Source organism: Streptomyces sp. NPDC056486 (genome assembly GCF_042795295.1).
Taxonomy (GTDB): Bacteria; Actinomycetota; Actinomycetes; order Streptomycetales; family Streptomycetaceae; genus Streptomyces.
The window spans coordinates 1-51,791 of record NZ_JBHTSF010000062.1 but is presented as its reverse complement, the minus strand read 5'-3'; the positions used below and the strand labels follow the sequence as shown (position 1 = coordinate 51,791).

Annotated in this window: 49 protein-coding genes and 1 pseudogene; 28 read left to right on the top strand and 22 right to left on the bottom strand. The window is 68.8% G+C overall.

Translation table 11 applies throughout. The features are described 5' to 3' along the window. Positions 1 to 108: 108 nt before the first annotated feature. On the bottom strand, positions 109 to 312 hold the full coding sequence (locus ACFQ7F_RS23945) for a hypothetical protein (protein WP_383273629.1): 204 nt from the start codon (positions 310 to 312) through the stop codon (positions 109 to 111). An 86-nt stretch (positions 313 to 398) separates the two neighbouring features. On the opposite strand from ACFQ7F_RS23945, the gene ACFQ7F_RS23940 reads away from it, so the two are divergent. Next, a complete protein-coding gene (locus ACFQ7F_RS23940; RefSeq protein ID WP_383273627.1) occupies positions 399 to 827 on the top strand; it encodes a hypothetical protein in 429 nt (142 codons plus the stop codon). Between the two features lie 34 nt (positions 828 to 861). Here the strand turns inward: ACFQ7F_RS23940 and ACFQ7F_RS23935 are convergent, their stop codons facing one another. The 7 genes from ACFQ7F_RS23935 to ACFQ7F_RS23905 form a co-directional block, all read right to left on the bottom strand. Then, the gene (locus ACFQ7F_RS23935; protein ID WP_383273626.1) at positions 862 to 2,268 is read right to left on the bottom strand and encodes a hypothetical protein; all 1,407 of its coding nucleotides are present in this window, start codon (positions 2,266 to 2,268) and stop codon (positions 862 to 864) included. Further along, on the bottom strand, positions 2,258 to 4,402 hold the full coding sequence (locus ACFQ7F_RS23930) for a hypothetical protein (RefSeq protein ID WP_383273624.1): 2,145 nt from the start codon (positions 4,400 to 4,402) through the stop codon (positions 2,258 to 2,260). Before ACFQ7F_RS23930 ends, ACFQ7F_RS23935 begins: the two co-directional genes overlap by 11 nt. A 142-nt stretch (positions 4,403 to 4,544) precedes the next feature. Beyond that, complete coding sequence (locus ACFQ7F_RS23925; protein ID WP_383273622.1) at positions 4,545 to 5,531, bottom strand: hypothetical protein; 987 nt, start codon at positions 5,529 to 5,531, stop codon at positions 4,545 to 4,547. Then, a complete protein-coding gene (locus tag ACFQ7F_RS23920; RefSeq protein ID WP_383273620.1) occupies positions 5,531 to 6,280 on the bottom strand; it encodes a hypothetical protein in 750 nt (249 codons plus the stop codon). Before ACFQ7F_RS23920 ends, ACFQ7F_RS23925 begins: the two co-directional genes overlap by 1 nt. Further along, positions 6,277 to 6,948: a hypothetical protein gene (locus ACFQ7F_RS23915; RefSeq protein WP_383273618.1), complete on the bottom strand. Its 672-nt coding sequence runs from the start codon at positions 6,946 to 6,948 to the stop codon at positions 6,277 to 6,279. Before ACFQ7F_RS23915 ends, ACFQ7F_RS23920 begins: the two co-directional genes overlap by 4 nt. A 64-nt stretch (positions 6,949 to 7,012) precedes the next feature. After that, a complete protein-coding gene (locus ACFQ7F_RS23910; RefSeq protein WP_383273616.1) occupies positions 7,013 to 8,251 on the bottom strand; it encodes an enoyl-CoA hydratase/isomerase family protein in 1,239 nt (412 codons plus the stop codon). A 1-nt stretch (position 8,252) separates the two neighbouring features. Next, positions 8,253 to 8,567, bottom strand: a complete 315-nt coding sequence (locus tag ACFQ7F_RS23905) for a hypothetical protein (protein ID WP_383273614.1) — start codon at positions 8,565 to 8,567, stop codon at positions 8,253 to 8,255. A 400-nt stretch (positions 8,568 to 8,967) separates the two neighbouring features. Between ACFQ7F_RS23905 and ACFQ7F_RS23900 the strand changes: the two genes are divergently transcribed. Beyond that, positions 8,968 to 9,807, top strand: coding sequence for a hypothetical protein (locus ACFQ7F_RS23900; protein ID WP_383273612.1), 840 nt, complete (start codon positions 8,968 to 8,970; stop codon positions 9,805 to 9,807). Here ACFQ7F_RS23900 and ACFQ7F_RS23895 read toward each other — a convergent pair whose 3' ends face one another. The 4 genes from ACFQ7F_RS23895 to ACFQ7F_RS23880 form a co-directional block, all read right to left on the bottom strand. Then, positions 9,808 to 10,176, bottom strand: a complete 369-nt coding sequence (locus ACFQ7F_RS23895) for a hypothetical protein (RefSeq protein WP_383273610.1) — start codon at positions 10,174 to 10,176, stop codon at positions 9,808 to 9,810. It lies immediately after the preceding gene. A gap of 10 nt (positions 10,177 to 10,186) precedes the next feature. Further along, the gene (locus ACFQ7F_RS23890; RefSeq protein WP_383273608.1) at positions 10,187 to 10,816 is read right to left on the bottom strand and encodes a hypothetical protein; all 630 of its coding nucleotides are present in this window, start codon (positions 10,814 to 10,816) and stop codon (positions 10,187 to 10,189) included. A 38-nt stretch (positions 10,817 to 10,854) separates the two neighbouring features. Beyond that, positions 10,855 to 11,541 (bottom strand): hypothetical protein, encoded by a 687-nt coding sequence (locus ACFQ7F_RS23885; RefSeq protein WP_383273606.1) that lies wholly within the window; start codon positions 11,539 to 11,541, stop codon positions 10,855 to 10,857. 218 nt (positions 11,542 to 11,759) lie between these two features. Next, the gene (locus tag ACFQ7F_RS23880) at positions 11,760 to 12,428 is read right to left on the bottom strand and encodes a hypothetical protein (RefSeq protein WP_383273604.1); all 669 of its coding nucleotides are present in this window, start codon (positions 12,426 to 12,428) and stop codon (positions 11,760 to 11,762) included. 86 nt (positions 12,429 to 12,514) lie between these two features. Between ACFQ7F_RS23880 and ACFQ7F_RS23875 the strand changes: the two genes are divergently transcribed. The 3 genes from ACFQ7F_RS23875 to ACFQ7F_RS23865 all read left to right on the top strand — a co-directional run bounded on the left by ACFQ7F_RS23875 (position 12,515) and on the right by ACFQ7F_RS23865 (position 18,525). Next, positions 12,515 to 13,156 (top strand): hypothetical protein, encoded by a 642-nt coding sequence (locus ACFQ7F_RS23875; protein ID WP_383273602.1) that lies wholly within the window; start codon positions 12,515 to 12,517, stop codon positions 13,154 to 13,156. 126 nt (positions 13,157 to 13,282) lie between these two features. Further along, positions 13,283 to 17,851: a DUF6531 domain-containing protein gene (locus ACFQ7F_RS23870; protein ID WP_383273600.1), complete on the top strand. Its 4,569-nt coding sequence runs from the start codon at positions 13,283 to 13,285 to the stop codon at positions 17,849 to 17,851. 5 nt (positions 17,852 to 17,856) lie between these two features. Next, entirely contained in the window at positions 17,857 to 18,525 is a 669-nt protein-coding gene (locus tag ACFQ7F_RS23865) for a DUF6193 family natural product biosynthesis protein (protein ID WP_383273598.1), read from the top strand. A gap of 131 nt (positions 18,526 to 18,656) precedes the next feature. Here ACFQ7F_RS23865 and ACFQ7F_RS23860 read toward each other — a convergent pair whose 3' ends face one another. Then, positions 18,657 to 19,496 carry a S1 family peptidase gene (locus tag ACFQ7F_RS23860; RefSeq protein ID WP_383273596.1) on the bottom strand — a complete coding sequence of 280 codons (840 nt, stop codon included), beginning with the start codon at positions 19,494 to 19,496 and terminating at the stop codon, positions 18,657 to 18,659. A 197-nt stretch (positions 19,497 to 19,693) separates the two neighbouring features. Between ACFQ7F_RS23860 and ACFQ7F_RS23855 the strand changes: the two genes are divergently transcribed. From ACFQ7F_RS23855 to ACFQ7F_RS23810, 10 genes are all read left to right on the top strand, one after another. After that, positions 19,694 to 20,194, top strand: a complete 501-nt coding sequence (locus ACFQ7F_RS23855) for a hypothetical protein (RefSeq protein ID WP_383273595.1) — start codon at positions 19,694 to 19,696, stop codon at positions 20,192 to 20,194. 471 nt (positions 20,195 to 20,665) lie between these two features. Continuing rightward, positions 20,666 to 21,400, top strand: coding sequence for an RcpC/CpaB family pilus assembly protein (locus tag ACFQ7F_RS23850; protein ID WP_383273593.1), 735 nt, complete (start codon positions 20,666 to 20,668; stop codon positions 21,398 to 21,400). A gap of 17 nt (positions 21,401 to 21,417) precedes the next feature. Beyond that, positions 21,418 to 22,269: a hypothetical protein gene (locus ACFQ7F_RS23845; protein ID WP_383273591.1), complete on the top strand. Its 852-nt coding sequence runs from the start codon at positions 21,418 to 21,420 to the stop codon at positions 22,267 to 22,269. Further along, a complete protein-coding gene (locus ACFQ7F_RS23840) occupies positions 22,266 to 23,576 on the top strand; it encodes a CpaF family protein (protein ID WP_383273589.1) in 1,311 nt (436 codons plus the stop codon). Before ACFQ7F_RS23845 ends, ACFQ7F_RS23840 begins: the two co-directional genes overlap by 4 nt. A 7-nt stretch (positions 23,577 to 23,583) precedes the next feature. Continuing rightward, entirely contained in the window at positions 23,584 to 24,657 is a 1,074-nt protein-coding gene (locus ACFQ7F_RS23835; RefSeq protein WP_383273587.1) for a type II secretion system F family protein, read from the top strand. Next, the gene (locus ACFQ7F_RS23830; protein ID WP_383273585.1) at positions 24,654 to 25,589 is read left to right on the top strand and encodes a type II secretion system F family protein; all 936 of its coding nucleotides are present in this window, start codon (positions 24,654 to 24,656) and stop codon (positions 25,587 to 25,589) included. Before ACFQ7F_RS23835 ends, ACFQ7F_RS23830 begins: the two co-directional genes overlap by 4 nt. A gap of 79 nt (positions 25,590 to 25,668) precedes the next feature. Further along, positions 25,669 to 25,920 carry a hypothetical protein gene (locus tag ACFQ7F_RS23825; protein ID WP_383273583.1) on the top strand — a complete coding sequence of 84 codons (252 nt, stop codon included), beginning with the start codon at positions 25,669 to 25,671 and terminating at the stop codon, positions 25,918 to 25,920. 103 nt (positions 25,921 to 26,023) lie between these two features. Continuing rightward, positions 26,024 to 26,401, top strand: coding sequence for a TadE family protein (locus ACFQ7F_RS23820; RefSeq protein ID WP_383273581.1), 378 nt, complete (start codon positions 26,024 to 26,026; stop codon positions 26,399 to 26,401). Next, a complete protein-coding gene (locus tag ACFQ7F_RS23815) occupies positions 26,401 to 26,898 on the top strand; it encodes a TadE/TadG family type IV pilus assembly protein (RefSeq protein ID WP_383273579.1) in 498 nt (165 codons plus the stop codon). Before ACFQ7F_RS23820 ends, ACFQ7F_RS23815 begins: the two co-directional genes overlap by 1 nt. After that, positions 26,895 to 27,359: a TadE/TadG family type IV pilus assembly protein gene (locus ACFQ7F_RS23810; RefSeq protein ID WP_383273577.1), complete on the top strand. Its 465-nt coding sequence runs from the start codon at positions 26,895 to 26,897 to the stop codon at positions 27,357 to 27,359. Before ACFQ7F_RS23815 ends, ACFQ7F_RS23810 begins: the two co-directional genes overlap by 4 nt. Positions 27,360 to 27,424: 65 nt before the next feature. On the opposite strand, the gene ACFQ7F_RS23805 is transcribed toward ACFQ7F_RS23810, so the two are convergent. After that, complete coding sequence (locus ACFQ7F_RS23805; RefSeq protein WP_383273575.1) at positions 27,425 to 28,423, bottom strand: GlxA family transcriptional regulator; 999 nt, start codon at positions 28,421 to 28,423, stop codon at positions 27,425 to 27,427. Between the two features lie 119 nt (positions 28,424 to 28,542). On the opposite strand from ACFQ7F_RS23805, the gene ACFQ7F_RS23800 reads away from it, so the two are divergent. Next, entirely contained in the window at positions 28,543 to 29,481 is a 939-nt protein-coding gene (locus ACFQ7F_RS23800; protein ID WP_383273573.1) for an alpha/beta hydrolase, read from the top strand. A gap of 25 nt (positions 29,482 to 29,506) precedes the next feature. Here ACFQ7F_RS23800 and ACFQ7F_RS23795 read toward each other — a convergent pair whose 3' ends face one another. From ACFQ7F_RS23795 to ACFQ7F_RS23775, 5 genes are all read right to left on the bottom strand, one after another. Then, entirely contained in the window at positions 29,507 to 31,090 is a 1,584-nt protein-coding gene (locus ACFQ7F_RS23795) for a PstS family phosphate ABC transporter substrate-binding protein (RefSeq protein WP_383273571.1), read from the bottom strand. 211 nt (positions 31,091 to 31,301) lie between these two features. Then, a complete protein-coding gene (locus ACFQ7F_RS23790; protein WP_383273569.1) occupies positions 31,302 to 31,646 on the bottom strand; it encodes a hypothetical protein in 345 nt (114 codons plus the stop codon). Positions 31,647 to 31,807: 161 nt separating this feature from the next. Then, positions 31,808 to 32,443, bottom strand: coding sequence for a barstar family protein (locus tag ACFQ7F_RS23785; RefSeq protein ID WP_383273567.1), 636 nt, complete (start codon positions 32,441 to 32,443; stop codon positions 31,808 to 31,810). Between the two features lie 20 nt (positions 32,444 to 32,463). After that, positions 32,464 to 33,546 carry a hypothetical protein gene (locus ACFQ7F_RS23780; RefSeq protein WP_383273565.1) on the bottom strand — a complete coding sequence of 361 codons (1,083 nt, stop codon included), beginning with the start codon at positions 33,544 to 33,546 and terminating at the stop codon, positions 32,464 to 32,466. A gap of 2 nt (positions 33,547 to 33,548) precedes the next feature. Then, positions 33,549 to 34,178, bottom strand: a complete 630-nt coding sequence (locus ACFQ7F_RS23775) for a hypothetical protein (RefSeq protein ID WP_383273563.1) — start codon at positions 34,176 to 34,178, stop codon at positions 33,549 to 33,551. 486 nt (positions 34,179 to 34,664) lie between these two features. On the opposite strand from ACFQ7F_RS23775, the gene ACFQ7F_RS23770 reads away from it, so the two are divergent. The 4 genes from ACFQ7F_RS23770 to ACFQ7F_RS23755 all read left to right on the top strand — a co-directional run bounded on the left by ACFQ7F_RS23770 (position 34,665) and on the right by ACFQ7F_RS23755 (position 40,346). Then, entirely contained in the window at positions 34,665 to 37,640 is a 2,976-nt protein-coding gene (locus tag ACFQ7F_RS23770) for a BTAD domain-containing putative transcriptional regulator (protein ID WP_383273561.1), read from the top strand. A gap of 157 nt (positions 37,641 to 37,797) precedes the next feature. Next, the gene (locus ACFQ7F_RS23765; protein ID WP_383273637.1) at positions 37,798 to 38,469 is read left to right on the top strand and encodes a prepilin peptidase; all 672 of its coding nucleotides are present in this window, start codon (positions 37,798 to 37,800) and stop codon (positions 38,467 to 38,469) included. A gap of 70 nt (positions 38,470 to 38,539) precedes the next feature. Next, on the top strand, positions 38,540 to 39,739 hold the full coding sequence (gene mqnC, locus ACFQ7F_RS23760; RefSeq protein ID WP_383273559.1) for a cyclic dehypoxanthinyl futalosine synthase: 1,200 nt from the start codon (positions 38,540 to 38,542) through the stop codon (positions 39,737 to 39,739). Between the two features lie 7 nt (positions 39,740 to 39,746). Beyond that, the gene (locus ACFQ7F_RS23755) at positions 39,747 to 40,346 is read left to right on the top strand and encodes a hypothetical protein (RefSeq protein ID WP_383273557.1); all 600 of its coding nucleotides are present in this window, start codon (positions 39,747 to 39,749) and stop codon (positions 40,344 to 40,346) included. A 23-nt stretch (positions 40,347 to 40,369) separates the two neighbouring features. On the opposite strand, the gene ACFQ7F_RS23750 is transcribed toward ACFQ7F_RS23755, so the two are convergent. Further along, a complete protein-coding gene (locus ACFQ7F_RS23750) occupies positions 40,370 to 41,347 on the bottom strand; it encodes a chitinase (protein ID WP_383273635.1) in 978 nt (325 codons plus the stop codon). Positions 41,348 to 41,613: 266 nt separating this feature from the next. Here ACFQ7F_RS23750 and ACFQ7F_RS23745 point away from each other — a divergent pair, with 266 nt between their 5' ends. The 6 genes and pseudogenes from ACFQ7F_RS23745 to ACFQ7F_RS23720 all read left to right on the top strand — a co-directional run bounded on the left by ACFQ7F_RS23745 (position 41,614) and on the right by ACFQ7F_RS23720 (position 48,932). Then, positions 41,614 to 42,018, top strand: a complete 405-nt coding sequence (locus ACFQ7F_RS23745) for a hypothetical protein (protein WP_383273555.1) — start codon at positions 41,614 to 41,616, stop codon at positions 42,016 to 42,018. Positions 42,019 to 42,037: 19 nt separating this feature from the next. Continuing rightward, on the top strand, positions 42,038 to 44,233 hold the full coding sequence (locus ACFQ7F_RS23740) for a bifunctional polysaccharide deacetylase/glycosyltransferase family 2 protein (protein ID WP_383273553.1): 2,196 nt from the start codon (positions 42,038 to 42,040) through the stop codon (positions 44,231 to 44,233). Beyond that, on the top strand, positions 44,233 to 45,300 hold the full coding sequence (locus tag ACFQ7F_RS23735) for an acyltransferase (protein ID WP_383273551.1): 1,068 nt from the start codon (positions 44,233 to 44,235) through the stop codon (positions 45,298 to 45,300). Before ACFQ7F_RS23740 ends, ACFQ7F_RS23735 begins: the two co-directional genes overlap by 1 nt. Positions 45,301 to 45,342: 42 nt before the next feature. Further along, complete coding sequence (locus tag ACFQ7F_RS23730; RefSeq protein ID WP_383273549.1) at positions 45,343 to 46,035, top strand: demethylmenaquinone methyltransferase; 693 nt, start codon at positions 45,343 to 45,345, stop codon at positions 46,033 to 46,035. Positions 46,036 to 46,250: 215 nt separating this feature from the next. After that, positions 46,251 to 46,319 (top strand): annotated as a pseudogene (locus tag ACFQ7F_RS23725) (zinc-ribbon domain-containing protein); the annotation flags it as partial. 381 nt (positions 46,320 to 46,700) lie between these two features. After that, positions 46,701 to 48,932 carry a hypothetical protein gene (locus ACFQ7F_RS23720; protein WP_383273639.1) on the top strand — a complete coding sequence of 744 codons (2,232 nt, stop codon included), beginning with the start codon at positions 46,701 to 46,703 and terminating at the stop codon, positions 48,930 to 48,932. 12 nt (positions 48,933 to 48,944) lie between these two features. Here the strand turns inward: ACFQ7F_RS23720 and ACFQ7F_RS23715 are convergent, their stop codons facing one another. After that, complete coding sequence (locus tag ACFQ7F_RS23715; RefSeq protein WP_383273633.1) at positions 48,945 to 49,238, bottom strand: hypothetical protein; 294 nt, start codon at positions 49,236 to 49,238, stop codon at positions 48,945 to 48,947. A gap of 172 nt (positions 49,239 to 49,410) precedes the next feature. Then, the gene (locus ACFQ7F_RS23710; protein WP_383273631.1) at positions 49,411 to 49,920 is read right to left on the bottom strand and encodes a GNAT family N-acetyltransferase; all 510 of its coding nucleotides are present in this window, start codon (positions 49,918 to 49,920) and stop codon (positions 49,411 to 49,413) included. A gap of 148 nt (positions 49,921 to 50,068) precedes the next feature. Here ACFQ7F_RS23710 and ACFQ7F_RS23705 point away from each other — a divergent pair, with 148 nt between their 5' ends. Next, a complete protein-coding gene (locus ACFQ7F_RS23705) occupies positions 50,069 to 51,358 on the top strand; it encodes a geranylgeranyl reductase family protein (protein ID WP_383273547.1) in 1,290 nt (429 codons plus the stop codon). Positions 51,359 to 51,429: 71 nt separating this feature from the next. Continuing rightward, entirely contained in the window at positions 51,430 to 51,756 is a 327-nt protein-coding gene (locus ACFQ7F_RS23700) for a putative quinol monooxygenase (RefSeq protein WP_383273545.1), read from the top strand. Positions 51,757 to 51,791 lie beyond the last annotated feature (35 nt).

Genomic DNA, 51,791 nt, shown 5'->3' with positions numbered 1-51,791 from the left:
ATGGCCTCATCGCGCCGGGGCCGGGGTGTTCCTGCTCCACGTCCGTGGCCTTCCAGTGCAGGGGGAGCACGAACCACTCGGCTGGGTCGGCCTCGGTCTCGTAGAAGATCATGAGTAGCTCCATCGGAACGTTGTCATCACGGCGTCGAACACATCGACCAGGATGTCTGAGAGCTCGCCGTCCGGGTGCCCGTCCCCGACCGTGCTGAAGGTGACGGTCAGCCACTGGGGTGCGGGGGCGCCGGGGACCGGGATCACGTACTCCACCCTCCGCGAGGCGTAGTCGAACTCCGCGTCCTTCGGCGGTGCCACGACCCTGTCGATACGGCTGCCCTCGGTCCCGTGGGTGCGCGCGGTGTGGGTGTTGTCCTGGTGCTCCGCATCGATGGGGGGCGGGAATGACGGCCGAAGCGGTGAGCGGCGAGGTCGGGGCGCTTGCGCGGGTCGGGTTCGTGGCGGGGGCCGTGTCTACGTACGTGGTGGCCTGGTGGTGCACCCGCTACTGGTACGCCGCCTTCAGCCGGGGCCGCCGCGCCGAACCGCTGCCGGAGCCCAACCCCTGGCCGTGGGCGCTGCCGTACGGGGTGTTCATCGTGGTGCTCGTCGTCGCCGGGGTGCGTCAGCCGGCCGGGGGCGAGGACGGGGCCTGGTTCACACTCGGCTTCGGGGCGCTGGTGGGGCTGCCGGTGGTCATGGGTGTGGTGATGGGCCTGTGGGCGTTGGCGCGATCACCGGGGCGAGGTCGTACCCGGAGCGGTCGGATGGCACCCGCGCCGAGCGAGCCGCCGCGTCCGCGTCCGCGCCGCGACTGGGGTCCGATCGGCTGATCGCTGCCGCTTGCCGCTAGCCGCTGGCGCGCTCCTAGGCCCGTCCCTGCCCCCGCGAAAAGTCCCCCCGCTCCACCCGAGCCGCAAGCCCGTCGCCGTCTGCGCCCTCCGCGCCCTCCGCGTCCCGGAGCAGCGACCCGTACCCCGTGGCCGCCCACACGCTCTGCTCGGCCGGTACTTCGAAGTACGGCACCCTGCGGCCCTCGGGGTCCTCGTCCGTGAGCACCTCCGGCGCCCGGCGGGCGCGGACCGCCGCCCGGCACTCCTCGCATGCCGCGACGCGCAGCTGATCGCGCCGCCCCAGAGGACGCCACCGGATGCGGACGTCGGCGCGGCCGTGCAGGGGGTTGAAGAAGCAGAGGGGGAGCGGCGGGGGCGTGCCCTTCTCCAGTGCGCCCTGTGTGCTCTGTGTGCCCTGTGCGTCCAGTGCGTCCCTGCCTTCCGCCACCAGGGCCAGTACGCCCGCCAGGTCCGGCAGGCCGCGCGCGGAGTCGAGGACCTTGCCCGCGGCGGCGTACGCGTCAAGTGCACGCTGGAGCTGGGGAGTTGCGGTGGCCGTGGACCGAGCCGCCGCCTCGCCGAGTGCGACGACCTCCGCCTCCGCCTGGCGGCGCAGTGCCGCCTCGTCCGCGGCGTGCGCCGCCGCGAACACCGCCTGGGGGAAGGCGAAGGGCGATCCCGTGGCGCTCGGGTACCGGCTCGACCGGCTGCCGCGCCCCCGACGGCGTACGAAGAAGAAGAGTCCCGCGGCGGCAAGGGCGAGCGCGATGGCGACGGTGACGGTGACCGGCAGCAGCCAGGAAGGGCCGCCCTCCTTGTCCGAGGCCTTGGAGCCGGGCAGGCTCCCGCTGCCTGCATCGTTACCGGCGGCGCTGCCGTCCCGCAGATCGGCCGTGGCCTTCTCGTACGCCTTCGTGCCGTCGCCCCGCGCGATCAGCTCGATCGCCTTGGCCGTCTGCTCGGCGAGCCCCGCGTCCTTCAGCTCGTCCAGGTGGCCGACCGTGGCCACCGCGTCCCGGGCCTGATGCTTCTCGCCCGGCCACTCGAAACCGTTCAGATCGCCGGTCCACTTGTCGCCGCCGGTGACGAGGATGAGGTCGTGCTGGTCGAGGCGGTCGCTCACGACCTCCGCGAAGACGTCGGACTCGCCGTCGTACGCGTCGCCCTGGACCAGCGGCACCAGGGCGACCTTGATCGGCAGGCCGGTCTTCTCGATCTGCCGCGCGAGCTGCTTCTGGCGGGCTGGGGGTACGGAGTCCTCGTACGAGGCGGCGACGTACACCGGTGACTTGCGCAGGGCGTCGGCGATCTTCTGGCCGGGGCTGGGGGCGGGAGCGTCCGGGGCCCGCGCCGTGGAGGGCGAGGCCCCGGCCAGCAGGGCGGCGAGGGTGGTGGTGGCGACGGCTGCCGCCGCGGCGAGACGCTTCAGGTCACTGAACACCGGCGTACTCCCGTACCTGGCGGATGAGTTGAGGGACACCGTTGGCTACGGCGGGCAGCGGGCCCGACGCCTCCTCGTACGGCACGCGCTCGCCGCGGCCCGCCCCCGGCAGTGTGAGCCGGAGTGTGTAGGCCAGGCGCGGCTGCACGGTGACCAGGACGCGGCACTGCGCGCACACCGGGATGGTGCGAAGGCGCTGATCGTCCGCCGCGTACTGAGCGTCGCGCCACCCCGTCGCCGGGCCGTGCAGCGGGTTGAGCGCGCAGCACGGCTTGTCGGCACCGACGAGCGCGCTCCGTCCGACCCGCGCGAGGACGATCGCGGCGGCGAGATCGGCGGGCGTCGTGTCGTCGTCGACGTGGCCGTCGGGGTCGCGGTCGGCGAGGAGCGTGGCGGCGTCGAGGCAGTCCCAGACGCGGGTGCGGACGGCGGAGCTGAGTGCGGCATCCGGGTCGAACTCGGTGGCCAGCGCCTGGAGTTCGTCGCGGGCGGTGCGTCGCAGATAGTCGCGGGAAGGATCCGGGGGAGCCTCGAAGGAGGCGGTGGCCGATGCCGTCGACGGCGTACGAGGCCGCCGCAGCCCCGGCACCGCGAGACGCAGGATGCCGAGCACCGCGGCGACGATCCCGAAGAGCAGCCCGGCCGCGACCGCGCCGACCATGAGACCCGGCCAGAAGTCGCCGGAGAAGAGCGGGGAGAGGGCGTTCTCCTCGACGGGCTCGGGTTTGTCGTCCATGCGGATCGAGGAGGTCTCCGCGTGCTTGGTGCGCGGCGCTTTGTCGAGGAACGTCATCAGGTCGCCGAGCCGCTCGCCGAGCTGGTGGTCGGTGGAGCGGTCGTCGTCATCGCCGTAGCGGATGGAGTCGGGGAGGTCGAAGGCGATGCGATTGGCGTCGATGCGTACGTCATAGGTGACGACGTCGATGGATCCGGTGAGGGGATCAGCGACGACGTAGACGCCGCGATCGCCCTTCGCGTCGATCTTCTGCCGCACGGCCTCCACGAAGATCTCGGGCTCGCCGCCGGACTCGTCCTCGGAGAGCTGCGGGACGAGGGCGACGTGGACGGGGCCCTGGTCGAACTCCTTGATCCGGTCCACGAGTTCGCGGCGCTGCTCGGAGTCGAGCGGGTGCGGACTCTCGGGGTCGCTGTAGAGGGGGCCGCTCTCGCGCAGTCCGTCGGCGACGCGCTCGACGCGGCTCGACAGGTCGGAGGCGGTGGGCGGTGGCGTGGCATCGGCCGTGTCCTGGCCGAAGAGGAGGGCGGCACCGAGTGCGATCGCCCCGGCGACGAGAACGGCCAGGCCGGCCTCGACGCGACGGGCGGTGAGGCGGCGCGGGGCCGCTTCTTCCTTGGTGCTGGTGGACCCCGTCACGCGAGTGCTGCTGGAACCCGTCACGCGCCGACGCCACCACCGACGTACGTACGGACTGAGACCGATGATCAGCAGCGGTACGCCGGTGAGGGCGATCCCGGTGACGAAGGACTGGTTGTCGCGGTCGACGGGATCGATGTGCATCTTGTCGACGTCTTCGCCGGTGTCGCCGCCGTACTTCTTGCGGGCGGCGTCCGCGCGCTCGGCGGCCTTCCCGGGGCCCTGGGCGATGACGTCGGCGAATCGCTCGAAACTGAGCAAGGGCCCGGCGTCGTAAGGCAGTTCATAGAGCGTCACGGTGAACGCGTCGGCGGCCGGCGCCCGCACCCCGAAGGCGGCGGCTTCGGAGACGCCCGTCTCGTCGACGAGCACATAGAGCCCGTCCCGCCCGAGCCGATCATGCACGGCCCCGAGCAGCCGGTCGCCGTCGCTCGTCTGGGTGGGGAGCACGAGGACGTAGGTGGGCACGCCGGTGCGCTTGGCGAGCTTCGCGAAGTCGGGGGCGGCGGAGCGGGGGATGTCGCGGGGGAGCTGGTCCGTCACGTATACGGGGTCGGCGCGCAGGAGGGCGGCCAGGGCGGCGGCTTGGGTGGGGGCCTCGGTGGGGGCGGCCTTGTCGTCCTGCGTGGCCTTGGACACTTGGGTGGAGGTGCCTGCCCGGGCGGGTGTCGCGGAGGCAAGGGTCGCGCCGACGGCGAGCAGGAGAAGAGAGCAAAGGGTGGCAAGGAACGCGAGGCGACGCCACCCGTAGGGGCTCACGCGCGGTATGCCACGGGGGCTCATGCGCGGCAGGCCGAAGAGGCTCACGCGCGGTATGCCACCGGCGGCAGCTGCCCCCTCGTGGACCGCCCTGTTCCCCGTCACACTCGCCCGTCCCACCCCGTAACTCATTGGGCGCACTTTACTGTCGCGACGGAGGCGTTTCCATGGGGGAAGTGGCGGTGGCAGTGGCGGTAGCGGTGCTGTTGCGGGGCGGCGTGAGGGAGCTGGCCATCCGCGGGTCCTTGATCTCCCCGCCGTCCGGCCCCATGACCATGTCGCGCAAACCTTCGCAGAGGCCGTGGGACGGGCTGACTCTGTCCGACGACCGGATCGCGATGAGGAAGTCCCCGTCGGGGCGCCGGGTGACGAGCGGCGTACCGGCGGCCGAATGTGCGGCGGCGAAGGTCATGACCGTCATCCGCTGAGCGGTGGTCAAGGACCCAAGGCCGACGATTTCTCGGAGCTCACCGAGGTGATCCACGAACTCGTCACGCCACCTGCTGGTCAGCCTGCACCACGAACCGTCCGTGAAGACGACCTTGACGTCGCCCCCGGCCGCCGCGTTGAAGTCACGGGGCTCCACACGGTCGACGGCGGAGCGCGGCGCCTCCCACAGGACGTCGTCCCAGATGGTCTCGCTGTCGTCCAGCAGCCCGACGATGACGAGGCGCCGATCGGTGATGATCGCGTGGGTGCGGTCGGTGTCGGGGCGGCGCGCGGGGTCGAGCTGCCAGGGCAGGGTCCGCGCGAGGGTGCCGGGCGCGGCCCACAGCACGGGGAAGTCCTCGACCTCGTCCTCGGGGTCGGCGGATCTGCCGAGCGTGCTGACGTTGCCGACCCCGGTGCCGCCGAGGGCGCCGACGACAGCGATGAGGGTGACCAGGAGCCCGGCCTTGAGGCCTCTGCGGGCGAGTCGCGACGCCTGGGAGCGGGCGGTATAGGCGGGCCCTTCTGGCCATCCCACCAACTCGCCCTGGATGTCCCGCCGTTCGTCGTCACGGAACCAGCGCATTCCGGAGACGGGGGTGGCCGCGCCTGTCGCGAAGGCGACGGGGATGCGGGCGAGGAGGGTCTCGCCGGGCTCCGGGTGCCAGGCCTGGGCCGGGGCGGAATCCGGGGCCGCCATCAGCGGACGGTTCCGGCGGGCGCGACGACCGGGGTTTCCCGGACGTGCGGACTGCTTTCCCCGGCGCTTCCGTCCTCCGCCGAATCCGGCTCCGACTCCGACTCCGGATCCGAGAAGCTGACCGTCTGGAGGATCGCCATGATCATGTCGCAGAACTCGCCCCAATACTCCATGGATGCCGTGTCGAGCGTGAAGACAGCCATGTAGGGGCCGGTGGGAAAGGGGATGTGGACCTGTATCTGGCCGGTGATGAGCTTGGGTTGCTCATCGTCCGCGGACGCGGACGTCGGCTCCAGATCGAGGGCGAGTTGGCGCAGGGTGACACAGGAGACCGCGGGTCCGCACGGCAGGTCGAGCCAGCGCGCGTCGTTGAGCGGATCGCTCGCGAGCGTCGCCAGGATGCCCTGGGCCGCGACATCAGGATCCCTGTGATCGGTTTCGAGGAAGGCAGCCGTCAGCGAGCAGTGGGCGACTCCGGGGCCGTCGAGGCCGAAGATGCCGAGTGCGGAGAAGGCCAGGCCGGCTGTGGCCATTGCTGCCGTGACCTGCTCGTAGTACGGGGCCGCGGATTCCCAGAGGGTGCTGTCGCCGCCGGGATAGAGATCGCGGACGAAGCCGGCCGCAGCCGCGGCACGTTCCTCCGCCGACGCGTCCACCGGCAGGGCGTGAATCCCCTCCGGCACGACGAAAGTCATCGGTGGGACGGTGCGGGCCAAGCGCTCACCGATCAGCCGGTCAAGATCGCTCATCGGTCTTCGTCCTCCGCGTTCATCCGGTCCACGAGCTTGGCGGCGTCGCCGGTCTTCCAGCGCGTCCAGGAGCCGTCAGCGAACCGGATCCTGACGTCGGCGTTGCCTTCGCAGAAGGTCATCCGCTCGGCGGCCGCCACGCTCTGCCTGGGCAGGTCCCACAGCTCCTGAGCCGGTGCCAGACCGGCCGCAGGCTCGACGCCGAGTACGACGAGGCGGCGATCGGTCAGCACGATCTCTGTCCGGTACCCCTTGGGACGCCGCGCGGGGTCCAGTTGCCAGGGCAGGGTTCGTGCCGCGGTGTCCGGTGCGGCCCATACGACAGGGAAGTCTTCGACCTCGTTCTCCGGTTCCTGCGGCTTCCCCGCGCTCTGTGGATCACCGAAGGGGGCACCGCTCGGGCCGCCCGCGTTCGCGACCATGTTGAGCAGGCGGGGGATGCCGAGCAGGGCCACGTCCAAGGCGCGTACGCCCGCCCTGTCGGCCTTCCCCCGTACGGCGAAGGCGGGGCCCGACGGCCACCCGAAGGCAACCAGTTCGCCTTCGATGTCCTGCCTTTCGGTATCCCGGAAAGAACGCAGTCCCGCGACCTTCGGGGCACACCCAGTGGCGAAGGAGGCGTTGACGCGCATGAGCAGCGTCTCGCCCTGGGGCGGATACCAGTCCACAGCCCTCAAGTCCTCTCAGCTTGCGGCCGCTCCCGTGTGGCGCGGCTGCCTTGTGTGCCGCCGCTCAGTGCGCCGCCGCGGATTCCTGGAGACGGTCACCGGGGCTGGTCATCTCTCCGATGTGGTTCGGGATGGACCAGGCCTTGGGCGCGATCTTGATCGCGGCATCGATCCCGCGCCCCAAATTGCTCATGGAGTCGATGTTCTTCAGGCCGGGGATACCGCGGGTGCCGATCCACTGTCCGTTGCGGACGGTCTGCTCGGCGACCAGACTCATACGGTTCATGAGTCCGCCCTCGGTCGAGATGAAGCCCCCGGCCTTGAGGCCACCCAGGCCGATCTTCTTGGTCCTGAAGATTACGGTCGCGGCGCCGGCGACGTTGTCGCCCACGCCGATGATGTTGTGGCTGATGGTCGATACGGCCTTGAAGCCCTTCCCGAGCTGCGCCGCACGAGCTGCGGCGACCCCGCCGTCCGCCACCTTGACGCCCTTCGAGAAGGCGCCGATGCCCGGCAGCGATCCCAGGGCATCGAACCCGATGGACATCCAGCTCACGTCGGCGCCCGCGGCCTTGGCCACGAGATGCGTCACCAGGGCGAGCCCGCTCGTGACGACTGCGGCGGTGGCGAAGATCGCGCCGATCGGCTCGAAGGGGGCGGTGATGATCGCGAGCATTCCGAGAACACCGCTCAGATCACTCAGCAGGTCGCCGATCAGCTTGATCATGTCGGCGTGGTCCTTGATCCACTGACCCGTGGCGTCCCACGCGTCAGCGACCCCCTTGGTGAGCTTGTCCCAGAAGCCGGGCTCGTCCGGGGCGATGTCTCCCGCCTTGTCGAGCTCCTTGCTGATGCTTCCGGCGGCCCGCTTGTAGCGTTCCTCCAGCTCATAGACCTGCTGGGCGACCCCGTCGACGTCTCCCGACGCCTTGGCGGATTCCTCGCTCTCGGGCTTCGCGTCCTCCCGGGCCTCCAGCTTCCGCCCGGCCGACTTCTCAAGACGGTCGGCCTCGTCCTGGAAGTCCTGCAGCTCACCGGCCCACTTGTGCAGCGCACGGGAGGCCTTGTCGAAGGACTCGTGGCTCTTGCGTACGAGGGGCGTGACGTCCTGCCCGATGTACTCGGTGAAGGCGAGGGCGGTCTTGCCCTTCCAGGCCCCGCACTCGATACGGTCCAAGTCCCTTACAGCGTTGCCGAGTTCCGTCGCGAGTCCACCCAGCTTCTTCGCGAGCTCGCGGGTGTCCGTCACGTCCCCGGGGGTGGGGTCCCAGCCGATGTGCGGGAAGGCAGGTCGACGCCCCACGTCACTTGCCCTTCTTCTTCGAGTCCGCCTTCGCCGACTTGAGCGACTCGGCCAGCTCCTGGTCCAGCTCGCTGAACTTGTCGCCGATCTTGTCGATCATCTTGACGGCCCCGTGCGTGTGCTTGCCGAGCTGCTTGACGCCGTAGCCCCACTCGTCGGCGAACTCGTGTACGTCCTCCACGAGCTTGCCCGCGCCGACGACCGAGCCGTCGGTGCCGCGGAGAGTGCGGCGGGCGGCATCCATGCGGTCACTGACCGTGGAGAACGTCTTCCGCAGACTTTCGAAGATCGTGTCGTCGAGGCGTAGATCGCTCACGTGGTGTCCCCCGGGTCCCTCTGGGCGGTCGGTGTACCGGAGCCCGGCGGCTGTCCACACACGAGTCCCGTTTGACGAGGGTATCGCCAAGTGGTTCAACGCTATTCGTTGGGCCATCGACTTGCTAGAGCGAACTCGGGGCGGGAGCAGGCGATAGGGAGCCGAATGTGGAGGGGAGGTGAAGGCGAGGTTTCGCCCTGGCAGGCCAGGCCTGGACGGCCACCTGGACTCCTTTCCATTCTCTTTGCCTCCCTCTTTGCTTCCATTTACTTTCTGATTTGCGCGGCAGTCGTTTCCCATAGCCGCGTCCTGCCGCGCTGGACAACCGCCGGGGCATCCGCATGAATAGCCGCGCGGCAGCCGCAGGGGTGGGCGCAAGGGCGGAGAGATGGACGGACGCATGGACGGACGCATGGACATCCGAGCAGCAGTGAACGGCTTCAAGAACGTGACCCCGCTCCCTGGGGGCCTGCCCGACGCCTGGCGCTGGTCACCCGTACGCACCCTGAACTTCGCCGGCGCCCTGTCCGCCGACGGACGCCGCCTGCTGCAGTTGAGCGGCCGTGAGTGGTTCGACGAGGAACTGGCCCTCGCCACCCTGGAGTTCGCACGGGAACGGGAGTCGGAGATCTTTGCCCGCAACCCCCACCTCGGCACGGCGGGCGGCTTCACCCCGCCGCGGACGGCCGGGGGCGAGCAACGCTCCTTCGATGTGGTCGTCGGAATAGCCCCCGAGACGCACGGTTTCTACCGCGTGGAGAACCCCGACCTGACGCCGCACGTCCGCCTCGTGTTCCCGGCGTACGCCCATGAGTTCTCCGGTACGGAAACACTCGACGAGGCGATCACCCGCTACCGCATGCTGCGGCTGCACGAGTTCGACCGCCGGAACCCGCTCCCGTACCTCAAGATGCGTTACGCCAACACCCGCACGCAGGGGCGGAGCACCAACAGGGGGCGGGGCTTCACCAAGGAGCCGATCCTCGAGCAGGAACTCCGCCTGCTGAAGGACGCCCCCGGCAGTTTCGTGGAGTTCGAGAACCGCCACGGGAAGGTGTGGCGGGTCGAGTGGCACGACGGCCCGTGGCTCATCGCGGAGTGGGGAACGGCGGAGGCGGGCAAGGAAACAGGCCCTCCGCAGGATCCCGACGCGGTCGCACCACGCGAGATCGAGCTGGAGGACCTGCTTGCCTTCGCCAGGGCGCGGCTGCGCGACCGTAAGCCAACCGGCACCCTGTGATCACCGGTTGACGGACTGAACCTCCTCGACGGTGACCGGCTGATCGTTCCCGTACTCGCCGTCAGGGAGATCGCCGTTCGTGCCGCCGGTGCCGGTCCAGGAGATGTCCCAGGTGGCGGTGGCCTGAAGATTGAACGTTCCGTCACCGGAGGAACGCTGGTAGGTGACGCCGCAGGTCGGCGTCTCCTTGGACTTGCCCTTGGCGTACGGCTCACCGATGGAACCGTCGTCGTTGAGCTCGCACTTGCCGGACGCGGGGATGCGCACGGCGTCCTCGGTGCCCGGCTTGATGCTGAGCGCGGTGGGCTTCGCGGTCGTGGTGGCCTCGATGTGCAGGCCGGGTACGTCGAGTGAGGCGGTGACGGACACGGGCTTGAAGTCACCCTTGTCGAGCCAGGCCCAGGTGGGGCATGTTCACCTTGGAGGGGCCGTCGGGGGCGAGGCTCACCTTGGTGCCGGGGACTTGGATCTGGTTGTAGGCGAGCTCCGCGAGGATCTCGGGGCTGATGGCGTTCGGGACGTCCGGTGTCTCGCCGTTGTCGACCCAGAAGGGGGGATCGCTGCACTTCGCCTGTTCGGCGACTGTGGCATCGGGGCTGAACTGGGCGCCCCACCACATCCCGTCCTTCTCCTTGTCGATGTTGTAGTTGTCCTTGCGGTAGCCCTGGTTCTCGTCCGACATCTCATTCAGGGCGTCACGCGGGGCGTCGGGGTCGTGCCTGGCCCCGTAGTACAGCCGATCGCGGTACTCCCCGAACTCGCTGGCCTTCCACTCCGGCGCGTACCAGCACGGAGGCGGAGTCCAGTTGGGGTCGACCGAGGTGACGGGACCGCTGCCCGGAGAGCCGCCGGAACGCGTGTAGGTGATCTTGGCTTGGGCGCCGACCGTGCGGTCCGGTCCCTTGGAACCCTGGCTGTCGATCGCGACCGGGTCCGCCGCCATCGCGGGAGTACCCGCCAGCAGGAGCAGCGAGCCGCAGACGGCCGACACTATGAGTGGCTTACGCATTCCTGTCCCCGTTATCCCCGTTATCCTCAATATCCCTGTTATCCCATGCATTGCCGGGATTCGCCCTCCACCTTGATGAGGTCGGCCCGCCACAGTCCCTTGGTCTTCTTCGAGGCGGTCATCGAGATCTGCCAGGAGGAGTAGTCCTTGATGCTCGGCTTGGTGCGGAGCACCTTCTCGCTCTTGACTTCCTTACCGAAGAGCTTGTTGTCGTTGGTGCAGAAGGTGACGGCGACGGTCTTCTTCTTCGTGACGGTCTGCACCTTCACATCGGTGTACCGGCGCTCGCCCGTGACGGTGTAGCCGGCGTCGATGTGATCCTTGATCTGCTTCTTCGCGTACGACTGCGCCGGGCTGCCGATCTCCGAGTAGAACTTGTACGCGGCATCTCCCGCGTCCTGCTTGACGATTCCGTATTCGATGGCCCGCGCAAAACTCTGCGCGTCGTTCCATGCCGCCACCTGGTCCGCGTCCGACAGATTGACCTTGTCGAAGGCGAGACTCACATCGGACGGAAACTTCATCTCGGGCCGATCGATCTTCGCTTCCGCACTCGCATCAGGGCCCGGCGACGCACTCTTCTTCGCGCCGCCCTCATCAGCCCCGGCGATCTTGTCCTTGCCCGAGTCCTTGTCGTCCCCACCACCCCCGCACCCGGTCAGGAGCAGAGCAGTGGCAGCCGTCAGCGAGACGACGGCGACGGGCAGGGTGCGACTGCGGTTCACGTGTGACTCCCGGTGGGGCGACAGTTCTTCAAGCCATCTGAAGGTACTGAATTGGTCAATGCCTTCGCCAGGTTTCACTTTGCCGAGTAGTGAATGTCTCGTGAGGCGAATGCCCGTACAAAACTGCCCAGTACGGTCGCAGAACGGACGAATGGCCCGCCCCCGATACCGGAATGGAATGCTCCGTCAGATGAAGAACGTGAAGTGCGACCGGGCGCCTACTGGCACTCCTTGGCCTTGTCCTTGACCGCGACGTCGTGCGCGACCCACAGCCCTTCGGTGCTCTTCGAGGGAACCATGTCGACCGTCCAGAGCCAGTAGTTCTGGAGGCCCGGCTCGAAGGAGAAGGTCTTCCCGCTCTGGAGATCCTTGCCCTTGATCTTGCTGTCGTCGGAGCAGAAGGTGACGACAAGGCCGCCCTTCTTGCCCTTGCCGGGCTGAACCTTGGCATCGCTGTGCCGCCGCTCACCGCTGAGGCTCAGATCGCCGGAGGCGTGCTTGTCGATCTGGTACTTCGCGTACTTCGCCGCCGGACTCTTCGGCTCCGAGTAAAACTTGTACGCAGCGTCTTCAGGGTCCTGCTTGATGATTCCGTGCACAGTGGACCGCGCGTAATTCTCGGCGTCGTTCAGCGCCGCGGCCTGGTCGGGATCGGAGAGCTTGGTCTTCTCGAAGAGAAGTTTCATGTCCTTCGGGAACTTCATGACGGGCCGGTCGATCTCGGGCGCAGCCTCGTTCGCCTGCTCTCCAGGAGCTTCCTGCTTCTTCGCGGCCTTGCTCTTGTCTCCGGAACCGCCGTCGTCGTCACCCCCGCACCCGGTCAGGATCAGAGCAGCGGCCGCCGTCAGCGAGACGGCGGCGAGGGGCAGGGCACGGCTGCGGTTCACGAGTGACTCCCGGTGGGGGCGAGGGGCATCAAGTGATCTGATCGTAGGCTGGCAAGCCAGAGCCAACGAAGGGGACGGGGACGATCATGGCCCGCTACACGGAAGCGCAGACGATCGCGCGCGGCGGATTCAGCATCAAGGTGCCGGAGACCTGGTGGGAGTTCGACGTCCGCCCGGAGTCGCGCGACGCCAGCATCCGGCAGATGATCAACGACCGCGTACGCGAACGCCCCGAGCTCGAGCCGCACCGGAACACCTTCGAGGGCTTCCTGCGCAAGGCGTCCAAGGAAGCGTGGCAGTCCGGCGCCCTGTACTGCGGCTGCATGGCGGAGAGCTTCGGCGGCGATGTGCCGATAACCGGCTCGGTCACGGTTTCCCTGGTCGGCGCGCGCACATCGAACGGCGACGTGATGCCGACCGACCCGGCTGCGATCGTGGCCCAGCTCGGCGTACGGGAGGCCAAGCGCGAGGGCGACACGTACCGCAAGGTGACGACGGTCGACATCCCGGGCGTGGGGATGGCGGCCCGCACGTTCGGCATCGAGGACGTCTCGGTCCCCGGCGACGACCGCACGATGCGCGTCGTACTGATGCAGACGTTCATTCCGGTGCCGGGCCAGGAGGGCAAGGTCGCACTGGTGGCGGGAAGCAGTCAGGTACTGGACCTGGCGGAGTCGTTCTTCGACATCTTCGACGCGGTGACCTCGACGTTCCGCTTCGCGGAGTAGACGGTGCCGAGGTACTGACGCCTTGGGCGCCATACCGCCCTGCCGCCTTCCCGTACTCCGCACGCAGCTAGTAACTTCGCATGTGCGTACGGGTACTTGTGGGGCGGAAGCGGCGGGGGTTGCGGTATGGCGGGGAATCGTCCGGCGGATTGGCATGTCCTTGACTTGGACAAGGACCCAACGCCTGGTGATCCGGACCGGGTCCGCAACCTGGCCAAGAACCTGCACGACTTCGCCGACGACGTCTCGAAGGTCCTCCGCGACATCAAGGGGATGGCGGGCGAGGACGCGATCCTCACCTGGGCAGGCAAGACGGCGGAGTCGTTCACGGCGGAGTTCGAGGACGCGCCGGGCAAGCTGAAGAAGCTCAAGAAGAGCTACGAGATGGCCGGCGACGCGCTGTCCACGTACTGGCCGGAGCTGGAGCGCGCCCAGGCCCTGGCGGACAAGGCCTTGGTCAAGGGCCGCGAGGCGCAGGGCGACTTGAGCAGCGCCCAGACCCGCCTCACCTCAGCGGACTCCTGGGTGGACAAGGCAGGCAAGGAAGCCGACAAGTACAAAGACGACGACGGCGGATCCAAGAGCAAGGACGTGCCCAAGCCGGACCCGGACAAGGTCAAGGCCGCCACCCGCAACGCCACCTCCGCCGAGAAAGCCCAGACCACCGCGAAGTCCGACGTGTCCGCCGCGAAGAGCAACCTCGACGCGGCGAAGAAGATGGCCGAGGACGCCCGCAAGATGCGCGAGGACGCCGCGGGCACCGCCAAGAAGAAGCTGGAAGATGCCTCCGACGCGGGCATCCAGAACCGTAAGTGGTGGGAGGAGGTCGGCGACTGGGTCACCGACAACTGGGACACCATCGTCGCCGTCTGCAAGGTCGTCGTCGCCGTCCTGGGCATCATCGCAATGATCATCGGTGGTCCGATCCTGGGCGCAATCGTCCTGATCGCCGCCCTGGTCGTCCTGGCCGACACCCTCAACAAATACGCCAACGGGGAAGCAGGCCTCCTCGACGTCGCCTTCGCCGCCCTGGACTGCATCCCCGGCATGAAGGGCCTCACCAGCCTCCGCGGCCTCGCCAAGGGCATGAAGGGCCTCAAGGCCGGGTTGAAGGGGCTGAAGTCCGCCCGCGGTGTCCTCGCTAAGGGCGCGAAGGGGGGCTTCAACCGCCTCAAGAGCAAGATCAAGGGTTGCGGAGACCCCGTTGACGTGGCAACAGGGCAGATGTTCCTCGCCCAGACCGACGTCACGTTGCCTGGAACTCTCACCCTTTCCTTCACGCGCAGAGCTGCCTCCGACTACCGCACCGGACACTGGTTCGGCCCGAGCTGGACGTCGACCATCGATCAGCGTATCGAGGTTGATGACGAGGGCATTGTCTTCGTCACCGAAGACGGCATGCTGCTCGCCTATCCGCATCCCGAGGCACCAGAGACCCCGGTACTGCCCGAGACCGGGCCACGTTGGCCTCTGTCCCGACTGGACAATGGTGGGTACCGGATCGATGATCCCGTCGCCGGACGCAGCCGTCATTTCGCCCCGCCCGACGATGGCATGGCTGTCGTGGATCACATCTCGGACCGCAATCGCAACACGATCCACTTCGAGTACGACGCTGATGGAGCTCCGCTCTCGATCAGGCATTCCTCCGGCTATCACCTCCGGCTGACCGTGCGGGACGAGCGTGTGCGGTCGCTGAGCCTGGCGAACGCAGCCGCGGACGGTTCGGACGTCGAGATCAAGCAGTACGGCTACACCGACGGAAGCCTCACCTCGGTCGTCAACTCCTCCGGGCTACCGCTGCAGTTCACGTACGACGAGCATCTGCGCATCACCGCCTGGCAGGACACCAACCGCCGCTCCTACACCTATACCTATGACGAGGAGGATCGCTGCGTCAGCCAGCGCGGTGACGACGGCTACGTCACCGGCTCATTCGCCTATGACGTCACGGACCCGGCGTGGCCGGACTGCCGGGTCACCACGCACACCACGGCCGAGGGTGCCACCACGCGCTTCGTCGTCAATGACAACTGCCAAGTCGTGGCGGAGACGAGCCCGTTGGGCCACACAGCGGTCACCGGGTACGACGAACACCACCACGTCACGTCCTGGACGGACGCTCTGGGTCACGCCACCCACTATGCGAACAACGCCTTCGGCCAGCTCGTCGAGATGACTCGTCCGGACGGCGCTGTCAGTCGCTACACATACAACGACCTTCACCTGCCCACAGCGCTCGAACTGCCAGACGGTTCCGCATGGCGGCAGACGTACAACGAGCATGGCAACTGCACGTCCGTCACCGATCCTTCCGGGCACATCACCCGCAGCGCCTTCAACGCGCGGGGGCATCTCGCCTCCTTGACCGACGCGCTGGGGCACACCACCGCGGTGCGCTGCGACGCTGCGGGCATGCCCGTCGAAGCCTCCGATCCGTTGGGGGCGACCACCGCGTGGGAGCGCAGTGCCTTCGGGCACCCTGTCGAGGTCACGGACGCGGGGGGAGGTACCACCAGGCTCGAGTGGACGATTGAGGGGCAGCTATCCCGCCGTACAACCCCCGATGGCGCAACCGAGACGTGGACCTACGACGGCGAAGGCAACCGGACCAGCCACACGGACCAGCTGGGGCAGACCACACGTTTCGAGTACACCCACTTCGACCTGCTCGCGGCCCGCACGACACCGGACGGCGCCCGGAATCAGTTCACCTACGATCCGTCGTTGCGACTCACACAGGTCGCCAACACCGATGGTCTGACCTGGACTTACCGGTACGACGCTGCCGGCAGGCGCGAGTCCGAGACCGACTTCGACGGCCGGACACTGACGTACGCCCATGATTCGGCCGGTCGCCTGATATCGCGCACGAACGGCGCTGGTGAGACCGTCACATTCGAGCGTGACGTGCTGGGGCAGACCGTCCGCAAGGATGCCGCCGGCAAGGTCACCACCTTCACGTACGACCTTCTCGGACACCTCACGCGTGCGGTAGGCCCGGACTCCGAACTCGACCTGCAACGCGACTCCTTCGGGCTGGTCGGATCCGAGACGGTCGACGGTCGCTCCATGTTCCACCAGTACGACGCCGTGGGCCGCCGCACCACACGCACCACTCCCTCCGGTGCGCTGAGCGCTTGGACGTACGACCCCTCGGGGCGCCCCACCCAGCTCAATGCTTCAGGTCGGACCATCGACTTCACACGTGATCAGAGGGGGCAGGAGCTCTTCCGCCAGATCGGCGAGCACGTATCCCTGGCGCACACCTTCGATGACCTGGGGCGTCTCACCACCCAGTCGGTGGTCACGGCGGACGGCCGATCGGTGCAGGCCCGTTCCTACATGTATCGGGCGGACCGGCTCCTGGCCGGTGTCGACGACCAGCTTTCCGGGGCCCGGAACTTCGACCTGGACGCGGCGGGCAGAGTCACCTCTGTCCACGGCGAATCCGTCCACGGCGAACAGTGGAGCGAGCAGTACGCCTACGACGAAGCGGGAAATCTGTCCGAGGCCAGCTGGCCGGACCAGCACCCTGGACAAGAAGCGACCGGGACCCGTGCGTACAGCGGCACCCGCATCAGGCACGCAGGAGGCGTCCGCTACGAATACGACGCACAAGGTCGCACCATCCTGCGCCAGAAGACCCGCCTGTCCCGCAAGCCCGACACCTGGCGCTACACATGGGACGCCGAGGACCACCTCACGTCGGTCGTCACCCCGGACGGCACCCTGTGGCGCTACAGGTACGACCCCCTGGGCCGTCGATCCGCCAAACAGCGCCTCGCGCCGGACGGCGAGACCATCGCCGAGGAGACGGTCTTCACCTGGGATGGCAGCACCCTCTGCGAGCAGACCACCAGCACGTCCGGGCTACCGAATCCCATCACGCTGACCTGGGACCACCAGGGCCTGCAGCCCGTCTCCCAGACGGAGCGCATCACCGCGGCTGCGGACGCTCCTCAGGAGGAGATCGACAGCCGGTTCTTCGCCATCGTCACCGACCTCGTCGGTGCCCCCACGGAACTCATCGACGAGCACGGGGAAATCGCCTGGCGGAGCCGCACCACGCTCTGGGGGATCACTGCGTGGCCGGCGAACAGTGGGGCGTACACACCGCTTCGTTTTCCGGGGCAGTATTTCGACCCGGAGACCGGCCTCCACTACAACCACTACCGGCACTACGACCCCGAGACGGCCCGCTACCTCACCCCTGATCCCCTGGGCCTCGGGCCGGCCCCGAACCCGGTCGCCTATGTGGCCAACCCCCTCATCTGGGCTGACCCGTTCGGGCTCGCGCCCTGCGATGTCGCGCTGGGGTACCGGCACGGTGGAACCAAGAAGTTCGCGGAGGACAGAGGTCTGACGCATTACATGGATCTCGGTCCCGACGAATGGAGAGGGCCCGTCTTTGACGCGATCAAGGACGGCTCGGTCAAACTACACGTGAATATGAAGGAATTTCCTGCCGATGGCTTCGTCGGCATGGCCAAGAGGGGGCTCGGGGGCGATGGGCCCAGTTTCCATGCGACAGAAGAAGAGATGGGGATGATCGCCAGGTCGGTCAAGCACGGGAAGCGCACCTGGGATTCGGTCAAGTTCTACGACAAGGAAGGGAAATTGCTCGACGATGTGCCGGAGCCCGACTGGGCGAACATGGGAAGGGTGCGGCCCTTTATCGAGGACCTAGACTGAGCAGCATGACTGAAGATCTCTACCCGGACCTGGTCGAACTCGGCGGCCTTCAAGGGGCGCTGACGCGTACGTCCCAGCAGAACGGCGTCGACCTGGGCGTAATTGACGGAGCTACCTCGGCTTCCTCCGAGGACCCGAACAGTGCGAAGCTGATGTCCGACAGAGGGACCATCATGATTTACCTCGGGGCGGAGGAGCGCCGCTTTTACATCAGTATCGCGGAAGTTCAGCATTCGTGGGCGGAGGGCGTCACCGACGACTTGCTTGCGGTAGTAGGAGTGGCGAACTCATGGCGGACCGGCGCGACGCTGAGAGAATTGAATTCCCGTTTTCCGTTCATGGAATACAGTGAACTAGCGCAGGCTTACGAGGATGGTGACCCTGTCGCGATCCAATGGGGCACGCTGCTGCACGATGACGCGTTCGCGGATTATCGGTCGTTGACGCAAGAGGTGTACGCCGATGAGCGGCTGCGCGCTCTGTTCCCCTTCTACAGCATGGGGATGCTTCGCCTCTCCGCGGACCACACAAGCCGACAGGCCTCGGAGATCAAGATCTCGCCACTGAGCGGCGGTGGCTACCGCGTCGAGTCCACCACCTCGGACGGGCAGACACACGTGGAGCACATGGGCCAGGTCGTGGAGGCGGCGGTCTCTCTCCTGGACGGTCTGTAGGAGCGGTCTCGAAGCCGCCTTGAAGCGGCCTCGAAGTAGGTGCGTGCCAGGGCCCGGCGGGAGAGCCTCGTCCTGGTCTAAGGATCCAGGCCCTCGGTTCTCCCGCCTGCATGACCCGTCAGGCAGCCGGATCAGCGGCGGTTCAACCCCCGCTTCACCTTCTTCCCCGCCGCCGACTCATCCAGCGTCTTCCACAGCTTCGACGAGCTCAGCGACGTATACACGCCGGGAGCTCCCTGTGCCCCGCAGCCATCCCCGTACGAGACGACGCCTATCTGGATGGGTGCCCTGCGGCCGGGGACGTTGCGGAAGATGGGGCCGCCGCTGTCGCCCTGGCAGGAGTCCTTCGTCTCAACCCCCGCACAGAAGTTGATCTTTGCGTTGTACTCCCCGTAACTCGTCCCGCATTCCGCGTGCGAGAGGATCGGGACCTTTACCTGGCGCAGGCGGTCCGGGGTGTTCGGGAGCTCCGTGTCCGTGTTTCCCCAGCCCGCGACCGTGGCCTTCTGGCCGGGGCGGATCAGGGCGTCCGTGCCCTGAGTGGGAAGGGCGATCGGGGAGATGCCCTTTACCGGCTTGCTGAGTTGGATGAACGCCACGTCGTACGCCTCTTGGCCCTTGAGGTAGCGGGGGTGTACGACCACTCCGCCCTTGGCCACGTTGCGTATCCGGCCCTGGCCCGAGGCGGAGAGGACCGTGCGGCCGACCGCCACCTGGAGTTTCCTCGGCTTCAAGGGCTTGCCCGCGTCGTCCACCAGGCAGTGTGCCGCCGTCATCACGGTGTCCCCGGTGACGAGGCTGCCGCCGCAGAACTGCCGGGCAAGCGGGCTGCCTGAGCCCTTGTCCATCACGGCCGCCATGAACGGGTAGGCGTCGTTGGATACTTCGGTGCCGCCGATGATCGCGTGCGCGGCCGGGGTGCTTGCGGCCAGCATGGCGAGTGCCGCCGTTGCTACTCCGGCTGCCGCCATGGTTGTGCGTGATGACGCCGGCGAGGGAAAGGAAAGTCTCATGGGGGTTGAATTTCTCTTCCGTACTGAATTGAGCAGGGCAGGGATTGATCGGATGGTGAGACGGGAGAGCGCGGGTGGGGGTTCATCGGATGCGGTGGGATGTCGAGAGAGAGACGCCACTGAGCGGGGCATGGATCGACCGCTGGGTTTCCCGTGTGCGGGAGCGGCTGGACGTCTATCTCGGGGAGTTCGAGTCGCGGTTCGGGTATCCGCCCGACTCCAACTGCCTGCAAGAGGTGAGGGAAGGGGGCTCCGCCGCTGAATGCGACGACATCGCTTCGGTCTCCTGCGACCTCGCGCTTCTCTATCGCCACCTGCACCGACTCAGCCTGCCGGACGTTGGCGTCGGGCTCTTCGTGCACTCCGAGCAGCAGACCGTGGCGGGGCTTCGCGGGGAGTTGCCCACGCGGGTCACGCGGGTCACGGGGGGCGCGGGGGGTGTCGAGGACTCCGTCGTTGTCTTCGGGTCCGACGGGGGCGGGGCGCTCTTCGCCCTCAGCCGGAGCGACAGCCGGAGCGACGGGGCAACCGTGTATCGCCTGCCGCCAGGCCGAGTTGACGGCCAGACCTACCACTGTGCGTCAGCCGTCGAAGTCCTGGCCGCGGGGGTGCAGGGATTCCTCACCTACGTCGAAGACGAGCTGCAGCGGAACTGACGTCCAGCGGAACTGACGTCCAGCGGAACTGACGTCCAGCGGAACTGACGTCCAGTGGAGCCGACGTATATGGCCGAAGTCCGCCCAACCGGGAACCACTCCCGCCCCTCCCCGCGTCATCCGTGCGGCTGATGGATCAGCCGTTCATCGGCCAACGATCAGTGGGTGTTCCTCATCACCGCACCCGGCGGAGCCCGTTGCGCAAACGCTGAATATTCGCATGCGCACATCCATATCTCCTCCCGTTCTGCGGAAATGCGTGGGAACCATGGAGTACGGATTGCGCGTGGATAACGATGAGGAGTGCGGGCTGCGGCAGCCTTAACGCGCCTTGAGGGGCTTATGTGCTGCTGATACGGTGCGATGACTTGACACTGTGCCTGGGGCTGAATAGCCCGCCCGAGGCGGGCGAAGAGAGTCGCGAGTGTCTGAAAATGACCGAATCTTCTTGGGCGTGCGGGGAGCAGTTGCGTGAAGATCCAAGAGCGTACGGGGGCGGGCAACAGCCGTTCCGCCGCGCCGGTTCAGCCAGCGGTCGGTGAGCGCCTTCCCGCGCCGCCTCGCGAGCGCAAACCGGCACTCGCCGCCCTGGCCGTTCTGCTCATCCTTGTCGGTGCCCTCGGCGCCACCGTCCTCGTGCTGCGCGCGGGAGAGCGTGTGGAGGTCGTGAAGGTGACGGCGGAGATCTCGGCGGGCGAGGCGGTGAGTGACGACAACATCACCTCCGTCATGGTCGCCGACGACGCGAGCATCAACTACGTGAAGTGGTCGCAGGTCGGGCAGCTGAGGAAGCTGAAGGCCACCAGCACCATCCCCAAGGGTGCCATCGCCGTCGGCGAGATGTTCTCCGGCAAGGGCGGGCTGCCCGCCGGCAAGTCCGCCGTCGGTGTCTCCCTCAAGGAGGGGCAGTACCCCGCGAGCGGCCTGAAGGCCGGCGACACCGTGGACGTCTACCAGGTCGGTGACTCCGCATCCTCCGGATCCAGCGACAAGGAGACCGGCGGCTCCGCCGGATCGAGCGCGGGTGACTCGCCCATCGTCGCGGCCGCCCGCGTCAGCTCCATCGCCGACAAGAGCGACTCCACCGTGAGCACCGGCGCCCTCGGCGTCACGCTCCAGGTGGACACCGCCGACGCGGCCGCCGTCGCCAGGGCAGCGTCCGCCGGCGCCGTCGCTCTCGTCCAAGTGTCTCCCAACAGCAACTAGAGGCGAGTAGAAGAGACATGGCGCTCATTGCTCTCGCTGCTGACAAGGGGTCTCCCGGAGTCACCACCGCCGCCGTCGCGCTCGCAGCCGTCTGGCCGCGGCGCGTGCTGGTCGCGGAGACCGACCCCGCAGGCGGCGACCTGGTCTACCGCAGTGCCGCCGCGCACGGCGGACCGCTCAACCCCAACACCGGGATGCTCAGCATCGCGGCCACCGCACGTCGAGGCCTCGTGCCCGATCAACTCTGGGACCACACACAGCCGTTGGCCGGTGGGCTCGAAGTCCTCGTGGGCCTTGGTGTGGCCGAACAGGCCGCCGGGCTCGCGGGGCTCTGGCCGACCCTCGGTCGGGCCTTCTCGCAGCTCGCCGACTCCCCGCACGCGCCCGCGGACGTCATTGCTGATTGTGGTCGCATCAGTGGGGACACCCCTGCCGTCGAGCTCTTCCCGCAGGCGGCCCTCGTGCTGCTCGTCTCGCGGACCGAGCCCGAGGCCATCGCGCGCGTACGCGACCGTGCCGCCGCCCTCGCCACCAAGCTGCACGGCGGATCGCGTGGGGCGGCGTCGCTCGCGACCCCGCTCATCGGCGTACTCCTGATCGCCGACCCCTCGACGTCCGCCAAGCTCGTCCACCAGGTCAACGACATGCTGGTGGCGGCGCAGACCGGCGCCCGCGTCGTCGGCACGCTCGCCGAGGACCCGGCCGGTGCCGAGCAGTTGGCGGGCCGTAAGCGCGGCCGTCTCGACAAGTCGATGCTCATCCGCTCGGCCCGCAAGGTGACCGTCGACCTGTACCAGCAGTACGGCGCCGCCTGGGCCAACCCGAACGCGGGCACGCACGGAGCGGGCGCGCACGGGGCAGGCCGATGAGCGTTCCCGTCGATCACCAGCTCGTCAAGCGGTTCCGGCAGGACGCCGGTGACCGCATCGCCGAGCAGCGCCGCCTGGACCAGGTCTCCGGCGTCACCCCCATGTCGGGCGAGGACGAGCGGCAGTACGCCCGCGCCGTCATCGCCCAGATACTGGAGGAGTACGCCCGGATAGAGATCAACGCCGGGCGCACCCCGCTGGACGCGGACACCGAGGAGAAGTACGCGGCTGCCGTGCACGCCGCGCTCTTCGGCGTCGGACGGCTCCAGCCGCTGCTCGACGACCCCGAGGTCGAGAACATCGACATCAACGGGTACGACCAGGTCTTCGTCGGATACGCCGACGGGCGCGAGGCCAAAGGTGACCCGGTCGCCGAGACGGACGAAGAGCTCGTCGAGCTCATCCAGATCCTCGGTGCCTACTCCGGTCTCTCCTCGCGCCCCTTCGACTCCGCCAACCCGCAGCTCGACCTCCGGCTCCCCGACGGCTCGCGTCTGTCGGCCGTCATGGACGTCACGCGGCGTCCCGCGCTCTCCATCCGACGTGCCCGCATGGGCAAGGTCTTCATGTCGGACCTGGTGGGCAACGGCACGGTGACACCCGAGGTCGCGCACTTCATGGCGTGCGCGGTGCGGGCCCGCAAGAACATCATGATCGCGGGCGCGACGAACGCGGGAAAGACCACGCTGCTGAGGGCGCTCGCGAACGAGATCCCGCCGCACGAGCGTCTTGTCACCGTCGAGCGAGCCCTGGAGCTCGGCCTCGACCAGTACGCCGATCTGCACCCGAACGTCGTCGCCTTCGAGGAGCGCCTGCCCAACTCCGAGGGCCAGGGCACCATTTCGATGGCGGAGCTCGTACGCCGTTCGCTCCGTATGAACCCGTCGAGGGTCATCGTCGGTGAGGTGCTCGGCGACGAGATCGTGACCATGCTGAACGCGATGTCGCAGGGCAACGACGGCTCGCTCTCCACGATCCACGCCAACAGCTCGAGTGAGGTCTTCAACCGCATCTCGACGTATGCCCTCCAGGCCACCGAGCGGCTGCCCATCGAGGCGAGCCAGATGCTGGTGGCCGGAGCCGTCAACTTCGTCGTCTTCATCCAGCGGCGCAACAACTACCAGACCGGCGGCAAGCTCCAGCGCATGGTGACCTCGGTCCGCGAGGTCAACGGCGTCGACGGGCGCGTCCTGTCCAGTGAGGTCTTCGCGGAGGCCTCGAACGGGCAGATCGTCGCGCACGCGCCGATCGCCTGCATGGACGACCTGGCCGTGTTCGGCTACCGCCCCGCCGGGCAATGGGGGTGAGCACGACATGAACTCACTCGGCTCGATGGGCGGCCTCTTCTCGCTGCCTGTCCTGTACGCACTTGGCTGCGGCCTCGCGGTCGGCGGTGGCCTCGCGGTCCTCGCGATCGCGCTGCGCGGTCTGCCGGTGAAGCCCGAGCACGAGAAGCAGCGGGCCAGCCAGCGGATGAGCGAACTCATCCGTTTCGCGGGCCAGCGAGGCTCGCTGGCCATCGGCGTAGGCCTTGTGGTGCTTCTCCTGACGCGATGGGCGGTGGCGGGCGTCGCGTCCGGCATCCTCGTCTTCTTCTGGGACAAGCTGTTCGGCGGTGCGAAGGAGGAGCGCGCGCAGATGAAGCGCGTCGAGGCCCTCGCCGCCTGGACGGAGTCCCTGCGCGACACCATCGCGGGCGCGGTCGGCCTTGAGCAGGCGATCCCCGCTTCGGCACGGGCCGCGGCGCCGGTGCTCCGCCCGCACCTGGACGCCCTGGTGGACCGGCTGCGTGCGCGTACGCCGCTTCCCGACGCACTCCAGGTCCTTGCCGACGAGATCGACGACGCGTCGGCCGACATCATCGTGGCCGCCCTGATCCTGAACGCGAAGCTGCGTGGTCCAGGTCTGCGCCAGGTGCTCGGCGCTCTCGCCAAGTCGGCCCGCGAAGAGGTCGACATGCGGCAGCGCGTGATGGCGCAGCGGGCGTCGACACGGCGTTCGGTGCAGATCGTGGTCGCGGTGTCGATCGCGTTCGTCCTCGGCCTCTCCATCTTCAACCGCGACTTCGTCTCGCCCTACGGCACTGCGGTCGGGCAGCTCGTGCTCGCCTGCGTCTGCGGCCTGTTCGCACTCGGCTTCTGGTGGCTGCGCAAGCTCTCGACGGTGGAGACGCCGGACCGCTTCCTGGTCAAGGACGAGCCGGGCGTGCAGTTCGTGCGTCCGCGGGGGCCGGGGTCGGGCCCTGCGGGCTCCGGTTCGGGCGAGCAGGCTCCGCTGACGGGCCCGTCGGGCCCGTACGGCCAGCCGCAGCCCGGGCACGGTCAAGGTCAGGGTCCGGGGCAGCCTGGTCAGCCGGGCTATTCGAATCCTGAGGGGGTACGACGATGAGCCTGACGATGCCGATAGTGATCGGCGCCATCATGGGCCTGGGTATCTACACCCTCATCCGTGCCCTGATGCCCTCCAAGCGGAGTGCGGTCGCCACGGTCGCGCGGATCGACGCGATGCGGGCGCGGGGTGCGGCATACGAGTCGCAGCGGTCGCCGTCCGGGGACGGCAAGAAGGGTTCCGGCCGACTGGATTCCACCCGCAACCGTGTGGGCGTGCGGGTCGCCGACTTCTACCTCCAGCAGGGCTGGGAACAGCGTTCGCTCCGGGCCGACCTGGCGGTGCTCGACCGCAGCTGGGAGAAGTTCCTGGCGACCAAGACGCTGCTGGCGGCCGCGGGGGTTTTCTTCGGGCCGTTCATGTTCGTCATCATCTGGACCCTGGGGGTCGGTCGCAGCCCGATCATCCCCGTGTGGCTCGCGTTGACGTTCGGCGTCATCTTCTTCTTCCTTCCGGACCTCGAAGTGCGACGGGACGCCGCGGACAAGCGGCGCGACCTGCGCCGCGTGATCGGCGCCTACCTGGACCTCGTGTCGATGAGCCTGGCGGGCGGCCGGGGTCTCCCCGAGGCCCTGATGGCCGCGGCGGAGATCTCCGACGGATGGGCGACGCAACGTATCCGAAGTGCCCTGGCCGATGCGCGGATCACCGGCATCAGCCAGTGGCAGGCGCTCGGGTCACTCGGCGAGGAGCTGGGTGTCGAGGAGCTCAAGGACCTGTCGGCTTCTCTTGGCCTGGTGGCCGACGACGGCGCCAAGGTGCGTGAATCGCTCGCCTCCCGTGCGGAGACGATGCGGCACCGCGAAATGGCGGAGATCGAGGGCAGCGCGGGCGAGAAGTCGCAGTCGATGCTCGTCGCCCAGCTGCTTCTCTGCGCGGGCTTCCTGGTCTTCCTCATCTTCCCGGCGGCGATGCGCGTGTTCCAGGTCTAGCGAACTTTACGGCGATGGACGGGCCGGCCGACGGGGGCGGCCCGACACTCCCCCCACACTCCTGAGAGGACAACTCACCATGAACGGACGGAACTTCAGCACCGGCAGCCCGGCTGTGGACTTCCTGGTCACCTTCCTGAAGGGCCGCGTGCAGCGTGCCCGCTCCGGCGAGCTCGACCGCGGTGCGTCCGCGGTCGAGTGGGTCATCATCTCGGCGGTCGTCGTGGCGATCGTCGGCGTGGTCGCCGCCGTCATCAACGGTGCGCTGAAGGGCGGCGCGGAAGACGTCAAGAAGTGCATCGAGGGTGCTGACCAAGACGGCACCTGCTGATCAGCCGTAGACCGGGGAGCGAAGGCGGATACGAGTGCGCGGGTGCGTGAAGCGATGGGTACGCCGCAGGGTGGAGGCAGCCTCCACCCGCGGTGAATCCGGCATGACCGCGATCGAGTTCGTTCTGCTCACTCCGGTCCTCTTCTTCATGATCTTCGCGACGGTGCAGTTCGCGCTGTACTTCTTCGCGGACCATGTCGCCCAGGCCGCGGCCCAGGCGGGCGCGCGCAAGGCCCGTGCGACGGCCGACGAGAACCCGGGCGGATGGCGGGGCGACGCCCGTGACGTGGTCGACGCCTACATCCAGCAGCTGGGACCCCAATTGGTGCTCGGCCCGGACGTGAAGACGGTCGAGCCGAAGGCGAACACGGTCGGCGTGGAGATCACCGCGAAGGTGCCGTCCGTCTTTCCCGGCCTCGACATGACGGTGCGTGCGCAGTCGGCGGGCCCCGTGGAGCGGTTTGTGGAGGACAACGGCTGATGAGGAACGCATGGGCCCGTGCTGTCCTCCACGGGACGCGCGCGGGGGGCCACGGGACGCACGCGTGGGGCGGCCGTAGCTCAGGCCGGGACGACTGGAAACGAGACCGGGACCGGGGGCTCTCGACCATCGAGGTGGTCATCCTCGCCCCCGTGATGATCCTCTTCATCCTGATCCTGGTGGCCTTCGGCCAGCTTGTCGACGCCCGGGGAGGCGTCGACGGGGCGGCGCGTGACGCCGCGCGTGCCGGTTCGATCCAGAAGGACCAGGGCACGGCGATGTCCGAGGCGCGGGCGGCGGCGGAGGCCGACCTCGAGGGCATGTGCGTCGGCCCGGTCACCGTCAACCAGACGAGCACGGGCTTCGTCCCCGGTACGTTCTTCACGGTCGAAGTGAGCTGTCAGGTGCGGGGCCTTGCCATCCTCGGCCTCGACATGGAGACGACGCTGAAGGCCAACTTCAGCTCTTCACTGGACCCACTCCGGAGGTCGGTGTGAGCATCAGCCCTCGCATACGAGAATGGGCCGCCGTCCGCCGTGAACGCCTCGACGACCGTGGCTCGGGCGCCGGTGCCGTCATCATCTTCGCGCTCGTCTTCCTCTCGCTCTCGGCCTTCGTCATCGACGGCGGCCTGTCCATCTCCAAGCGGGAGCGGGCCGCTGACATCGCGGAACAAGCAGCGCGATACGCGGCGCAGGACATAGACCGCGAGGGCATATACGAAGGCGCCAAGGGCGCGCCCATCAACTACGAGAACTGCGGCGCGCGAGTACAGCAGTACGCACGCTCGACGGGCCTGCGCGGCGCGGATGTCGCGGCGACGCACTGCGTGACGGCCAACGCCGACCAGGTCGAGGTCGAGGTCCAGATGACGTACAGCCCGGTGTTCACCGGGATGTTCTACGGCGGCGACGTGACGGTGCACGGAAGCGCGGTCGCGGAGAACGAGGTCGGCTGAGCGGCCCCGCTGTTCGCTCTTCCACTGGGTCCTGGCGTCTCGACACCGGCAGTACCCCGTCCCGGTCAGGGGCGGGGGTCTGTGAGGGCGGCGGTGGTCGAGCGGAAGGCGCTCCGGTAGGCGGAGGGGGTGGTGTCCAGGGCGACCCGCATGTGTTGCCGCAGGTTCGTGCCGCTTCCCAGACCCGTTCCGGCGGCGATGTCGTCCACGGGCAGTTCCGTCGATTCCAGCAGATGGCGAGCGTGCTTCAGGCGGGCGGAGGTGAGCCACTCGGCCGGGGAGAGACCTGTCTCCTGCCTGAATCGCCTCGTGAACGACCGCACACTCATGTGGCAGTGCGCTGCGAGGTCTTTGAGGGACAGCCGCCTGTCCAGCTGCTCCGTCATCAGCGTTCGCGCCCTGGCCGTCGATGTCCCCGCGTCCTCCGTGACCGGGTGGTCGATGTACTGCGCCTGCCCTCCTTCCCTCATGGGCGCGACGACGTTGTACCGGGCTACTTGATTCGCCACAGAGCTGCCGTGGTCCTCCCGGATCAAGTGCAGGCACAGGTCGATGGCTGCCGCGCCACCGGCGGACGTCAGGACCCCGCGATCGGCGACGTAGAGCGGATTGGTGTCGAGGTCGACCGCCGGGAAGAGCCGCGTGAACTGATCGGCGTAGCGCCAGTGCGTCGCGGCCCTGTGTCCCTCCAGCAATCCGGCAGCCGCGAGCACGAACGACCCCGTACACAAAGACACCATCCGGGCCCGACGCTGAGCCGCTCGCAACGCCTCGGCGATACGGGAGTCCACGACACCGTCATCGAGCACGTCCGGGGAGCGGGTGCCCGCGACGATCACGGTGTCGGCATGCTCAAGGAGGGACAGATCCCCTTGGGGAGTGATGCCGTACCCGTTCACCGTCGGCACCGGAGAGCCGTCCGGCGTGACGGTCTGCACGTCGTACGCGATGCCTCCCGCGCGTGGGGCGACCGTGGCGAGCATCTGGGCCGGAATGCTGAGATCGAACGCGACCACCGGGGCGAGGGCGAGAACCGTCACCCGGTGAGGAGCTGCAACAGTCATGGCCCAATAGTTGCATATGGTGGCCCTCGGGCCACTTCTGCCGTGCTCGGAGACCGGAGAAGCTGGACACGTTCCGCTTTCCGCATTTACGCACTCCCCACGAAAGGTGGCGGCCGGCCATGCCCATTCCCGCTGTCGATTCCGAGATCCAGTCGCTGCTCGAAACTTCCGACGCAGGGGTCTTCCCCTTCTACGGCCTGGACTCCGTCCTTGCCGTACCCGAGCGGTACCAGCTGCTGCGGGAGCGCCCCGACACGCCGGTCGACGACCGTGTGAAGGTTCAGGACCTGTGGGTCCCGGGGCCCGCAGGACAACTGCGGCTGCGTGTCTACCGCCCCGTAACGGACGACGTACTGCCGGTCGTCCTCTACGTGCACGGCGGTGCCTTCACCTATGGCTCCCCGGAAGGCGAGGAGGAGCACGCCCTGCGGTATGCCCTGGAGGCCGAAGCCGTCGTCGTCTCCGTCGACTACCGCCTTGCGCCCGAGCATCCCTACCCGGCCGCGGCCGACGACGCCTACGAGGCCCTGACCTGGATCGCCGCACACGCGGCCCAGATCGGCGGTGACCCGGAGCGCATCGCCATCGCAGGCGTGAGTGCGGGCGGGAACATCGCGGCCTCCACCGTCCTGCGCGCCCGCGATCTCGCAGGACCCAAGGTGACCTTCCAGCTCCTGATCTACCCGGCCCTGGACAGCAGCATGACCAGTGCCTCGATGCGCGAATCCACCGATACACCCGTCTTCAACCGGGCCGCGGCGGAGCTGGCCTGGATCTATTACGCCGAAGGCCACGGCCACGTGCCCTACGCGTCCCCGGCGCAGGCTGCTGACCTCGGCGGACTGCCTCCAGCCCTCGTCGTCGTGGCAGAGGTCGACCCGCTGCGCGACGAGGGCCGCCATTACGCCGAGCGTCTCAGCGCCGCCGGTGTCACCACGGAGCTCATCCAGGCCCCGGGTGCCGTGCACGGGTTCGACCTGCTGTTCCCGAAGGCCCGGGTCAGCGAGCGCAATCTGGCGGACCAGGTGCGGGCCCTTCGTGAAGCCCTCCATCCGTAAGCAGGGCACGTCTTGGAGACGGGCCTCAGCCGACCGGGCGGCAGAGCAGCGGCTTCTCCAGCTCCGAGCAAGGGCGGTGGCCGTGCACCGGGAGGCTGTCCTTGCCCGCGCCTTCCGTGAGGTAGCGGAGGAAGCCCGCGGCCACGGAGTCGGCGGGGGGTTCGCCGTAGGTGTAGGCGAACTCCGTCTGCCAGTACGGGTACGCGCCCGCGTCGGCGCCCTCCACCGTGGCCGGGTACCCGGCGATACGGACCTGCTGGATGCCCTCGTGGGTGAGCGCGGCGCCCGCCTCGCTGTGGCCGAGGGCTCCTGGGACGGACGCCACGTTGTCCAGGAGGATGTCGGTGTCGCCGACCTCGCAGCGGCCCGGCTTGCTCCGGTCCATGCCCGCGCAGTCCCCCGAGGTGACCTCGAGGAGCTCCTTGTTGTCGAGGACCTGGTGGACGAGCGTGGAGCGGGTGCCGGAGCCGGGGTGGCGGCTCACGAGGTGGATGGGGACGTTGTTTCCGTTCACCTGGCGCCAGTTGGTGATGTCGCCGGAGTAGATCTGGCGGAGTTGCTTGAGCGAGAGGTCCTGGACGCCGGCGTCTTTGTTGACGGCGAGGGTGAAGAGCGACAACGCGACCGGGCGGGGCAGGAGTTGGGGGCGGCCGTCGCCCTTTGCCCCGTCCGTGAAGGCGAGCCGGTCGGCCAGTCCAGGGCCACCCGTACCAGCCGCCTCGACCGTCTTGGTCTTGGTTCTCTTCTTGCCCGCCGCTTCCAGTGTGTCGAGGCCCGCGACGCTGCCCTTGAACGTGTCGTCCGTGATGGGGATGCGGGCGCCCGTGCACTTCTTCACGTACCGCTTCGCCGCGTCGCTGACGGCGTCCTTGAAGGCGGTGGAACCGGAGAGGGTCAGCGTGCCCTCGGCGCAGTCCACCGGTGCGGCCTGGGCGGGGGCGTCGTCCCTGGTGAACGAGGTGAACGACTGGATGGCGGCGATAAGCACCAGGAGCGCGATGAAGACCATGACGGGCTTCGAGGCGAAGGTGTGGCTCTCGGTCTCCTTGATCCGCCCGCCGCGTACGCCGCCCTTTATGCCCGCGACGACCACGGGGTCGGGGAAGGCCTGGCCGACCGGGAAGTCCGGGTCGCGTTCCAGGACGGCGAGGACCTTGTAGTGGGTGCCGCGGTTGAGGGGGACGCGGGGCAGTTCGATGTGGCCGTTGTCCATGCGCAGGCCTGCGGCGTCGTCGAAGCACGGGCGCAGGTAGTCGTGGCTGAGCTCGGTGACTACCATGCCGTCGACGCGGCGGCCGGGGAAGTTGATCCGGATGCCGACCTGGTCGTCGTCGCGTACGACGTAGTCGCCGGCGTCGATGTGGGTCCAGCCGCTGTTCTGGATGCGGAGCAGGACGAAGGAGGGGTCGGCGAGCGAGGTGCCGTACTGCTGCATCTGCCGCAGGACTCCGGCATGCGGATGGGTGTCCGCGTTCTTCGCCGTGGTGTCCATCTGTACGCGGTAGCCGAGCCGTTTGCGACCGGCGAAACCGAACTCCCACAGGGCGGCGCCGACGGGTATCGCGAGCCCGAGGGCGGCGACCATCAACTCCCAGGAAAGACCACTCATCACCGAACCGACCCCCGTTGTCCGAACCCAGCTGTGTGGGTATGGCCAAATTACGAGGGGAGGGGTGGGGTTCCGAGTCAACGGGCGCTGTCTCAGGGAGAGTTCACTGGTCTGCCGCTTGGGGTTGGGCGGTGTTCACCGGGTGTTGGGGCGGACGTCGCCGCGCGGGCTCCGTGCCGGAGACCGGGATGGCCGCCCGCTCGGTGGGCGGCTAGTCGCCCTCGCCCTTGCCCTTCCCCTTGCCGCCCTTCTCCTTCACGCCCTCGGAGACGTCCTTCGCCAGCTTGTCGTCCAGCTTCTTGAACTCGCGTACGACCGCGTCGGACATGTCGGCCAGGGCGTCCAGCTGCTGGGTGATGTCCTCGCGGCCGTCCTCCCAGTTGGACTCGAAGTCGTCGAGCGCGTCGTACACGCCGCCGTCGCCGATGTCGTCCTTGTAGGACTCGAAGATCTTCTTCGTCCGGTTCATCCGGTCCTTGACGGACCGCAACCGGCCTCCGTAGTCCTCAAGATCGCTGAGCGGGAGTGCGAGGTCGCTCTTGCCCTTGCCTGCCATTCCGTGTCCCCCTCAGTCCCTCTGGGCTGATGCTGTTCGGGCTGTTGCCATGCGAAACGGAACGTACGCTCGCTCCGGAGACGAGTATGACTTGCCCCGTGGTTCCGGGGGCGGGGATATACGGCTGGGGCAGCGCGGCATCTCGTGCACGCGTCGGCCGATCAGCCGCCTGATGGTCGCGTCGAGGCCCTCGCACAGGTCAGTCCTCGTCCTCTCCCACCCGGTTCCGAGCCGACGTCGGACCAGTCCTCGCCGGTCAGTGTCGCCGCCAGGCGCCCCTCTTCGAGCTCCACGCCGACGTCCATACCGTTCATACCGTTCGCCGCAGCCGTGGCGAAGGCGGCGGGCGGGGTGCTGTCCAGGAGGAAGACGAAGTGCAGGGTGAAGGGCGGCGTGTGGTGGTCGGGTACTCCGTCGGCGTCGAGCTGAAGGTTGGCCTTCCAGGCCGCTTGGCAGAGGACTGAGACGAAGAGCCCGAGAAATTCGGCACTCAGCAGGCAGTCGGCCTTGTCGATCAGGACCGCGATGTCCTTCGTCTCGCCCCCGTGGCCGTGCCAGTCGTGGAGACAGTCCACGAGTGCGTCCCAGTTGTGGCCGAAGTAGCCCGGGAAGCGGAGCTCTCGGGCAAAGGTGGCGAACAGGGCGCCCGGATCTCGCAACTCCCTGCCGTCCAGGCGGATTACGCGTCCGCCCTGCTCCTGGAGCTTGGAAGTCTCGGTGTTCAGCCATGGGTCGTCATGGCGCGTGAAGACGACCCATGGTGAACGACGCCGGGTGAGGGTGATGGTGGCGCCCATGGTGGAGAGCCTGGATCGGATCAGCGGTTGATCGACTGGACTTCCTGGACGTCCATGTCCTGGGTTGTCTCGAAGGTGCCGTCGGGCAGGTTGGCTCCCGTGTTCTGGGAGCCTTCCCACGAGATCTCCCAGGTGATCGACGCCTTCAGCTGGTACGGCTTTCCGTCGGTCGCCCGGAGGTACTTGATGCCGCACGGCGGGTCCTGCTTCGACTTGCCCTTGGCGTAGGGCGTGCCGATGCTGCCGTCGTCGTTGATCTCGCATTCGCCGGATGCGGGGAAGGTATCCGCGTCGGCGGTACCCGGCTCCAGGTGGAGGCTCTTCGGCTTCGCCGTTGTCTCCGCCCACAGGCCCGTGTTCGGGAGTTCCGCGCGGACCTTGACGTCCTTGAAGGTGCCCTTGTCCAGCCAGACCCAGGTGGGCATGTTCACCGTCGACTTGGCCTCGGGCTTCAGTTCGACCTTGGTGTCCGGGACCTTGACCTTGTCGTACGCGTACTCGGCGAGCATCTTGGGCGTCGGCGCGTGCGGGATGTCCGGGACCGTTCCTGCGTCCTGCCAGAACATGATGCGGCCGCAGTCCCAGGAGTCCGGGTCGGTGTCGTCCGGTGCGACACCGCGCCAGAAGTAGCCGTCCTTGCCGATGTTGTAGTTCTTGTAGCCCTCGGCGCGGCTGTTCTCGTCGTCGAAGTTGTCGTTGGCCTCGCCCTTGTCGTAGTGATCGATGAAGATCGCGTCCGACCAGAACTCGTGGATGCCGGCGTCGTCGACTTCGCCGGCCTCTGCGGCCTTCTTGAGCTGCTCGGGCGTGTAGGCGGGCTCGTACCAGCAGGCCGGAGGCTTCCAGTTGGGGTCGATCGGTGCCAGGTTCCCCTTCTTGCCGCCGCCGTCTCCGCCGCTCTTGTACGAGATCTTGATCGAGGAGTGCGTGACACCAGCCCCGAGGTTGCCCTTGTCGTCCACGCTGCCGCCGCCTTCGTGGCCTGGCCCGCCCAGTGCCAGCGCGGGCGTCGGAACGAGAGCGGAGACGATCGCCAAGGGGGCGATCACCCGCACGACAGCGGTGCCTATGGTGCTGCGACTGGTGCTGCGAGTAGAGCGCATGATCAGCATCCCCCAGGATCGGTCTCTACCGAGGTGGTCATCCAGACGCCGTTGTCGCCCTTCTCAAGGGCCGTGCGGTACTGGACCTTGGGGGACTCGCCTTCGGGAGTTCCCTCTTTCTTGCCGGTCTTGAGGTCCTTGCTGAAGCCCTTGCTCTCGTCCACGCAGTAGAAGAGAGTCGCCCGGCCCTTCTCGCGGATCTCCGCCTCGGGGCGGGAGGCCTTGACCTCGCCGGTGATCGTCAGCCCCTTGTAGCCCTCGACCCACTTTTCGCCGCTGGCGAGGGCGGACCGCGTGCTGTAGAAGGCCAGGTAGTCGGCCTTGGGGTCGGCCTCACCGATCGCGGCGTACGTTCCGCGAAGCCGCTCCTTGCCGTCGTTCAGGATCGACTGGATCTTCGGGTCGCTGTCCGTCCAGCCCTCGAAGTCAGCCTTGAAGGACTTGGGCAGCGTGATCTTGGGGCGGTCGACGTCCGACGACTCCGACGCAGTGGGCGACGGCTTGCTCGACCCCTGTCCCGCCCCCTCGATCTTGTCCGAGGAGTCATCACTCCCGCCGCCCCCACACGCGGTCAACAGCAGGGTCGCGCTCGCCACCAGCGTGGCAACGATGGGCATAGTGCGACGGGCCACGATTGCAGTCCCCCAGGGTTCGGCAGAGTTCGGTACGTGTGCAGGCGAGAATGAGCTGAATGACGCTACCAGGCGTGGGTTACCAGTACTGGTGGGCCGTGTGAAGGTTCTCGCGTTCTGTGCGGTGACGGAAGCGAACAGGAGCGGCCGGGTCTCAAGTGCTACGCGGGCGCAGCCATTCCGTGCCGGAACTGTGACTCGCGGGGATGCTCGCGGGGATGAATGGGGGATGAATGCTGTCCCGGGCGGGCAATCGCGGGCCGGAACCGCCCAGGAACCGCCCAGGAAGAGCTGCGCTTACCGTGCAACTCGGGCGTAAACGGGCGCCCGGAGAAGTCCCTCGGCAGCCCTTGGGTGCCGTGGCCTCTGTCTGACCATCGGCCCCTTCCGTACCATCGCCTCAGTACCCTCAGCACCTCAGCCCACAGACCGCCGAGACCGCTGATCTCTATCCGCTCCCTCTCAGAGGACAACAGGACACCCGCCATGGCGCGCACCTCTTCAAGTTCGACAGGCGGCCCGTCGGCTCCACGGAATCGGACGCCGCAGCCGCTGCCCCGGCGTCGACGTTCGTTCGGGGACTTCTTCAAGGCGTTCCTCGCCTTTGTCGCGCTGGCCGCGCTGGTCCTCGGCGTACCTGGCGCCCTCGCGTACGCCGTGGGGTGGCCGCTTCCGGGCGGTGCGCCCTCGCTGGACTGGCTGCAGCAGGAGATCACGGTCGGGACGTTCATCAACGTACTGACCGTTGTCGTCTGGCTCGCCTGGGCCCAGTTCACCGCCTGTGTGCTGGTGGAGGTCAAGGCCGCGCTCTCGGGTGTGGGGATGCCCAATCGCGTTCCCGGTGCCGGTGGCAGTCAGCTCCTCGCCCGTCAACTCGTGGCCGCCCTGCTCCTGGTGGGCGCCACCGCCGCCAGCTTCGCGCCCGGGCTCTCGCAGTTCGGGCAGTCGCTGGAGGGGAATCAGAAGCCCGCGAGCGCCGCTTCCGCCCAGCAGACCCCGGGTGGTCTCTTCGGGCAGGAGCAGGCATCGAGCGCCGCCAGTGCCGTGGCCGAGCAGGCCGAGCAGGCCGCCGCCCACGCGGGCAGCAGTGCCAAGGACGGGGACACCAAGTACTACCGGATCCAGCCGCCCGAAGGGCGTCACCACGATTCGATGTGGGAGATCGCCGAGCGGCACCTGGGAGACGGTCGCCGGTACAAGGAGATCTACCAGCTCAACAAGGACAGGGAGCAGCCGGACGGGTCGCGGCTGTCCGAGGCCAGCCTCATCCGGCCGGGCTGGATCATGGAGATGCCCGCGGACGCGCACGGCGGCGAGCTCGTCGAGATGCCCGACGAGTCGCCCAAGGTCTCGCAGGACGTGAAGGAGCAGATCTCCGACTACGCGAAGTCCGGGGATCAGGCCAAGGAGCAGGGCGGCGGGGCCAAGGAGCAGGGTGGGGGATCCACCGATCGCGATACCGCCCACATCACCGTTCCCGAGCAGCGCCCCTCCGAGAGCGGGCAGCAAAAAGCGCCCGTCGCCAGCAGTGGAAGTAGTGACTCCGAGGGGTTCTCCTTTGGGCTGCCCGAGGCTCTCATCGGCGCGCCCCTTCTCGCCGCCGGGCTCCTCGGCGCCCTCGGGCGTCGTCGGCGGCACGCGCTGTGGCAGTCCGCCATGGGCGCCGTCGGCGGGCGTCGCGGTATGGAGCCGCCGACCCCGACCGGGGGCGCCGCCGATGTGCAGGACGCGCTGCTCGTGGGGGCCGATCCCGAGGGCGTACGGCTTCTCGATCTGTCGTTGAGGGGGCTTGCCGCCTCCCTCGCCGAGGAATCACGGGCTCTGCCGACCGTCTACGCCGCCTGGCTCAGCAACGGCGATCTGCACCTCCAGCTCGCCCAGCCCGCCGGACGGCCGCCCGCCCCCTGGCAGTTGGGGCAGGACCAGACGTTCTGGATGCTGGCGCGGACCGACGCCGAGCGGTACGAGGACATGGACACCGCCGCTCCCTACCCGGGCCTGGTGAGTCTGGGAACGCTCGACGACTCGCGGCTGCTGCTCAACCTCGAAGCCGTACCCGGTGTCGTGTCGCTGAGCGGGCGCGAGTCCGACCGTGCCGCCGTCTTCGCCTCCGTCGCCGCGGAGCTCGCCACCAACGGGTGGTCCGACCGCATGACCATCACCCTCGTCGGCTTCGGGCAGGACCTGACGCCGCTCGCGCCCAACCGGCTGCGGCACCTCGACGACATCGAGGCGTTGATCGAGACGATGGAGGCCGAGACGCGGCAGCGGCGCGGGGCCCTGGGGGCTGCCGGGCACGACTCCGTACTCACTGGTCGTACGGGGCCTGCCCAGCACACCCGCTGGGCGCCGCACCTGGTGCTGCTCGCCGCTGAGCCCGCCGGTGACGATGCCGTGAAGCTCGCCGAACTGGCCGCCGACGCGAGCCGGTTGGGCATCGGGTACCTCGTCGGTACCGAGTCGGGGGATCTGCCGGGCGCCGCCTGGGAGATGGAGATCACCCCCGAGGGCAAGCTGCTCGCCCCGCTGCTCGGCCTCGAGCTGGAGGCGCAGGCGCTGCCCGAGGCTCAGCAGAGGGCCGTCGTGGAGTTGTTCGTCGACGCCGATCCGGGGGAGGAAGGGGCCAGCGGTTCCGGTGCTTCCGGCCGCGGCGCCGCCACTCCGCCCTTCCTCGTCGACGTCACCGAGCAGGGGCGGCCCGCGGTGTACGCGCGCCTCGTCGGCACGTACGAGATCATCGGCCTCGACACTCCGGACGGTGAGCGCAGCCCGCTGATGCACGAGGCGCTCGCGCTGCTCCTGCTGCACCGCGAGGGTGTGCACCCGCGGGTGCTCGCCTCCGCGCTGTGGCCGCGCGGTGTCACCGAGGACGTACGCGACGCGCTCGTCGACCGGCTGCGGGAGTGGCTCGGCACCGAGCCGGACGGGGAGGCCCGGCTGCGGGCCGACCGGAGCGGGCGGCTCACGCTCGCCAAGTCCGTCGTGTCCGACCTGGATGTCCTGCGGTCGCTCTACCACGAGGCGACGCAGGGGCGCGGGGCCAACAGCCGGGCCGTGCGTGGGCGGATGCTCACCGACGCCCTGGTGCTCGTACGCGGGCCGCTGCTCTCGGACCGGCCGCAGGGGCGGTACGCGTGGCTCACGCACGAGATCATCGACGCGCAACTGCCGCTGCTCGTCGCCGACATCGGCCTCGCCCTCTCCGAGTTCCACCTGGAGAAGGGGCGCGCGGAGAAGGCCATCGAGGCGCTGAACGCTGCGCTGAATTCCGCGCCGGGGGATGAGCGGCTGTGGAACGAGCTGCTGCGGGGCACCCATGCGGTGGGCGACCCTGCGCGGCTGCAGCAGGTTGCCGCTGACCTCGTTGCCCGGAGTGGGGCGCGGGGTGTGCCGCCTCGGACTGAAGCCCTGCTGGACGAGCTGCTTCCTGCCTGGCGCAGTGGGCTTTCCGCTGTCGGGTAGTTCTTCCGCTGCGGGCCGGGGGGCGTTCTTGAGGCCGCCGCTTCGCGGCGGATGTCTCCCACCCACCCGCCCGACTCTCCGTGTCTAGAGGGTGAACCACTTGGACCCCCTGGTGTATCTCGTCGTCGGTGGCGCCCTCTGGGGCGCCCTCGCGGGGATGTTCGTCCCCCGTGCCGTCTACCGGCTCTCCGTGCCCCCCGACGAGACCTGGCGGGACAGCTGCCCCGACGGGCATCCCGTCGGGGGGTGGGTCGGGCTCGCGCGGTGCGGGGAGGACGGGACCCGCTACGGGCCCCGGACCACGACCGTCTCCCTCGCCATCGCCCTCGTCTGCGCCGCTCTCGCCGTCGCGACGGGCGCGCACCCGGAGCTCGCCGTCTGGCTGCTGCTCGCCCCCTTCGGTGTACTGCTCGCCGTCGTGGACTTCGGCGTGCACCGGCTGCCCGACGTGCTCACCCTGCCGCTCGCCGTGGCCGCCCTCGTGCTTCTCGGGGGCGCCGCGCTGCTTCCCGAGCACGCCGGTTCCTTGGTGCACGCGCTGTACGGGGGGCTCGGGCTCGGCGGTGCGTACTTCGTGCTCTTCCTGATCAGCCCGAACGGCATGGGCTTCGGCGACGTGAAACTGGCGCTGAGCCTGGGGGCCGTCCTCGGCTGGTACGGGTGGGGCGCGGTGCTGCTCGGCACCTTCGCCGGGTTCCTGCTCGCCGCCCTGTACGGCGGATTTCTGGTCGTCGCCCGCCGCGCCGGGCGCAAGACGGCGATCCCGTTCGGGCCCTTCCTGATCGGCGGGGCGTTCCTCGGGCTGCTCGTAGGGGCATACGCCGCCTGACGTCGGGCGGCCGGATCCCCTGGCGTACGCTGAATCAGTCCGTCCAGAACCCTTACGAAAGGGACGCCCGGTGACCGAGAAGGCCGAACTTCAGTCCGTCCTCGACCGTGCCGCCGCAGGTGGGCGGATCAGCGAAGAAGAGGCGCTCGACCTCTACCGCGATGCTCCGCTGCACGCGCTCGGCGCCGCCGCCGACGCCGTACGCCGCCGCCGGTACGCCGGAACCGAGCACATCGCGACGTACATCATCGAGCGGAACATCAATTACACCAACGTGTGTGTGACGGCCTGCAAGTTCTGCGCCTTCTACGCCGCCCCGAAGGACACCAAGAAGGGCTGGACGCGCGACCTCGACGACATCCTGCGGCGTTGCGCCGAGACCGTCGAGCTCGGTGGCACGCAGGTCATGTTCCAGGGCGGGCACCACCCGGACTTCGGTGTCGAGTACTACGAAGAGCACTTCTCCGCGATCAAGAAGGCCTTCCCGCAGCTGGTCATCCACTCCCTCGGCGCCTCCGAGGTCGAGCACATGGCCCGCATCTCGAAGGTCTCCGCCGAGGAGGCGATCCAGCGCATTCACGCCGCCGGGCTCGACTCCTTCGCCGGTGCCGGTGCCGAGCTGCTCCCGGCCCGCCCGCGCAAGGCCATCGCCCCGCTCAAGGAGAGCGGCGAGCGCTGGCTGGAGATCATGGAGATCGCGCACAATCTCGGTGTCGAGTCGACGTCCACGATGCTCATGGGCACGGGCGAGACCAACGCCGAGCGCATGGAGCACCTGCGGATGATCCGCGACCTCCAGGACAGGACCGGGGGCTTCCGGGCCTTCATCCCGTACACGTACCAGCCCGAGAACAACCACCTCAAGGGGCGGACGCAGGCCACCATCTTCGAGTACATCCGCATGATCGCGATCTCGCGGATCTTCCTCGACAACGTGGCTCACATCCAGGGTTCCTGGCTGACCACCGGCAAGGAGGCCGGTCAGCTCACCCTGCACTACGGCGCGGACGACCTCGGCTCCGTGATGCTGGAGGAGAACGTCGTCTCCTCCGCCGGTGCCAAGCACCGCAACAACCTGCGCGACATGATCGACATGATCCGCACCGCGGACCGTGTCCCGGCCCAGCGCGCCACGACGTACGAGCACCTCGTCGTGCACGACGACCCGGCGAACGACCCGACCGACGACCGCGTCGCCTCGCACATCTCGTCCACGGCGATCGAGGGCGGCACGGCTCACCCCGAGCTGAAGCTCCTCGCCTCCAACTGAGGCCGCTGTGCGCACACTTCACGTCGCCGAAGGGACGCCCGAGGCGGCGGTCCTGGCCGACGGGGCGGTCGTCGCCGCCGTCGGCCCGTACGAGGAGCTGGCCGCGGCGCACCCCGCCGCCCGCGTCCGGCGCTGGCCCGGCATCCTCACGCCGGGCCTGCTCAACCCGTACGGCCCCGAAATCCTCGAAGGCACCTACCACCCCGACCCGCGCGAGGCCGACCGGCTCGGCACCGTGCCCATCGGCGGTGAGCGCGCGCGGGCGATCTTCCGCGCCGATCCGTCCCTTCTCGGTGGCAGCGCCCGCCGGGGCGTGCAGCGGCTCCTCGCGCACGGCACGGTGGCCGTCGCGGGCGAACTGCGCTCCCGTCCGGTCCTCGACGCCGTCCGCGGGGTGGGCCTCGCATCGGGCCGACGCCCACCACGCCTGCCCGGCCCCGTATCCCTGTCCCCGACCCCCCTGGTCCTGCTGCCCCCGCTGACGGTGGGAGGCCCGGCCCGTTTCGCGGTCTTCGACGTGGCCGACCGGGCGGACCTGGTGCGACGCGGTCCGGCGACGTGCGTGGCAACGGTGATCGGCGGCCGCTTGGTGTACCGACAGCGGTAGGGGGTTCGCCTCAGCCCGACAGCTCAGCCCGACAATGCCTCCGCGAAAGCGCCCGCCCCCTGCTCCACCCCACTGCACGAGTTCTGGGCCTTGGTCGTCGACGTGCCGTCCTCGCACTCCTTGTCGCGCGACGACGACCACATCGAGAGCCAGGCGATGCCCTTCTTCTCGCCGTACGAACGGAGTTGGGCCGCGTCCGCGAGCGTGAACGTCTCGCCCTTCACGTCGTTCACGCCGGCCATCGCGGTGACCGCGAGTCCGTTCCAGGCGTTCCTGTCCGAGAGGCCGAAGACCTTCTTGATCTGGGCGTGCGCCTTGGTGGCCGAGGTGATCGCGTAGTCGCCCATGTCGCCGGTGTAGGACGTGCCGTAGTTCATCGCCATGATGTTCACGGTCGAGACCCGTGCGTCGTGGTCGTTGGCGGAGTCGAGCAGCGCCATGCTGTCGGCGTCAAGGCCCGACGGCATCACGGGGAGCGTGAACGTGGCCTTCAGGTCGCGCTTCTTCTGCAGCAGCGCGATCGCCTCGGAGCGGCGGGCGACGGACGCTGAATCCGTGAGCGCGTCGCCCTCGATGTCGAAATCGGCCTCGGTCGCGCCGGTGGCGTCGAGGACCTTGGCGTAGGCGGCGGCGAGTCGGGACGCGCTGTCGCAGGTGAGCGCGAGTTCCTTGCCCGCCGCGCCGCCGAAGGAGACGCGGACGGCGCCGCCGGTCTTCTTCAGCTTCGCGATCCGGGATGCCACTGAGTCGTCGCCGATGTCCGTGGTCCCGCCCCACACGGGCGTGCAGTCGCTGCCTTCCGCGACGACGAAGGCCAGGTTGTACGTCGACGGGGTGCCGGAGCTGTCCGTGTCCGCGGCGGTCGTGGCGCTGACGTAGGGGGCGTAGGCGGTGGTCGCTTCCGGCGGCCCGGAGGTGGACGTGCTCGGTGAGGCTGCCGAGGCGTCGCTGGACGATCCGTCGTCCGACGTGCCGTCGCTCGCCGAGCACCCGGTGCACATCAGCGCGACCAGACAGACGAGACCGGCGGTCGGCTTCAGCAAGCGCCGGGTATTCCGTACGCCTCCTATGTTCCGCACTCGCACACTCACACTCACACGCTCGCTCACTCGCTTGGGAAAGGCTGGCCTTTCAACGTACGCGGAACGGGCGGTGCGGACGAACGCCCGGCAACTCTCGCAGCTCAATGACAGGTTGGGGCGATTCTCATGGAGGCCTCACAGTCTGCTCAGGCAATTTTGCGAAACTAGCCTGTTTACCTCGTCGAATGCATTCCGATTCTGCCGTTCCCGCCGTCGAAAAGCGTGCCGCCTCGCGTCATGGCCGCCGTCGCAAACGCGGCAACGGCCCTGCGGCAGGGCCCGTGTTCGTGGACACGTCCGGACGCAGGGCGCGGCTCCTTCGCAGGGCCGGAGTCCTCGCGGGCATCGCCTGCCTCGGCTACGCGGTCGTGCTCGGCATGGCCTTCATGGGCTGGGGCACCTCGCTCAGCCCCACCGAGCTGCTGCCCTTCCGCGGCGGCGGCGGCGGGGCGGGCGCCGGACACGACCCCGCGGGCGGCCACAGGCGGGGCGACCCGACCGGCGCGCCCCCGTCCGGCGACCCTGCCGCGCCGCCCGCTGACGTCGGCCCCGCTGACGTAGGCCCCTCTGCCGCCGCCCCCGCCAACTGACCGGATCCCCCGCACACTCATGACCCAGACGACGACACCCCCGCCCGTGGGGCCACGCGGCCGACGGCATGCCACCCCCAGCAGGATCGAACGCGCGGGCCGCCGCGCCGCCTCGCTGCAGAAGCCGCGGGTGATCCTCGCCCTGCTGCTCCTGCTCGCCCTCACCAGCGTGATGCTGCTCGACGGATATCTGCGTGCCGAGATCGGCGACGACTCGCGTGTGCGCGTCGGAGCGAGTTCGAGCGACGTACCGGACAAGGTCATCGACGGCGGGCCGATACTCGATTTCCGCGCGGGCAAGGCGCGGAGCCAGGCCGTGCCGGACAAGACCATCGTGCTCACCTTCGACGACGGCCCGGACCCCGAGTGGACTCCCAAGGTCCTCAAGGTGCTTGAGGACAACGACGTCGACGGCACCTTCTTCATGGTCGGCTCGATGGTCTCCCGCTACCCGGGTGTGGTGAAACGCCTGGTGGCGGAGGGCAATGAGGTCGGGGTGCACACCTTCACGCACGTCGACCTCTCCTATCAGAGCGCCGCCCGCGTCGAGCGCGAGCTGAAGCAGACCCAGCTCGCGCTCGCGGGGGCCGCGGGCATCACGACGACGCTGTTCCGTGCGCCGTACTCGTCGCAGCCGGACGCCATCGACAACTACTCCTGGTCGATCTACAAGAAGCTCGGCGCGATGGGGTACACCAGCGTCTTCGTCGACACCGACAGCGAGGACTGGCAGAAGCCGGGCGTCAAGAAGATCATCAAGTGGGCCACCCCGAAGGACGGGAAGGGTGCGTCGGTCCTCTTCCACGACTCCGGCGGCGACCGCAGCCAGACGCTTGCGGCGCTGAGCACGTACATCAAGAAGATGAAGGCGAAGGGGTACTCCTTCACCACGGTCAGCGGGGCCTCCGCCCGGCCCACCGCCCAGCACGCGGCCACCGGCGCGACCCTCTGGGAGGGCAGGTCGCTCATCGCGGCCGTCGCGGTCGCCGAGTGGGTGGTGCCGGGGCTCGCGATCGGACTCGCCGTCGTCGGGGTCGCCGTCCTGGGCAGGTTCGGGATGATGCTGGTCCTCGCGCGACGCCACCACCGGCAGCGCAACAGACCCGGCTTCTCGTGGGGGCCGCAGGTCACGCGGCCGGTGAGCGTGATCGTCCCCGCGTACAACGAGAAGGAGTGCATCGCGGGCACGCTGCACTCCCTGGCGGCAAGCACCCACCCCATCGAGATCATCGTCGTCGACGACGGCTCGACGGACGGTACGGCCGAGATCGCCGGGTCGCTCGGACTGCCGAACGTCCGCGTCGTGCGCCAGGAGAACGCGGGCAAGCCCGCCGCGCTCAACAACGGTGTGCGGCACGCCCGTTACGACATCGTCGTGATGATGGACGGCGACACCGTCTTCGAGCCGGACGCCGTGCGGCAGCTGGTGCAGCCCTTCGCCGATCCGGAGGTCGGCGCGGTCGCGGGCAACGCCAAGGTCGGCAACCGCAGGACCATGATCGGCGCGTGGCAGCACATCGAGTACGTGATGGGCTTCAACCTCGACCGCCGCATGTACGACCTGCTGCGCTGCATGCCCACCATCCCGGGCGCGATCGGCGCGTTCCGCCGCGACGCGGTGCTCGCGGTCGGCGGCATGAGCGAGGACACGCTCGCCGAGGACACCGACATCACCATCGCCCTGCACCGCGAGGGCTGGCGGGTCGTGTACGCCGAGTGCGCGCGGGCCTGGACCGAGGCACCGGCGAGCGTGCAGCAGCTGTGGCGCCAGCGCTACCGCTGGAGCTACGGCACGATGCAGGCCCTGTGGAAGCACCGCAAGTCCGTTATGGACAAGGGCCCTTCGGGGCGGTTCGGCCGGGTCGGGATGCCCCTGGTCGTGATCTTCCAGATCATCACGCCGGTCTTCGCACCGCTCATCGACGTGTTCACCGTCTACTCGATGATCTTTGTCGATGTCCGGGCGTCCTTGCTCGCCTGGCTTGCCGTCCTCGCCGTACAGCTGCTGTGCGCGGCCTACGCGTTCCGGCTCGACGGCGAGAAGTACCGGTATCTCCTGATGATGCCGCTCCAGCAGCTCGCGTACCGACAGCTGATGTATCTGGTCCTGATCCACTCGTGTGTCACGGCGCTCACGGGCGGCAGGCTGCGCTGGCAGAAGCTCAAGCGCACCGGCGAGGTCGGCGCCCCGCGGCCCGACGCGGGAGCGCGGTGATGGCGGGAGCGCACCGCCTGACGCAAGGTGTGCGGGCACCGTCGCGCGACCGGTACTTCGACGTGCTGCGGGCCTTCGCCCTGGTGCGTGTCGTGGCGTACCACACGTTCGAATGGCCCTGGCTTGGCCTCGCCTTCCCGTCCATGGGCGTGATGTTCGCGCTCGCCGGATCACTGATGGCGAAGTCGCTCCTGCGGCCTGCGGCAGGGGTGATCCGGGGGCGGCTGCGCAGGCTGCTGATCCCCATGTGGGTGTTCGGGGTGGTCATCGTCGTGGCGATGATGATCAACGGCTGGCTGCCGGGCGCGGACATCCTCTACTGGGTCCTTCCGCTCGGCGACCCGCCGGGCAACGCGTGGGGCGAGCAGGCGTGGGGAGTGCTCTGGTACCTGCGGACGTATCTCTGGTTCGTGCTGCTCTCGCCGGTCCTTCTGCGTCTTTTCCGGCTCGCGCCCGTGCCCGTACTTCTACTGTCGCTCGTTCCCGTCGCGCTCTTCGCGACGGTGTGGAGCCTGCCGGAAGGGCGGTTCGGGAGCGCGGCCGGTGATGTGTCGGTCTTTCTGTTCTGCTGGCTCCTCGGTTTCGCACACCGTGACGGTGTGCTGCGCGGGCTCTCCCCGGGGCCCGTGGTGGCCGGGGCGCTCGCCGCGCTGCTCGCGGGGGCGTGGTGGGCCTTCCACCACCAGGTGGACGGGACGTACGACCTCGACGACATCCCTCTCGCGCAGGCCCTGTGGTCGGCGGGCTTCGTCACCCTGCTGATGTACCTGAAGGTGTATGCGGAGATCGACTTCGGTTGGCTCGCCCGCTTCAGGCTCCCCGACAGGATCGTGACGGTCTTCAACGCCCGCGCCGTCACGCTCTACCTCTGGCACGAGGTCGCGCTGATGGGCAGCGTGCCGCTGATCGACCTGATGTGGCAGGTCCCCGCCTTCGAGCGCCGGCTGCCGCTGGACAGCCAGTGGTTCCTGTTCGGCGTGGCCTGGGTGCTCATCGCCGTCGCGGTGGTGCTCCTGGGATGGGTCGAGGACGTCGCCGCCCGGCGCAAGCCCCGGCTGCTGCCGTGAGCCGCCTCTTCGCGTGGCTGTCCGTACTGCCACAATGGTCGGGTGACCCGCGCATCTCTGGACAAGCAGCCGCACGAAGTCGCCTCGATGTTCGACGACGTGGCGGAACGGTACGACATCACGAACGACGTGATGTCGCTCGGGCAGGCCCGGCTGTGGCGCAAGGCGGTCGCCAGGGCCGTCGACGCGCGGCCCGCGCAGAAGGTCCTCGACCTCGCCGCCGGAACCGCCACCTCGTCGCAGCCTTTCGCTCAGGCGGGCGCGTACGTGGTGCCCTGCGACTTCTCCCTCGGCATGCTGCAGGTCGGCAAGGCGCGGCACCCCTGGATGCCGTTCACGGCTGGGGACGCGACGAAGCTGCCGTTCAAGGACGACACGTTCGACGCCGTCACGATCTCCTTCGGCCTGCGCAACGTCCAGGAGACGGACGAGGCCCTTCGGGAGATGTACCGCGTGACGAAGCCCGGTGGCCGGGTCGTCATCTGCGAGTTCTCGCACGCGACGTGGGCGCCGTTCCGCACGGTCTACGAGGAGTACCTGATGCGGGCGCTGCCGCCGGTCGCGCGCACGGTCTCGTCGAACCCCGACGCGTACGTCTATCTCGCGGAGTCCATCCGCTCCTGGCCGGACCAGCCGACGCTGGCCGCGCTGTTGCAGGACGCGGGCTGGTCGAAGGTCGCGTGGCGGAATCTGACGGGTGGGGTCGTGGCGCTGCACCGGGGATTCAAGGCGTAGACCTGCCGCGGGACGCCCCGAAGCGGGAGTGCGCAGAATATTCCGCTGTGAACCGAGTTGACGGGAACCAGCCGCAGGGCAAGATGTGTCCGTTGTGATACGACTCCGCCGACGCGACGGTGTCGATGCGAAGCCGCTCTTTCGCATCGGCTCCCGCTGGGTCGCTCGGCATGGGTCGGTCTTTCTGGTCATCTCCCCAATGACGGAGCGTCCCTATGGCGTCGAACTGTCCTCACTGCGGGGCATCCACCCCTGAAGAGGCCCGCTTCTGCATGAAGTGCGGGCGAGAGCGTCCGCGTGACACGTCTGTGGATGCGGGGCCCGCGGATCTGCCCGCGGCAGAGCTTGGCGCTCCGACCGCTGTGGGGGATACCGGGGACACCGGGGGCTCCGGGGAGGCCGGGGGCTCTGGTGAGGCCGGGGGCTCTGGTGAGCAGGGTGCGGTCGGTCCTGCCCCTGACCTTGGTGCACCCGCCGGGCCCGGGTTCACCGCAATTTCCCTTCCTGCGCCCGCACTTCCCGGGGCCGCCCCGGTGCCCCCGCCGCCCACGCCCCCGCCCGCATACGTTCCCGGGGCGCCCTCCGCGCCTTCTCCCCTCGGTGCCTTCTTCGGGCGGGCGTTCCGGGGGGACTGGGCAGGGGCCGCCCAAGCCGCCCTGTGGCCCGTGGGGTTGGTGCTCATCGCGGCGGTCGCGATCGCCATTCCTTCCTACGGGCAGGGCGACGGTGGCGGTGGCAATGGCAATGGCAATGGCGGTGGCGGTGGGGGTGACGTCGTCGTCGGGTTCGGCGAGCGGATGCGGATCGCTCTCGCCACTCTGCTCCAGGCCGTGGGCGGCGGCTTCGAGGTCTCGGGGAGCGAGCGGCAGCAGTCATCCGTCTTCGGCGGTGAAAGCTCCGGCGTGGATGCCGCCTTCGAGGGCAGCGCCGCGCTGCACCTCATCCCGCTCACCGTCACCGCGCTGTGGATCGCGGCCCTCTTCATCGGCGTACGCATCCTGCGCAACCGCCTTGTCGTACGCGCCGGAAGCCAGGACGGAAGCCAGGGCGGGGGCACGGCGGGGCTCGAAGCGGCCGTACGCGTCACCCTGTTGGTGACCACAGGCATCCTCGTGCTCAGCCTCTTCGCCCAGCCCGAGATCGAGGGCGTCGAGCTCTCCTCGTCGCCGGTGCTCGCCGCGCTCGGCGCGTTCGTCCTCGCACTCGCCGTCTCCTGCGGCGTACTGCACCACCACGACCTGGCCCACTGGCTCGCCCAGCGGCCGGGATGGCAGGCGGCGTTCCGTGCGACAGGTACCGCGCTGCGCGCGCTCGCGATCGTGCTCGCCCTCTGCTCGGTCGTCGCGTTCATCAGCCTCGCGCAGATCGACGACCTCGAACGCGTCGCCGACCTCGACGACGCCGATGTGTCCCCGCTGGTCATCGCCCTGCTCCTGCTGCCGAACCTGGGCGTAGCGGCCCTCGGTCTCGGGTGGGGCGCGCCGTTCGAGGCTTCGGTGCAGGGGAGCAGTTCGTCGTACGGCGGCGGCTACGAGAGCGAGTCCTTCGGGCTCTCCGAGCTGGGGGACGTCACCAACGCATGGGCGGTCGTGGGCGCGTTGACGCTCGGGCTCGTCTGCGCGCTGGTACTCGGCATCCTCGCCGCACGCCGTTCCGCGCACCGGGGTGAGCAACTGCTCGCCGCCGGTATCTTCTTCGGGCTCTTCCTGCTGCTCGCCGGGGTCGGCGGGGTCAGTGTCGACGCCACCGGGAGCGCCTCGTCGGAGTTCGGCGGAGGCGGCAGTTCGAGCGGCTCGGGCAACGGCACCTTCGAGGCGGGCGTGAGCGTGCCGGACGCGCTGCTGTTCGGGCTGCTGTGGGTCTTCGCCGCGGCGCTCGTCGCGCCGTTCCTGTTGCAGATGGCGGGGCAGCGGACGGGGCTCGTCGCGGCGCCGGTTCCTTCGGGTCCGCCGATGCCGGGCGGCCCCGTGGGCGCGGCTCCCGACGCCGCGGCGGCCGTCGGTTCCGTAGGCCCCGTCACAACAGACGCTCCGGCGCCCGGAGTTGCCTTCCCTGCGACCCCGGCCGCCCCCGCACCCCTGAGTGCCCACGACCAGCCCACGTACGTCCCGACCGGAACCCCCGCCTTCGCCTACGCCCCGCATTCCTTCCAGCAGCCGCCCGCCGACCCCCAGTCCCGCCGCGCCGCCCTCTGGGTCGGCACCCTCGTCGGCGCCTTCATCATCGGCAGCGGCATCGCGGCCGGTGTCCTGCTCTGGCAGAACAACGACGACGGCAAGGCCGACAAGGCCGGGGGCAAGGACGACAAGCCCGCCATCAGCCGGACCGAGGACCAGACGGAGCCGCCGGCACCGGACTCGTCGCCCACCGCATCGCCCCTGCTCACGCCCACGGAGGAGCCGAGCGAGAGCCGGGACACCGTGGACGACACTCCCCGGGTGCCCGCGGGCTCCGACCTGGTGTCCGATGTGAACGGCTTCGAGTTCGCCGTGCCGGACGGCTGGACCCGGCAGGGCGAGGACCGTCCCGGCCAGATCGTTTACGCGGGGTCGACCGGCCGGGAGGAGTTCCTGGTCGGCGTCGTCCCGTACGCGCCGTACACCTCGTACGAGAACTTCACGACCATCGAGAAGGACGCCAAGAAGGACCCGAAGAAATCGGACTACCAGCGGATCCGCCTTGAGCCGAACACCTTCCAGGGGCGCAGCGGCGCGATCTGGGAGTACACCTTCACCGACACGGCGGGCCGCGAGATCCACGCGCTGAACCAGAGTTACGTCGCGGACAACGGCACCGAGTACGCCATCCAGCTCTCCTGGCGCGCGGACTTCTGGCCCGCGGGCGAGGGCGCGAAGGTCCACCGGACCGCCCTGGAGAACTGGCGGCTCAACGGCTGAGTGCTGTCGCGTTCACCAGACGGCGCCGACCTCGGGCCCCGGCTCGTCGAGCTCGCGGCGGAGGCCGCCGTCCGGTGGCGCGGGGTGACGCGGCTCGCGTACCCCCGCGCCACCGTCACTCTCGTCGGGGCCGAGCTCGAACCAGACGGTGACGACGGCATCGCGGGGGATCCACATGCCGGGGAGCGGGTACTGCCGGACCACGTACTCGACGACGACCAGGTGGAAGTCGGGGCGGTCCGGCGCCGCGAGCAGCACGCCGTGCTTCACCGCCGACTCGCGCGCGTCCACGGCCATGAGACCCATCAACCGCGGCACGCGCACTTCGTCTGTCCTGGGCGCCTTCGGCACAGATGTCACCCCCCAGCGGTAACGGAAGGGTAGACCCGCCGGGCGCCGGCCGGAAGCGGTCCGTCGCGCCCGCCGAGTCCCCGCAGCGCACCCGCCGAGTCCCCGCAGGTACTCGCCTGCCCGCTCGTTACAGCGTGAGCCGGAAGTTGTGCGCCTCCCGCTTCGACACCGGCGACGTGAAGGTCTCGGCCTGTTCCATGCCGAGCCGCCGCGCCACCGCCGCCGACCGTTCGTTGTGGGCGTCGATCACGGCCACCACGTTCTGTGCGCCCGCCGCGCGCACCTGTTCCACGGCCGCCTGCGCGGCGGCGGTCGCGTACCCCTTCCCCCAGGCCGCGCGGCCGAGGCGCCAGCCGATCTCGATCTCGCCCGTGGGCCCCCAGTCGCGCGGCCAGGGCTGTGCGCCGGTGAAGCCGATCGGCTCGCCGTCCGCATCGAGCAACGTCCAGAGGCAGAAGCCGAGTTCGGCGTCGTGTCTGCGCTGCCGGGCGGTCAGCTCCACGTACACGGAGAGCTCGGCGGGGCTGCCGCCGAGGAACTTCATGACGTCCGGGTCGTCGAAGAGGCGGTGCCAGACGAAGGCGTCCTCGTGGGTCGGAACGCGCAGTTGTACGGCGGGCAGGGGCTTGGTCGTCAGTGTCTGCTTTGTCGCCTGCTCTGTCGCCTGCTTTGTCGCCTGCTTTGTCACGGGTGGCCCTTCGGCTGGCTGATCAGTACCGCTGCATAGACTGCCCATAACACGTGCCCGCCGGCACACAGATTTCGAGCTTTGGGGAGAACCCGCCGTGACCGAGCCCCAGCCCCTCACCGAACACACCGCTGATGTGATCGTCGTCGGGGCCGGGCCAGCCGGTTCCACGACCGCCTATTACCTGGCGAAGGCCGGACTCGACGTACTCCTTCTGGAGAAGACCGCGTTCCCGCGGGAGAAGGTCTGTGGCGACGGCCTGACGCCCCGCGCCACCAAACAGCTGGTGTCCATGGGGATCGACATCTCCGAGGAGGCGGGCTGGCTGCGGAACAAGGGCCTGCGCATCATCGGGGGCGGTGTACGGCTCCAGCTCGATTGGCCGGATCTCGCCGCCTACCCGAACTACGGCCTGGTCCGTAAGCGCGACGACTTCGACGAGCAGCTCGCGCGCCAGGCCCAGAAGGCCGGCGCCCGCGTGTACGAGCGCTGCAACGTCGGCGCCCCGATCATCGATGACCGCACGGGCAACATCACCGGCGTGCACGCCAAGATGGGCGAGGAGAAGACGCCGGTCACCTTCCACGCCCCGCTGGTGGTCGCCGCCGACGGCAACTCGACGCGGCTCTCCCTCGCGATGGGTCTGCACCGCCGCGAGGACCGCCCGATGGGCGTCGCCGTCCGTACGTACTTCACGTCGCCGCGCCACGACGACGACTACCTGGAGTCCTGGCTGGAGCTGTGGGACCGCCGCGGCGCCCAGGACCGGCTGCTTCCCGGCTACGGCTGGATCTTCGGCATGGGCGACGGCACGTCGAACGTCGGGCTCGGCATCCTCGACTCCTCGGCCGCCTACAAGGAGCTCGACTGGCGCGAGGTGTTGAAGGCCTGGTGCGCCTCGATGCCCGAGGACTGGGGCTACACCCCGGACAACATGACGATGCCGATCCGCGGCGCGGCCCTGCCGATGGCCTTCAACCGCCAGCCGCACTACACCAAGGGCCTGCTCCTGGTCGGCGACGCGGGCGGCATGGTGAACCCCTTCAACGGCGAGGGCATCGCGTACGCCATGGAGTCCGGGCAGATCGCGGCGGACGTCATCGTCCAGGCACACGCCCGTCAGACTCCCGCCCAGCGGGAGTTGGCGCTGCAGCGCTACCCGAAGGTCCTCAAGGACACTTACGGCGGCTACTACACACTCGGCCGCGCGTTCGTGAAGCTCATCGGCAACCCGAAGGTCATGAAGATGGCCACGCAGCGCGGTCTGACCCACCCGATGCTGATGCGCTTCACACTGAAGATGCTGGCCAACCTCACCGACCCGACGGGCGGCGACGCGATGGACCGCATCATCAACGGGCTCAGCAAGGTGGCGCCGAAGGCGTGAGCCCCGGGGCGACCGGGGTGAGGGACATTTCCGATTTGCCCTCACCCCATGGTTAGTACGACGCTGGGCGCATGATCTTCATCGCCGTCAAGTTCACCGTCCGCCCCGAGTACAGCGACAGCTGGCTGGAGCGCACCGCCGAGTTCACCCGTGCCACGCGCGCGGAGGAAGGCAACCTCTTCTACGACTGGTCCCGCAGCGTGGACGACCCGAACCAGTTCGTCCTCCTGGAGGGCTTCGCCTCGCAGGAGGCGGGCGCCGCGCACGTCGGTTCCGACCACTTCAAGGCCGGCATGGAGACGATGTCCGAGGCGATCGCGTCGACCCCGGAAATCATCCACACCGAGATTCCGGGCAGCAGCTGGTCCGAGATGGGTGAGCTTTCGCCGAAGGGCTGAGGGGTACACAGAAGGGCCGGGAACCCCGTCGGGGG

Coding starts and splice junctions, on each gene's coding strand:
- ACFQ7F_RS23940 (WP_383273627.1), top strand. CDS start 399: ATGACGGCCGAAGCGGTGAGCGGCGAGGTCGGGGCGCTTGCGCGGGTC.
- ACFQ7F_RS23925 (WP_383273622.1), bottom strand. CDS start 5,531: ATGGCGGCCCCGGATTCCGCCCCGGCCCAGGCCTGGCACCCGGAGCCC.
- ACFQ7F_RS23920 (WP_383273620.1), bottom strand. CDS start 6,280: ATGAGCGATCTTGACCGGCTGATCGGTGAGCGCTTGGCCCGCACCGTC.
- ACFQ7F_RS23900 (WP_383273612.1), top strand. CDS start 8,968: ATGGACGGACGCATGGACATCCGAGCAGCAGTGAACGGCTTCAAGAAC.
- ACFQ7F_RS23890 (WP_383273608.1), bottom strand. CDS start 10,816: ATGCGTAAGCCACTCATAGTGTCGGCCGTCTGCGGCTCGCTGCTCCTG.
- ACFQ7F_RS23875 (WP_383273602.1), top strand. CDS start 12,515: ATGGCCCGCTACACGGAAGCGCAGACGATCGCGCGCGGCGGATTCAGC.
- ACFQ7F_RS23870 (WP_383273600.1), top strand. CDS start 13,283: ATGGCGGGGAATCGTCCGGCGGATTGGCATGTCCTTGACTTGGACAAG.
- ACFQ7F_RS23865 (WP_383273598.1), top strand. CDS start 17,857: ATGACTGAAGATCTCTACCCGGACCTGGTCGAACTCGGCGGCCTTCAA.
- ACFQ7F_RS23860 (WP_383273596.1), bottom strand. CDS start 19,496: ATGGCGGCAGCCGGAGTAGCAACGGCGGCACTCGCCATGCTGGCCGCA.
- ACFQ7F_RS23845 (WP_383273591.1), top strand. CDS start 21,418: ATGGCGCTCATTGCTCTCGCTGCTGACAAGGGGTCTCCCGGAGTCACC.
- ACFQ7F_RS23840 (WP_383273589.1), top strand. CDS start 22,266: ATGAGCGTTCCCGTCGATCACCAGCTCGTCAAGCGGTTCCGGCAGGAC.
- ACFQ7F_RS23835 (WP_383273587.1), top strand. CDS start 23,584: ATGAACTCACTCGGCTCGATGGGCGGCCTCTTCTCGCTGCCTGTCCTG.
- ACFQ7F_RS23830 (WP_383273585.1), top strand. CDS start 24,654: ATGAGCCTGACGATGCCGATAGTGATCGGCGCCATCATGGGCCTGGGT.
- ACFQ7F_RS23825 (WP_383273583.1), top strand. CDS start 25,669: ATGAACGGACGGAACTTCAGCACCGGCAGCCCGGCTGTGGACTTCCTG.
- ACFQ7F_RS23820 (WP_383273581.1), top strand. CDS start 26,024: ATGACCGCGATCGAGTTCGTTCTGCTCACTCCGGTCCTCTTCTTCATG.
- ACFQ7F_RS23815 (WP_383273579.1), top strand. CDS start 26,401: ATGAGGAACGCATGGGCCCGTGCTGTCCTCCACGGGACGCGCGCGGGG.
- ACFQ7F_RS23805 (WP_383273575.1), bottom strand. CDS start 28,423: ATGACTGTTGCAGCTCCTCACCGGGTGACGGTTCTCGCCCTCGCCCCG.
- ACFQ7F_RS23800 (WP_383273573.1), top strand. CDS start 28,543: ATGCCCATTCCCGCTGTCGATTCCGAGATCCAGTCGCTGCTCGAAACT.
- ACFQ7F_RS23795 (WP_383273571.1), bottom strand. CDS start 31,090: ATGAGTGGTCTTTCCTGGGAGTTGATGGTCGCCGCCCTCGGGCTCGCG.
- ACFQ7F_RS23790 (WP_383273569.1), bottom strand. CDS start 31,646: ATGGCAGGCAAGGGCAAGAGCGACCTCGCACTCCCGCTCAGCGATCTT.
- ACFQ7F_RS23785 (WP_383273567.1), bottom strand. CDS start 32,443: ATGGGCGCCACCATCACCCTCACCCGGCGTCGTTCACCATGGGTCGTC.
- ACFQ7F_RS23780 (WP_383273565.1), bottom strand. CDS start 33,546: ATGCGCTCTACTCGCAGCACCAGTCGCAGCACCATAGGCACCGCTGTC.
- ACFQ7F_RS23770 (WP_383273561.1), top strand. CDS start 34,665: ATGGCGCGCACCTCTTCAAGTTCGACAGGCGGCCCGTCGGCTCCACGG.
- ACFQ7F_RS23765 (WP_383273637.1), top strand. CDS start 37,798: ATGTTCGTCCCCCGTGCCGTCTACCGGCTCTCCGTGCCCCCCGACGAG.
- ACFQ7F_RS23750 (WP_383273635.1), bottom strand. CDS start 41,347: ATGTGCACCGGGTGCTCGGCGAGCGACGGCACGTCGGACGACGGATCG.
- ACFQ7F_RS23745 (WP_383273555.1), top strand. CDS start 41,614: ATGCATTCCGATTCTGCCGTTCCCGCCGTCGAAAAGCGTGCCGCCTCG.
- ACFQ7F_RS23740 (WP_383273553.1), top strand. CDS start 42,038: ATGACCCAGACGACGACACCCCCGCCCGTGGGGCCACGCGGCCGACGG.
- ACFQ7F_RS23735 (WP_383273551.1), top strand. CDS start 44,233: ATGGCGGGAGCGCACCGCCTGACGCAAGGTGTGCGGGCACCGTCGCGC.
- ACFQ7F_RS23715 (WP_383273633.1), bottom strand. CDS start 49,238: ATGGGTCTCATGGCCGTGGACGCGCGCGAGTCGGCGGTGAAGCACGGC.
- ACFQ7F_RS23700 (WP_383273545.1), top strand. CDS start 51,430: ATGATCTTCATCGCCGTCAAGTTCACCGTCCGCCCCGAGTACAGCGAC.